Origin of the sequence: Bradyrhizobium diversitatis (genome assembly GCF_016031635.1) — a bacterium.
Classification (GTDB): Bacteria; Pseudomonadota; Alphaproteobacteria; order Rhizobiales; family Xanthobacteraceae; genus Bradyrhizobium; species Bradyrhizobium diversitatis.
Map to the genome: position 1 here is coordinate 112,835 of NZ_JACEGD010000013.1, position 56,224 is coordinate 169,058.

The following is a 56,224-nucleotide window of genomic DNA, read 5'->3' on the forward strand; positions in this document are numbered from 1 at the left end:
CTCCTCGCTGATGTCAGGTGCCTTCATCGCAAAACGCTTCGTGCTGCATCTGAGGCCGGACGTGTTCCGCCTGGTGATGGACGCGATCATGATCGCAGCCGGCCTCTCGATGCTCTGGAGCGCAGCTCAGCCGTAACACGGCGACGCTCAGGCGGCGAATTCCGGCGCGACCGATGGGCTCCCGGTGGCGCCGCGTCTCGGCGCCGCCGACTGCCTGTTGAGCCATTGCAACAGGACCTCGAGCGGCTGCGGCCGCTGATAGAGGAAGCCCTGCCCGAACCTCACGCCCATGTCACGCATGGCCTCGGCCTGCTCGGCGCGCTCGATGCCCTCTGCGACCAGGGTCAGCCCCAACGTGTCGGCGAGCGATGCGATCACCCCGACGATGGCCTTGTCTTCCGCGCTCTCGGGAATCTCCCGGATGAATGCCTTGTCGATCTTAACCTTGTCGAGCGGGAATCGCCTGAGGTGAGCCAGCGAGCTGTAGCCGGTGCCGAAATCATCGAGCGCGATCGTGGCACCTAAGCGCCGCAGACGATGCAGCGTTTCGGAGGCACTGGCGATGTTGTTGATCAGCGACCCCTCGGTGATCTCGAGCTCGAGAGATGAGGCCGGAACATCGAAGCGCGCACAGGTCGCACGCAGCTCGGCGGCGAGCGAATGGTCGGCAAGTTCGGACGGCGGCAAATTGATCGCGATCCGGATCTGCGGCCTGCCGGCGGCGGCCAACCGTTGCAAAGCCCAGCAGGCATCGGTCAGCACGTAGCGGGTCAGCCGCGCGTTGTTGCCGCTGCGCTCGATCAGCGGCAGGAATTCGCCGGGGCCGATCACGCCATGTTCAGGATGGCGCCAGCGGATCAGCGCTTCCAGACCGACGATGTCGTGGGTTTCGAGATCGACCTGGCTCTGGTACCAGACCTCGAACTGCCCCTCGGCGAAGCCGGTGGGAATGGCGAGCTCGAGATCCCTGCAACGGCGGTAGTCGCGCTGGAGCGCTTCGTCCAGCACGGCGACCGTGCCCGGCGCCTTGCTCTTGGCATGATAGAGCGCGATGTCGGCGAGCGTCGGCAGATGCGACAGCTCCGGATCGTCGGCGCGGCGCACGGCAAGGCCGATGCTGGCACGCGGCACCACTTGCTTGTCATGGAGGCGGATCGGCTCGGAAATGGCCTCCAGCACATGCTGAGCGAATGCCTGCGCCGCCTGCTCGTGGCTCACCTCGGGACGAATGACGACGAACTCGTCGCCGCCTAATCGGGCAACCCAGTCCTCCGCTTCGACCGCACTACGAAGACGCTCTGAAATCTGAACCAGGAACTTGTCGCCGGCCTCGTGACCGAAGGTGTCGTTGACGCCCTTGAAGTCGTCGAGATCGATGAAGCAGAACGCGACCAGCTTATCCGGCGAGCCTCCGTCCCGGCTCGCGACGGCCAGGCGCTCGGTCAGGGAGCGTCGGTTCGGCAGTCCCGTGAGCGGATCGTGCGTCGCCATGTGCCCGAGCCGGTCCAGCGCGCCTGACGTCGTGTGCTGCATGGCGTTGAAGGCACGCGCGAGCTGGCCGAATTCGTTCGAGGACGTGACGTCCGCCGGATAGGCGCGGCCATCCTGCTTGCTGCGCTGTATCGCCGACATCATGGCCGCCAGCGGCCGGCCGATGAAGATGTTGGCGGATATCCGCATGGCGATCAGGGTCGCGAACGTCGCGAGCAGGCCGACCACCAGCAGCAGCACCAGGCGGCTGCCCGCATCCGCGTACAGCGTCGCACGCGAATAAGCGATGGCGATGCGGCCGGCCTCAACGGCCATGTTGCCATTGCTGTAGTGGATCGGGCGCGAGACTTCCGCGACCGCCTGGTCTTCGGCCCGCGCGACCACGCGGGCAATGGCGGCGCCGGTATCGTCATAGACCGCCGCCGCGGCGATGGTCTCGTCGTGCATGATCTCGTTGAGCACGCCGGTGACCTGGTCGTAACGCATCTTCCACAGCGGCTCGGCGATCAGCTCGGCCCGGCTCTCGGCGACGCGGGCGATGCGGGCGTCGAGCTGCCTGACCTGCGACCAGAAGCTCGATGCCTCGACGCCGGCGGAGGCGAGCAGTTGCACCAGCAGCAGAACGGGCACGGTGGCCCAGATCATCGCGTGGACGACCGAGCCCAGGCGTGCTGGCGCCGCCTGCTCGTTGCGATCCGGCTCGGTCACCGCCTCATCCTTCCGCATCAGTCCGCAACGCCTTCGGGAAGCGGCAGCGACGAGATGAGTGCATCGAGGGAGAAGTCATATTGGCCGCAGCGTCCGGCCTTCGCCCTGAACCGCGCAAAGTCGATCCGGTCGAACGCTCGCGTCCTGACGAGGTCGCCAACCGAAGCGAGGTTGTCGCGCGTGATCGCAGACGTCTTGACCTCGACGCGGGGGGAAACGGCTGCGAAATCGCAGCCATCGGCATAGTCGCGCAGGAGCACGATCGACCAGCCGCCGAGCAGGAAATGCCCGCCGTCGGTCAGGAGCAGGCGACCCGCCTTGATCTCGCGCAGCGCGTCCTCCGACCAGTTGAGGCCCACCACCTGGATGTTTCGACCGGGCACAAGGCCGGCAGCGATCGCCGCGCGGAGCGCGCCGAGCGCCATCGGATCGTTTCCGGCCCATATGCCGGCGGGCCGGATTCCCTTGCGAGAAGCCCAGCCCAGATAATTCGCCGTGACCCGCTCGGCCTCCGACTGCGTCCAGTTGGCGAACAGCAGCCGGTCCACCACCACGTCGGGCGCGGCATCCACGGCCAGCTTGAGACCGGCGTTGCGGGCAATCGAGGCCGGTGTGATCTCGTCGCCGCCGATTCCGAGAATGTGGATCTTGCCGTCGGGGCTCTGCGATTTCTCGGCACGCGCCACCCCGATCAGCGCATTGGCCATCCGTGCACCCGCAGTCTGCAGATCGGTCGTGATGTCGCCGAGCCAGGTCTTGAGCTTCTCGCGCGGCGGTCCAAGACGCGCCGCATCCTCGCCGATCAGCGTATTCGAGAGCAGCAGCGTCTTGACGCCCGCAGCCTCGGCCGCCTCCAGGATCGGGACGGCGGCGGACTCCTCGTTCGACAGGATGAGGAAATCGGGCTTGTCGGGCCGTGCCACCACGCCGAAACCGAGCTCCTGCATGGTGCGGTAATTCCGCTCGCTGGTCAGCACCTCGACATGCGCGTCGAGCCTGCGGCCGGCCGCCTGCATGGTCTGCGCGACCATGTCCCAGTAGACCTCGCCGGTCTTGCCGGGATTGACGAAGACGATGTCGAGGGGCTTGGCGAGGCTACCGCCGGCATACGCGAAAATGCTGCAGGCCATGCCCGCGGCGAGCAATATTCGTCGGAATCTCGGCATTTCCATTCCCAACCCGATCGGTTCCGAGATTGGACGCGCGTCGGCTAACACTTTGCAAAATCAACCCGGCCACAGCGGCACAGAGCTAATGAACGGTATATCTATCGTGTCGGATTGAGATAATCGAAGCGTTGGCGATCAGGCATCCCCTTCCGTGCCCTCAGCCATCGCTGGGTGGCCGCGAGTTCTCAGGCGTGCCACGTTGATCGAAGCTCCGTGCACGATCGCACGATCTGATGTTCGACCGGGGAGATGTGTCTTGAGCGCACTGGCGGAAGCGGCCGATATCACAAGTCTCCGAAGCAAAGCGGCCGGGCGAACCGACCACCAACAAGACACCCTCAAATTCGCCGAATCTGCCCTTGCCGACAGCAAGCGTGATGGCCTGTTGCTGGCCGTCCGGGCCCGCTGGGTCGCGCTCGCGGTTACTGCCGTTACCCTGTCGCTCATCAACCCGAACTGGGATGTCGTCTATTACATCCTGATGCTTGGCTTCTTTGCCGTCATCGGCTGGGCGCAACTGAAGGTCGGCAAGGTCGGCCGTTCGCGTCCCGAACTTTTCCTCATATTTTGCGACCTGGCATTATTGGCCTTCCTTAGCGTCGTGCCCAATCCCTGGAGCAACGTTCACTGGCCGATCGGAATGCAATTCCGATTCGACAGCTTCATCTATTTCTTCATTTTCCTCGCCACTGCCACGCTCGCTTATTCCTGGCGAACCGTGCTCGCGATTGGCATGGGGACCGGAGCACTCTGGGCCATCGCCGTCGGCTGGGCTTATCTGCAACCGGAAACCCATGCCGCGCTGTCGGAGCGCGTCAGGGAGGCGATCGGTGCGGATATTCGCATGTTCAACATCCTCGACCCCTCCTCGATCGGTTTCGGCGAGCGCTTCCAGCAAGTGATCGTATTCATGGTCGTGGCCGCCATCCTGGCGCTGGCGGTGCGCCGTTCCAATGCGCTCCTGATCAGTCATGCCGGACTCGAGCGCGAACGTGCCAATCTGGCGCGTTACTTCTCCCCCAATGTGGTCGATGAACTCTCCGGCAATGACGAGCCCCTCGCGAAGGTCCGCACGCAGGACGTCGCGGTGCTGTTTGCAGATATCGTGGGATTCACCGCCTATGCCGATGGACGCGACCCGAAGGACGTCATCGAGACGCTGCGGCAATTCCATGAGCGAATGGAACGGGAAGTGTTCCAGCACGGCGGAACGCTCGACAAATATCTCGGGGATGGACTCATGGCGACTTTCGGTACGCCGTTCGTCGGCGATTCCGATGCGCTGAACGCCTTGCGTTGCGCGAGGGGCATGATCGCCTCGATCGCCAAGTTGAACAGAGAGCGTAGCGATCGCAACGAACCGCCGATCCAGGTCAGCGTCGGCTTGCACTACGGGCAAGTGGTGCTGGGCGATATCGGCCTCAACCGGCTCGAATTCGCCGTGATCGGGACCACCGTGAATGCGGCGAGCCGCCTCGAAGCGCTGACCCGCGAATTCGGATGCGCTATCGTCGTCAGCGACGCGCTGGTACAACAGGCCCACGCCGAACCGAATCACTCCAGTACCGATTTCGCAACGCTCGTCGAGCGGCCGGCCCAGACCATTCGCGGGCTCGAGCGCCCCGTCGGCATCTGGACATGCGCTAACGTCAACCCTTGAAGCTTGCGGTGGATGCATCGGCACCCCAGCCTTCACAGCTCCTATTCGTGCTAAGAACTGCTCGCCCGTTACACCGAGACCGCTATTCCCCCCATGGCCAAATCAACGCTTTCCTTCGTCTGCCAGAACTGCGGCGCGGCCTATAACCGCTGGCAGGGCAAGTGCGAATCCTGCGGCGAGTGGAATACACTTGCGGAAGAAGACACCAGCGGCAGCGTGCCGGTATCGATCCGCTCCAAACGCAAGGGCCGAACGTTTGCGCTGGAGAGCCTTGCCGGGAAAAGCCCGGATGCGCCGCGCCTCTCCTCAGGGATGACCGAGCTCGACCGCGTCACCGGCGGCGGCTTCGTCCGCGGCTCGGTGCTGCTGGTCGGCGGCGATCCCGGAATCGGCAAGTCGACGCTGCTGACGCAGGCAACCAGCCTCTTGGCGCGCGCCGGCCATCGCGTCGTCTACATCTCCGGCGAAGAGGCGGTGGCCCAGGTGCGTCTGCGCGCCGAGCGGCTCGGGCTGTCGGATGCGCCGGTGCAGCTGGCCGCCGAAACCTCGGTCGAGGACATCGTCTCGACGCTATCGGAGGGCGCGGTTCCCAGGCTGATCGTGATCGACTCGATCCAGACCATGTGGACCGACACCGTGGAGTCGGCGCCCGGGACCGTGACGCAGGTGCGCGCCTCGGCGCAGGCGCTGATCCGCTTTGCGAAGAAGACCGGCGCCGCCATCATCCTGGTCGGCCACGTCACCAAGGACGGCCAGATCGCAGGCCCCCGCGTGGTCGAGCACATGGTCGACGCGGTGATGTCGTTCGAGGGCGAAGGCTCGCAGCAGTTCCGCATCCTGCGGGCCGTGAAGAACCGTTTCGGCCCGACCGACGAGATCGGCGTGTTTGAGATGACCGGCCTCGGCCTGCGCGAGGTCACCAACCCCTCCGAGCTGTTCCTGTCCGAGCGCGATCTCGGCACGCCCGGCACCGCAGTCTTTGCGGGCATCGAAGGCACAAGGCCCGTTCTGGTCGAATTGCAAGCGCTGGTGGCGCCGACCTCGCTCGGCACCCCGCGCCGCGCCGTGGTCGGCTGGGACCCGAGCCGGCTGTCGATGGTGCTGGCGGTGCTGGAGGCGCATTGCGGGGTCAAGCTGTCAGGCCATGATGTCTATCTGAACGTCGCCGGTGGCCTGCGCATCCACGAGCCCGCGGCCGACCTCGCCGCCGCCGCGGCGCTGGTGTCGTCCCTGGTTAATGCGCAGTTACCCACCGATGCCGTTTATTTCGGCGAAATCTCGCTCTCCGGCGTGGTGCGTCCGGTGGCGCAGACCCCGGCGCGGCTGAAGGAGGCGGCAAAACTCGGCTTCCAGCGCGCCGTCCTGCCCGAATCGGCACGCGGCGAGACCGGCGGCGATGCCGGATTGTCGCTGAATGCGGTGAACAGCCTGACGACATTGGTGGCCGAGATCGCCGCCCGGGGCTCCCGCCGAGGCGAATCGAACGCCCCGGCAGAGAAAAATGCCACACCGGCAAGATTCCGCCGCGGAGAGGGTTAGGTGGAGGTGACGCCGGAGGCCCTCGCCGCTATACAGCCGTCACAAAAGCAGCATGGGATTGCGTGGTTGCGGCCTTGCCGGGAACGCCGTCTGCCCTTCTTTTAGGGCAGCGGCCAAACACCGATTCGCTGAGCGCCTTTGACAGTACGAGCGGACCAGACCAGCCGATGCCAGTAACACTCCTCGACCTGATCCTGCTCGGTGTGATGCTGATCTCGGGCCTGCTCGCGATGGTCCGCGGCTTCATGCGCGAAATCCTGTCGATTGCGGCCTGGGGCGCGGCGGCAATCGTGACACTGTACTCGTTCTCGAAGCTGCTGCCGACCGCCAAGACCTATTTCAACAACGACACGGTCGCGAGCGTGGTCGTCGTCGCAGGCGTGTTCGTGGGCACCCTGGTCGTGGTCTCCGTGATCACGGTCCGGATCTCCGACATGATCCTGGATTCGCGGATCGGCGCGCTGGACCGCACCCTCGGCTTCCTGTTTGGCCTGGCTCGCGGCCTTTTGATCGTCGTGGTCGCTTTCCTGTTCTTCACCTGGCTGGTTCCGGACAAGCAGCGTCCGGACTGGGTCACGGGGGCCAAGTCCCGCGTGGTGCTCCAGGGAACCGGGGACTGGCTGATGGCCCTCTTGCCTGACGACCCCGAGAACACCATCTTGAAGAGATTCAAGAAAAACAAACCAGATGATGACCAAGCTGAATCCGAGCAGCAGCCTTCGGGCAGTGGCGACGGATACAGTAAACCTGCTCGTGACAGCCTGAAAAAGCTGATCGAGAAACCTGCGGCGCGTTGATTGAGCCCTAAAGAGAGGCGCGGACGAGATGCGACACCCTGACCAGGACGCCCAATTCGATCTCGCCCTGAACCGGCCCTCCGGGCCTGCAGCGATCGAGCTACAGGACGATCTGGAGGGGGATACGCTGCGCGAGGAATGCGGCGTGTTCGGCATCTACGGTCACCCCGATGCGGCCGCCATCACCGCGCTCGGCCTTCACGCCCTCCAGCACCGCGGCCAGGAAGCCGCCGGCATCGTCTCCTACGACGGCAGCCGCTTTCACTCGGAACGCCGCCTCGGCCTCGTCGGCGACACCTTCTCCCGCCGCGAGGTGATCGACCGCCTGCCCGGCAATGTCGCGGTCGGCCATGTCCGCTATTCCACCACCGGCGCCACCATCCTGCGCAACGTGCAGCCGCTGTTCGCCGAGCTCAATGCCGGCGGCCTCGCCGTCGCCCATAACGGCAACCTCACCAACGGCCTGACGCTGCGCCGCGAGCTGGTGCGGCATGGCGCGATGATGCAGTCGACCACCGACACCGAGGTGATCCTGCACCTGGTCGCGCGCTCCAAACGCGCTCGCTTCATCGAGCGCTATATCGACGCGCTGCGGGAGATCGAGGGCGCCTATGCGCTGGTCTCGCTGACCAACAAGAAGCTGGTCGGCGCGCGCGATCCGCGCGGCATCCGCCCGCTGGTGCTCGGCGATCTCGACGGCTGTCCGATCCTGACCTCGGAGACCTGCGCGCTCGACATCATCGGCGCGCGCTTCGTGCGCGACATCGAGCCCGGCGAAGTCATCGTGTTCGACGAGAACGGTCAGGACATCCACAAGCCGTTCCCGCCGATGGCACCGCGTCCCTGCATCTTCGAATACATCTACTTCTCCCGGCCGGATTCCATCGTCCACGGACGCTCGGTGTACGAAGTGCGCAAGGCCTTCGGTGCGCAGCTCGCGCGCGAGAGCCACGTGCCGATCGACGTCGTCGTGCCGGTGCCGGATTCCGGCGTGCCCGCCGCGGTCGGCTACAGCCAGCATTCCGGCGTGCCGTTCGAGCTCGGCATCATCCGCAACCATTATGTCGGCCGCACCTTCATCCAGCCGACCCAGGCCATCCGCGAATCCGGCGTGCGCATGAAGCATTCGGCCAACCGCGCCGCGATCGAAGGCAAGCGCATCATCCTGATCGACGATTCCCTGGTGCGCGGCACCACCTCGAAGAAAATCGTGCGCATGATGCGCGATGCCGGCGCCAAGGAAGTCCATTTCCGCCTCGCTTCGCCCCCGATCCTCTATCCAGACTATTACGGCATCGACCTGCCCGACCGCGGCGGCCTGCTCGCAGCGACGCATTCGCTGGAGGAGATGCGCGAGATCATCGGCGCGGACTCGCTCGCGTTCCTGTCGATCGACGGCATGTACCGCGCCATGGGCGAGCCCGGCCGCGACCCCGCCAACCCGAAATTCTCGGATCATTGCTTCACCGGCGCCTATCCGACCCACCTCACCGACCAGACCCAGACCGAGCCGCAACCGCGGCAACTCTCGCTGCTGGCCGAGGCGAGCTGACGGCGGAGCCGTCATCCCGGGGCGATGCGAAGCATCGAGCCCGGGATCTCGAGATTCCGGGTTCGGTCCTGCGGACCGCCCCGGAATGACGGCGGGATGGGGCTTGTCCCGGCCATCCACGGCTGTAAAACCCCGCCATGACAAAACCCCTCGCTGATCGCATCGCTCTCGTCACCGGCGCCTCGCGCGGCATCGGCTTCGCCGCAGCCAAGGCGCTGGCCAAGGCCGGCGCGCATATCGTCGCGGTGGCGCGCACGCAGGGCGGGCTGGAAGAGCTCGACGACGAGATCCGGAAAGATGGCGGCAGCGCCACGCTGGTGCCGCTCAACCTCACCGATTCCGACGGCATCGCGCGGCTGGGGGCCAGCCTGCACGAACGTTACGGCAAGCTCGACATCCTCGTCGGCAATGCCGGCGTGCTTGGGCCGTCCTCGCCGATCGGCCATATCGAGCTGAAGACCTTCAACGACGTGATGGCGGTGAACGTCTCCGCGAATTTCCAGTTGATCCGCTGCATGGAGCCGCTGCTGAGGCAGTCCGATGCCGGGCGCGCCGTGTTCGTCACCTCCGGCGCCGCCAACAAGGCGACCGCCTATGTCGGCCCCTATGCGGCGTCCAAGGCCGCGCTGGAAACGCTGGCCCGCGCCTGGGCGCAGGAGACTGCGAACACCAAGTTGCGCGTCAACCTGTTCAACCCCGGCCCGGTCCGCACCCGCATGCGCGCCACCTTGATGCCGGGCGAAGACCCCGCGACTCTCGACACGCCCGAACAGGTCGCCGAATTCATCGTGCCGATGTGCGCGCCTGACTGGACCGAGACCGGCAAGTTCTACGACTACAAGTCCCGCACCCTGATGAGTTTCCGCGCGCCGGCCTGATTGACACCGTGGCGATTGACGCCAAGGGTAACGTCTATACCGCCGAGGTCGACACCGGAAAACGCATTCAGAAAATTCAGGCTGACATCGGACGCGCTCAAATAGCGCCTCAACGCATCTTGCCCAATAGTTAACCGCCGGATGACGCTAAGACGCAGCGTCATCCGGCTTTAGGTGCATTGCCGCCAGCCGCGGGACAGGTTAGAGCCATCAGCCGGAAACAAGGCTCCGGAAGAGAGCCGTCCGCATATTTGACATTGGAGGAGACCTTTCATGACGACGACGTTCGCACGCCGCACCGCGGCCCTTCTGGCCTGCGCCGCTTTCGGTTTTGCCACATCCGCCTACGCCCAGGACAAGACCGTCAAGATCGGCGTGCTCAACGACATGTCGAGCCTCTATGCCGACATCGGCGGCCCGAATTCGGTCGCGGCGGTGAAGATGGCGGTCGAAGACTCCGGCCTCAAGGCCAAGGGCTGGACCATCGAGGTCCTCTCCGGCGACCACCAGAACAAGCCCGACATCGGCGTCAACATTGCCCGGCAATGGATCGATGCCGACAAGGTCGACGCCATCGCGGACACGCCGAGCTCCGGCGTCGCGCTCGCGGTGAGCAACCTCGTCAAGGAAAAGAACGCGGTGCTGCTCAATTCGGGTGCGGCCACCGCCGACCTCACCGGCAAGGCCTGCACGCCCAATACCGTCTCGTTCACTTACGATACCTACATGCTCGCCAACGGAACCGGCAAGGCGCTGACCAAGGCGGGCGGCGACAGCTGGTTCTTCCTCACCGCCGACTACGCGTTCGGCCATGCGCTGGAGCGTGATACCGGCGCGGTCGTCACCGCCACCGGCGGCAAGGTGCTCGGCGGCGTCAAGCACCCGCTGAACACGGCGGACTTCTCCTCGTTCCTGCTCCAGGCGCAGTCCTCCAAGGCCAAGATCATCGGCCTCGCCAATGCGGGCGGCGACACCACCAACGCGATCAAGCAGGCCGCCGAATTCGGCATCGTCCAGGGCGGCCAGAAGCTCGCCGCGCTGCTGCTGTTCATCAACGACGTGCACTCACTCGGCCTGAAGACCGCGCAGGGCCTGACCTTCACCGAGTCCTTCTATTGGGACCTCAACGACCAGACGCGCGAATGGTCGAAGCGCTTCCAGAAGGTCTCGCCCAAGGGCTCGATGCCCTCGATGACGGTTGCGGGCCTTTATGCCGAGATCCTGCATTACCTGAAGGCGATGGACGCGCTCGGCAGCAATCCGCATGACGGCGCCAAGGTCGTCGCCAAGATGAAGGAGCTGCCGACCGACGATCCGCTGTTCGGCAAGGGACCGCTGCGCCAGGACGGACGCCGCCTCATCCCGGCCTATCTGTTCGAGGTGAAGAAGCCCGAGGAGTCGAAGGGCCCGTGGGACTATTACAAGCTGGTCGCCACCATCGCGCCTGAAGACGCGGCCAAGCCGCTCAAGGACAGCGACTGCCCGCTGGTGAAGAAGTGACCGCGTAGCGGTCGTGCAAGGTCTTAACGGCGTCATGCCCGGGCTTGTCCCGCCTGCGCGGCCGAAGCCGCTTCGGCGAGGCGAAGGCCCGGGCATCCACGTTTCAGGCCAGAGAGAAAGAACGTGGATGGCCGGGACAAGCCCGGCCATGACAGACAATCAGGCCGTCTTCGTCGCACCCAGCGTCCGCACCGCGATCGCCACGCACACCACCATCAGCACCGCTGCGAGCAGGAACGGCGCGCCGGGCAGATGCAGCGGCGCGCTGGCGCCGATGAAATATGAAAACGTCAGGGTGAACAGGAACGGGCCGACGAGCTGCGACACGCTCTGCACGCTCGCGGTCGCGCCCTGCAGCTGGCCCTGCTGATCGGACGCGACCAGCCGCGTCATCAGCGATTGCGAAGCGGCACCCGAGATGCCCCACAGCGACAAGATGGGAATGCCGAGCCAGGATAGCGGTCCGGTCGGCGCAACGCCCAGGACCACGAAGCCGAGCGCGCCGCAGCACAGGCCCACCAGGAGTGCGTTCCGCTCGCCGAGCGCGCGCACGATCGGCCCGATCGCGAGCCCCTGCACCACCATGGCGCAGATGCCGACCATCGCTAGCGTCAATCCCACGGTCTTGGACTCCCAGCCGTAGCGATAGGTCGCATAGAGCACGAACGTCGAGGGCAGCACGACATGCGCGACCTGCGCGATGAAGTTGACGACCGACAACGCGGCGAGCACCGCGTTGGATCGCAACAGGTGCAGCGCCCCAATCGGATTGGCATTCCTCCAGCGGAACGGCGCGCGCTTGTCGGGCGCGAGCGATTCCGGCAGGACAAAGAGCCCATAGAGCGCATTGGCCAAGCTCAGGGTCGCCGAGGCCCAGAACGGCAGGCGCGGATCGATATCGCCGAGCAGGCCGCCGAGCGCTGGCCCTAAGATGAAGCCGGCGCCGAAGGCCGCACCAATCCTGCCGAAGATCGCCGCGCGCCGCTCCGGCGGCGTGATGTCGGCGATATAGGCAAAGGCGGTCGAGATGCTCGCCGAGGTGATGCCGGAGATCACGCGGCCGATGAACAGCCACGCAAGCGACGGCGCCAGCGCCATCAAGACGTAATCGGCCGCGAGCCCGAAATTCGACAGCAGCACAACCGGCCGCCGGCCGAAACGATCCGACAGCGCGCCAAGCACCGGCGAGAACACGAACTGCATCAAGGCCCAGGCGGTGCCGAACAGGCCGAAGATGCGCGCCGCATGTGCGGTGTCGTTGTCGACGAAGCTCTCGATCAGCTTCGGCAGGACCGGCATGATCACGCCGAGCGCGACCATGTCGAGCAGGATGGTGACGAAGATGAAGGCGACCGCGCCGCGCCGGGCCGGCGCAGCACGTGCCGCGACCGCCTCGCCGGCGCCGTCGCTCACGACGGCCGCTTGCGCTTGTGCGCGAAGGGATTGGCCTTCTCGCGCAGCGTGATCCGCACCGGCGTGCCCGGGAGATCGAAGGTCTCGCGCATGGAATTGGTGAGGTAGCGCAAGTAAGATTGCGGCACCGCGTCCGCGCGCGAGCAAAACAGCACGAAGCTCGGCGGGCGCGCCTTGTTCTGCGTGATGTAGTTCAGCTTCAGCCTGCGGCCGGAGACCGCCGGCGGCGGATTGGCCTGGACCGCCTGCTCGAACCAGCGATTGAGCGCGGAGGTAGGCACGCGCCTGTTCCAGACCGCGTAGGCGTCCTGGATCGCCTGCATCAGGCGGTCGATGCCCTCGCCCATCAGGCCCGAGACGGCGACGATCGGCACGCCCTTGAGCTGCGGCAGCCAATGATCGGCATCGCGGCGCAGACCCGAGATCGCGCCGCCGCCCTTGGTCTCCATCAGGTCCCATTTGTTGACGGCGAGCACGACCGCCCGGCCCTCGCGCTCGATGAGATCGGCGATGCGCAGGTCCTGCTCCTCGAAGCGGTTCTGCGTGTCCATCATCAGCACGACGACCTCGGCAAAGCGCACCGCGCGCAACGCATCGGCGACCGAGAGCTTCTCCAGCTTCTCCTCGATCCGCGAGCGCCGGCGCAGGCCTGCCGTGTCGAAGACGCGAAAATCGCGGCCCTTCCAGTTGATCTCGACCGCGATGGAATCGCGCGTGGTGCCAGCCTCCGGGCTGGTCAGTAGGCGCTCCTCGCCGAGCAGATGATTGATCAGCGTCGACTTGCCGGCATTGGGCCGGCCGACGATGGCGACCCGGATCGGACGCGTCGCGGCCTCCTCCTCCGAGATCGGCGCGTCGTCCTCGCCGTCGTCGTCCTCGTCAACGGGCTCCGGCATCAGCTTGGCCAGCGCGTCATAGAGCTCGCCCATGCCCTCGCCATGTTCGGCGGAGATCTGGATGGGATCGCCGAGGCCGAGCGCAAAGGCCTCCATCGCGCCGGCATCGCCATGCTTGCCTTCGCTCTTGTTGGCGATCAGCAGCACCGGCTTGTTGGCTTTGCGGGCGAAATCGGCGAAGGCGCGATCGGTGGGCGTGAGACCAATGCGGGCATCGACGACGAAGAACAGCGCGTCGGCTTGCGCGATCGCGGTTTCGGTCTGCTCCTGCATGCGCGCGGTCAGCGAGCCCTTGGCGCCCTCGTCGAGGCCGGCGGTATCGATGATGGTGAACTGGAGGTCGCCGAGCCTGGCCTCGCCTTCGCGGCGGTCGCGGGTGACGCCCGGCAGGTCATCGACCAGCGCGAGCTTCTGTCCAACCAGGCGGTTGAACAGCGTCGATTTGCCGACATTGGGCCGGCCGATGATGGCGATTGTGAAGGACATCGGTCATTTCGTGCGCTGCCGGGGCTGCGCCTGTCAATGCAATGAAGAATATCAGCGCGAGAAGCTGCCACTCGGCAGCGGCGCCGGGAAAGCACTCTGCGATTGCTGCTGGGTGGTCTGGGCCGGTTGCGCCTGCTGGACGGGCTGATCCGGCGGCGGTGCGGTGGTGCGCTTGCGGACGATCTTGTGCTTGGGCGGCGGAGCGGCCGTGGCTGGCGCAGCCTCCGGCTGGGCCTCGCCGTCGATCTCGCCGGCGGGCGCTTCAGCCGGCGCCGCTGCGGCTGGCTGCCTCGCCTGCTTCGCCTTGGTCCCCTTCGCTGGCCTAGCGGGTTCCGGCGGGGGCTCCGCGGGCAGAGCCGCGACGGCAGGCGCGTTCGGATCAGGCTGCTGCTGCGCGCCCTTGTACAGCTCCCTCGGCACGCCCTGCTCGAGGCCCGGCACGCCCTCCGGGAAGACCGGCTTGCGGTCGCCCGGCAGCTTCTTCTTGGTGTCGAGGAAGTCGAGCATGTCGCTTGGATCGAAGCTGGAGCAGCCGCCCAGCACGCCCGTGAAGGCGATCAGGACGGCGGCTGCGATCAAGCGTGGCGTGCGGCGCATCTTGTCTCTCGTCTCAAGTCAGAGGGCCGGCATCAGCTCTTGGCGACGGGCGGCAGCAGGGCCTGGAGCGCCTCGGCGCGCGAGCGCAGGCCGGGCGGCGTTTCGCCGTCTCCGTCAATCGCGTCGAGCCATTTGCGGGCTGCGGTCAAGTCGTTGTTACGCCAGGCCGACAATGCCAGCATCTCACGGGCGCTGTGGCGGAAGGTCGACTTCGGCGCAGCGGACGGCTCCAGCCGCTGCTGCATGTCGGCGTAGCTGGCGCTGTCGAGCAGCAGGCCGGCGGCGCGGATCTTCGCCAGGTCCTGCCACTCCCCGCCGACGCTGCGATCGGCGGCAATGTCGTCATACATCTTCGCGGCGGCCTTGGGATCGCGGCTCGCGGCCTCGGCGGCGGCACGCAGCCGCGCCAGGGTGCGATAGCCGGACGGAGCCGTGGCGGCGAGCTCGGTGAAGGCCTTCTCGGCGTCAGCGTGCTTGTCCTGCTCGGACAGTTCGACGGCCTTCTCGAAAGCGGCGCCGGCCTCGGCGGCCTTCCTGGCCTCCAGATATTGGTAGCCGCGCCAGCCACCGACGGCGGCCACGACCAGCACCATCAGGGCGATGAAGTAGATCGAATACTTGTCCCACAGCTTCTTGAGCTGTTCGCGACGTACTTCCTCGTCGACTTCGTTAAATAATTCAGACACTTATGCTAATCCCATGCCCGTCCGGGTGCGCGCGCCGAAGCGTCCGCGTCAGGAATCCCGTCCCCGCTTGGCGGCGAGGTACCCTAACGATATGGCGGTGGCAAGGCAAAGCGAGCCCGATCAAGGCGTTAACCACCCGGGAGAGCCCGGGATGGCCGCTGCCCGGCTCAAGCCCCCAGGAGTTCCCGCAGCTGCCGCTTCAGCACCTTGCCGTTGGCATTGCGCGGCAACGGGTCTGCCGTGATCGCCATGGTTTCGGGCACCTTGTAGTCCGACAGCCGCTCCGCGCACCAGGCCCGCAACTCGGTGTCCGCGACCGAGCTGCGTGTCACTACGACGGCGTGGACGCGTTCGCCCAGCACGGGGCACGCCCTGGCAATGATCGCGCTCTCGACCACGGCGGGATGCCCCGCCAGCACGGATTCGACCTCGGCCGAATAGATCTTCAGGCCGCCACGGTTGATCATGTCCTTCTGCCGGTCGAACACGCGAACGAACCCCTCCGCATCCACAGAGCCGAGATCGCCGGAGTGCCAGAACCCGCTGGTGAAGCTTTCGGCAGTGGCTTTGGGGTTATTCCAATAGCCCTTGATGACGGAGGCGCTCTGGATCCAGAGCTCGCCGATCTCGCCAGGAGGAAGCTCCCGCCCGTCCGATCCCATGGCGATGATGCGCGCGCCGGGACACGGCAGGCCGACGCTGTCGATGTGGCTCGCCGTCAATTCGCCCGGCATGATCGTCGACGGCGATGTCGTCTCGGTCGCGCCGTAGCAATTCATCAGCTTCAGGCCGGGAATCTTCGCCTTGAGCTTCTCGATGGTCGCGACCGGCATCGGCGCGCCGCCAAAGCCGCCGATGCGCCAGCTCGAGAGATCGTAGCCGTCGAAATCGGGCTGCAGCAGGCAGAGATTGTACATCGCCGGCACCATCACCGTGTAGGTGACGCGCTCGCGCGCGGCGAGCTTGAGGTAATTGGCGGCCTTGAACTCCGGCATGATGATCAGCGCGCCGCCGCAGCGGATCATGGTGGTGATGTTGGCGACGACGCCGGTGACATGGCCGAGCGGCACCGCTGCGATGGAACGGTCGGCTTCCGTCAATTGCAGACAGGAGACGAAGACCATCGAGGAATGCACGATGTTGCAATGGGCCAGCATCGCGCCCTTCGGCTTGCCTGTCGTGCCCGAGGTGTAGAGGATCATCGCGGTGTCCTCCTCGCCGACCTCGACAGGCGCCGCCGCCGACGGGTTGTCGGCGAGCACCGCGAAACGCGACAGAGCCGGATCATCATCGACGGCGATACGGTGCATCACATCGGGCACATCCTGCGCATCCGGCAGCCGCTCGGCGAGCGCCGCTTCGTGGATCAGGATCTTTGCGCCGCAATCGGTCAGCACATAAGCGATTTCCGGTTTCTGTTGGCGCGGGCCGAGCAGCACCGTCACCAGCCCCTCATGCGCGGCGGCAAACAGCAGCAGGGGAAACTCGACGCGGTTACCGAGCAGGATCGCGATACGGTCGCCGCGCTGCAATCCGAGCCTGCGAAATCCCGCTGCAATTCGTGCGGCCTGCTCCACGGCCTGCTGCCAGCTCAGGCGGACATTCCCCGCGATCAGCGCTTCACCGTCGGGATTGCGGGCGCAGGCTTCCGCGATCATCGCCCACAGGCTCGCGGGCCGATCCCGGAAGGCGGGCACGACCCGATCGCCAAAGCGCGCCTCATACCGCATCGGCGGGATCTGCGAATGCGACCAATCCATCGAAGGCCCTCGGCTTGTTGCTCTTACTAGCTTCCGCGCGGACATCGGGGTCTCGTCTTGTGCTGACCGGCTAGACACCGATGACGGGAACACCGATCACGACCGGATGGAACGCGAACGCCAGCGCCAAATAGGCGACGATGCCGACCGCAACTGCGATCAGATCGTTGGTGATGCCGCCGACCGGAATCGGCGGGCCGCCGGCGTCGGTGCGATGCTTGAGCGAAATGCGGTCATACACCGCCCAGCCCAGGAACGAGCCGAACAGGATGATCGAGCCGAGATCGCCATTGGCGAGCAGGTGCGCGGCAGCCCACAGCTTGATGCCCGCCAGCATCGGGTGCTTCAATGTCACATAGATGCGGCCGCGCAAGTAAGAGGCCACCACCAGGATGACCGCGGGCAGCATCAATGCGAGCGTGATGTGCTTCATCGCCTTCGGCGGATACCAGACGTCGATCCAGCCGGTGGCGCGATACTGGGCATAGCCCCAGATGATCATCGCGAGCCCCGCCAGCGAGATGAGCGAATAGAGGATCTTGTAGGACCCCTCGCCCAGCCTTGCGATCGCCTCGGCGCGCATCTCGCGTTTGGTGGTGAACACATGCGCCGCAAAAAACAGCGCAAGCCCCAGGATCATGACCAGCAGACCCACGACATCCTCCCCTTTTGGCCACAGCCCCCGCCTCTGAGGTATCATCGATTGGCTCGCGGTCGCAACTCTTCCTCCTCATGGTGAGGAGGCGCATCAGCGCCGTCTCGAACAATGCAGGCCCGGCTGTGCGACAGCGGGGCCTTTCATCCTTCGAGACGCGCGCGATGCGCGCTACTCGGGATGAGGAGACGGAGCGGTGCTACTTCGCAAGCTCGCGATTGTCGACATAGCGGATCGCGATCGGCTTGCCCGCCAGCGCGCCGCCAAAGCCGCTGGTGAATTTCAGCGGCAGGCAGGCCTTCAACGATGCGTTGATGGCATTGAGATAGGTCGCGCGGGTGTCGGCGGGGACGCCCGCGGTCGCAAATGTCACGCGCGGCGGGCCGATCAGACCGCCCGATCGGTTGAGGCTGAACCGCACCGACATCTGCATGCCCGCCCGCGCCTGGTCAGCGGGAGGAGGTGACCAACACGAACGCAGCTCGGCGAAGAGGTCGCCGATCGTATCAAGGTCATGATCGGGCCGCCGGTACTTCGCAATGTCGGCTTGCGATGGAACGCTTTCGACCGTGAGCTGGAGAGTCTCGCCGAATGGAAATGGAATTTCGGTGATGCAAGGTCCCTGAAACGGCCCGCCGCACGGCTCATACGAGAACGGCTCCTCTTCGAGAGGGCGGCTCCGCGCGTCGGCGACGGCCGAGATTGTTACCAGCAACAGAAGAACATGAATGCAGCGCCACATGCGTCGAGACCGAAATGGTATTTGCAATAAGTGGCAACGGCTGTGAAAGGTTCAAGGCTGGCCGCGATGGTTCGCTTCACTCGATAATCTGATCCGCTTGTGCCACCAGCGTGGGCGGCAAACTCAGCCCCAGCGCGCTGGCCGTCTTGAGATTGAGCAGGAACTGGAATTCGTTCGGCTCCTCCGCAAAGCGCGAGATTGCCTGTTCGAGCTCGGCGGCATTGTGCGCCGGCGCCGGAACAAGCTGGAGCTGGACTGCCGGAATGAACGCCTCCACGGAGGGCATCAAGATCATGGGTGCTGTTCGCGGATTGAAGACCGCGGCGACCCTTCGTATCGCCGGTGCCGCCTGCTTGAGCAGTTGCAGCCACTTGCCGGCCATGGCGGGCTCGAACGTCGTGAAGCCCGTAATGTTTCCACCCGGCTTGCCGAGACTTTGCACGAAACCGGCACCCACTGGATCGGCAACGACCGTGAAGACAATCGGCAAGGTCGGCGCACGTCGCCTAAAGACTTCCACCGACGGAGTACTGATTGCCAGAAGCACGTCCGGCCGCATATCAACCAGTTCGGCGGCCTGGGCATCCGCCAGATTCGGATCGCCGGCCCACCAGCGATATTCGATATGGATGTTACGTCCCTGCTCCCAACCGAGTTCACCCCGACGCTGCCTCAGTTTTTGGTAGCTGGCCTGGCTCTCCGGATCGCTGGCCTTGCCTCCCGCCAGCGCACCGATTCGCCTCACATCACCTTGCGCGGATGCGCCAAGTGGGTAGGTCGCCGCGCCTGCAGCGAACATGATGAATTCGCGCCGCCTCATGACCGTCTACCTCGCTGAGCGTTGCCGTCCAGCATCACGAGAACGTCCGGGAAACACTACCCCTTCTTCTTGACGTCCTTGACGTTGCTGAACTCGATGCCCTCGGCGCGCTCCCTGGTGTAGCCGAGATAGAATTCGTTCCGGGCGAGATACACGGGATCGCCGTCGACGTCGTCGGCGATGCTGGAAGTGTTGGCGGCGATGAAGGTGTCGAGCTTCTTGCGGTCCTCCGAGGAGACCCAGCGCGCCAGCTGAAATTCGCTGACCTCGAACTCGACTGGAAGCGAATATTCCGCCTCGAGCCGCGCCTTCAGCACGTCGAGCTGGAGCGCCCCGACCACGCCGACCAGCGCCGGCGCGCCGTCGCGCGGGCGAAACACCTGCACCACGCCCTCCTCCGACATCTGCTGCAGCGCTTCCTTCAGCTTCTTCGCCTTCATCGCGTCGGTGAGACGGACGCGGCGGACGATTTCCGGAGCGAAGCTCGGCACGCCGACGAAGTTGAAATCCTCCCCCTCCGTCAGCGTATCGCCGATGCGCAGCGTGCCGTGGTTGGGAATGCCGACGACGTCGCCGGCGAAGGCTTCGTCCGCGACCGAGCGGTCCTGGGCGAAGAAGAATTGCGGGCTCGACAGCGGCATGCTCTTGCCGGTGCGCACCAGCTTCGCCTTCATGCCGCGGCTGAGCTTGCCGGAGCAGAGCCGCGCGAAGGCGATGCGGTCGCGGTGGTTCGGATCCATGTTGGCCTGGATCTTGAACACGAAGGCGCTCATGCGCGGATCGGTGGCCTCGACCTTGCGCTGGTCGCTGTCCTGCGCACGCGGCTCGGGCGCGAACTTGCCGAGACCTTCCAGCAGGTCGCCGACGCCGAAATTGCGCAGCGCGCTGCCGAAATAGACCGGCGTCAGATGGCCTTCGCGGAACGCCCCGAGTTCGAACGGCTTTGACGCCGCCGTGACGAGCTCGAGCTCGTCCTTCACGGCCGCGACGTCGAGATTGGCGTTGAGCTTGGCCAGTTCCTCGATCTCGATCTGCTGCGCCGCGCCGGTCTTGGCGCCACCGCCTTCGAGCAGGCGCACGCCGCCATTGACGACGTCATAGGTGCCGAGGAAGTCGCGGCCGCGACCGACCGGCCAGGTCATCGGCGTGGTATCGAGCGCCAGCGTCTTCTCGATCTCGTCGAGCAGCTCGAAAACGTCGCGGCTCTCGCGGTCCATCTTGTTGATGAAGGTAATGATCGGAATGTCGCGCAGGCGACACACCTCGAACAGCTTCCGGGTGCGCGCCTCGATGCCCTTGGCGGCGTCGATCACCATCACGGCGGAATCGACCGCGGTGAGCGTGCGATAGGTGTCTTCCGAAAAGTCCTCGTGGCCCGGCGTGTCGAGGAGGTTGAACACGAGGCCTTCGAATTCGAAGGTCATCACCGAGGTCACGACCGAGATGCCGCGTTCGCGCTCGATCTTCATCCAGTCGGAACGCGTATTGCGCCGCTCGCCCTTGGCCTTGACCTGGCCGGCAAGATTGATGGCGCCGCCGAACAGCAGCAGCTTCTCGGTCAGCGTGGTCTTGCCGGCGTCAGGGTGGGAGATGATCGCAAAGGTCCGCCGCCGCGCCACTTCAGCGGCAAGCGGGGAACGGGCCGGCGATTCGGCTGTGGTGATGGCGATGTCGGACATGGCGGGAGCGTGTGGCAGGGAAAACGGGCCTGATCAAGCCTCATTTGGTGATTGCGGAGCCATTCGGCCAGCCCCATATCGGCTTTCGGGAAGGACGGCCTTCCGTTTCTCAGCACCTCAGCCGCGGGGACGACCCTGCCTGAAATGGAGGGGTCGTCATGGCCTGGAGCATCCTGTTTGTCGCCGGCCTTCTCGAGATCACCTGGGCGATCGGCCTGAAATACACTGAGGGGTTTACCAGGCTTTTGCCGTCGGTGATCACCCTGGTTGCCATGGCCGGCAGCGTCATCCTGCTCGGATTTGCGCTCAAATCCCTTCCCGTCGGAACCGCCTATGCGGTCTGGACCGGCATCGGCGCGGTGGGCACCGCGACGCTCGGCATTGTCCTGTTCGGCGAGCCGGCGACGGCCATGCGCCTTGCCAGCATCGCCCTGATCGTCGCCGGGATCATCGGACTGAAGCTCGTCACCTGACGAAGATCTGGACCAGCCACCACGTCAGCGCCGCGACGATGGCCGAGGCCGGGATCGTGATCACCCAGGCATAGACGATCGAGCTTGCGACGTTCCAGCGCACCGCCGAGACGCGGCGGGCGGCGCCGACGCCGACGATGGCACCGGTGATGGTGTGAGTGGTCGAGACGGGAACTCCGAGATAGGTCGCCATGAACAGGGTCGCGGCGCCCCCCGTCTCGGCGCAAAAGCCCTGCATAGGCGTCAATTTCGTGATGCGCAGGCCCATGGTGCGGACGATGCGCCAGCCGCCCATCAACGTGCCAAGCGCCATCGCCGCCTGGCAGGACAGCACCACCCAGAACGGCACCGAGAACTCGGTGCCGAGATGACCCTGCGAATAGAGCAGCACCGCGATGATGCCCATGGTCTTCTGCGCGTCGTTGCCGCCATGGCCGAGCGAATAGAGCGAGGCGGAGGCGAATTGCAGGATGCGAAAGGCGCGATCGACCGCGAACGGCGTCGAGCGCACCGAGGCCCAGGAGACGATCGCCACCAGCATCATGGCGAGCAGGAAGCCGACCAGCGGCGACAGCACGATTGCCAGCACCGTCTTGGACAGGCCGCTCCATACCGCGGCCGAAATCCCCGCCTTGGCCATGCCGCCGCCGACGAGGCCGCCGATCAACGCGTGCGACGACGACGACGGGATGCCGAGCGCCCAGGTCACGAGGTTCCAGACGATCGCGCCGACCAGCGCTGCGAAGATCACCTGGGCGTCGACGACCGCGGGATCGATGATGCCGGTGCCGATGGTCTGGGCGACGTGCAGTCCGAACACCATGAAGGCGATGAAATTGAAGAAGGCGGCCCAAAACACCGCGAATTGCGGGCGCAGCACGCGGGTCGAGACGATGGTCGCGATCGAATTGGCGGCGTCGTGCAGGCCGTTCAGGAAGTCGAACAGCAGCGCGACGGCGATCAAGCCGACCAGGATGGGAAGACCCAACGCGGCATCCACGGCGGCCCTGCCTTAAAGTTGGCGCATGATCTCCGCGCAAACGCGTTTTGCGTTTGTCGCGAAGGAAAACCGCTGCACACTTTTCCGGATCATGCGCTACACCTGCTCGATGACGATGCTGTTGATCTCGTTCGCGACGTCATCGAAGCGATCGGCCACCTTCTCGAGATGATCGTAGATCTCGACGCCGACGATGAAATCCATCGCATTGCCCTCGCGATGCTTCAGGAACAGCTCCTTCAGGCCGATGTCGTGGAGATCATCGACCCGGCCCTCCAGCTTGCCGAGCTCTTCGGTGATGGCGGTCAGCATGGCGACGTTCGGACCGATCGACTGCATCAGCGGCAGCGCACGCCCGACCAGATTGGCGCATTCGATCAGGAGCCCGCCGATCTCGCGCATGGGCGGCTCGAAGGTACGGACCTCGAACAGCATGACCGCCTTGGCCGTCTGCTGCATCTGGTCGATGGCATCGTCAAGCGACGTGATGAGGTTCTTGATGTCGCCGCGGTCGAACGGGGTGATGAAGGTGCGCCGCACCGCCGTCAGCACCTCACGGGTGATGTTGTCGGCGTCGTTCTCGAACTGGTTGACGCGCTGGCAATAGACCGGCGTCTCCTCGCCCCCATTGAGCATGCCCTGGAGCGCGATCGCGCCCTGGATCACCGTCTGGGCATGCCGGTCGAACAGATCGAAGAACCGTTCTTCCTTGGGAAGGAACGCACGAAACCAACGCATCATGGGGATAGGCTACCGGTTGGAAATGGTCAGGCCCGGAGGGCTGTCATGAAACTGTCATAGACCATTTTCGATCCGCGCGCGTGTCATCTCACGCCCACGGAGCCGGGTCATCCACCGCTTTCATGCACCAGTGAAATTGATGCAAGATCAATCGCTTAGAGCGACCTGCGGAAGTAATGCGCGATTTCGCCGATGATGCCGCGGCGGAAGGTGAGCACGCAGATCACGAAGATCGCGCCCTGGATCACCGTCACCCACTGGCCGAAGCCTGCGAGATATTGCTGCATAGCAATGATGACGAAGGCGCCGACCACGGGACCAAAGATGGTGCCGAGACCGCCGACCAGCGTCATCAGCACGACTTCGCCCGACATCGTCCAGTGCACGTCGGTGAGCGAGGCGTTCTGCGCCACGAACACTTTCAGCGAGCCGGCAAAGCCGGCCAGCGTGCCGGAGAGCACGAAGGCGAGGAACTTGTACTGGTCTGTGCGGTAACCGAGCGAGATCGCCCGCGGCTCGTTCTCGCGGATCGCCTTCAGCACCTCGCCGAACGGCGAGTTGATGATGCGGAAGATCAAGAGGAAGCCGGCGAGGAACCCGACCAGCACGACGTAGTAGAGCACCGTCGGCTTGGACAGATCGAAGATGCCGAACATGTGTCCCTGCGGGATGCCCTGGATGCCGTCCTCGCCGTGGGTGAATGGAGCCTGGAGATAGATGAAGTACAGGAGCTGCGACAGCGCCAGCGTGATCATCGAGAAATAGATGCCCTGGCGGCGGATCGAGATGTAGCCGGTGATGATCGACAGCACGAACGCCGCAGCGATGCCGACGAGGATGCCGAGCTCCGGCGGCAGCGCCCACACTTTCAGCGCATGCGCGCTGCAATAGCCCGCCGTGCCCAGGAACATCGCGTGGCCGAAGGACAGCAGGCCGCCATAGCCGATCAAGAGATTGAAGGCGCAGGCGAGCAGCGCGAAGCACAGCGCCTGCATCACGAAGAACGGGTAGACGCCGGTGAACGGCACGGCCGCCAGCAGCAGCGCCATCAGCACGAACACGATCATCTCGTCGCGCATCGCGCGCGGGGTTGCCGGCAGCGTGTCGTCCGTCAGGGTTGTCATCTCAGGCCGCCCTTCCCGTCAATCCCGTTGGCTTCACCAAGAGCACCAGCACCATCAGCACGAACACGACGGTGTTGGACGCCTCGGGGTAGAAATATTTGGTCAGGCCCTCGATCACCCCGAGCGCGAAGCCGGTGATGATGGAGCCCATGATCGAACCCATGCCGCCGATCACGACCACCGCGAACACGACGATGATGAGGTCGGCGCCCATCAGCGGCCGCACCTGGTTGATCGGCGCCGAGAGCACGCCGGCGAGCGCGGCAAGGCCGACGCCGAGACCATAGGTCAGCGTGATCATGCGCGGCACGTTGATGCCGAAGGCACGCACCAGCGTCGGATTTTCAGTGGCGGCGCGCAGGTAGGCGCCGAGCTGCGTCTTCTCGATCAGGAACCAGGTCGCAAGGCACACGACGAGGGAGAACACGACGACCCAGCCGCGATAGACGGGCAGGAACATGAAGCCGAGATTCATGCCGCCCCTGAGCTGGTCCGGAATGGCGTAAGGCAGGCCGGAGGAACCGAAATAGTTCTGGAACACGCCCTGCACGATCAGCGCGATGCCGAAGGTCAGCAGCAGGCCATAGAGATGATCGAGCCCGGTCAGCCATTGCAGCATGGTCCGCTCCAGGATCATGCCGAAGATGCCGACGATGATGGGCGCGAGCAGCAACGCCCACCAGTAGTTGATCCCGCCGAGGTTCAGCAGGAAATAGGCGACGAAGGCGCCCATCATGTAGAGCGCGCCATGGGCGAAATTGATGATGTTGAGCATGCCGAAGATCACGGCAAGCCCGAGACTGAGCAGCGCGTAGAACGAGCCGTTGATCAATCCCACCAGTAGCTGAGCGTAGAGAGCCTGCATCGATCCCGCACCCGGTCCCTTCTATTCCTCAACAACAGGCCGGTGCCGTTGCGCGCCGGCCTGCATCGTTCACGGTTACTTCTTCACCAGCGGACAGGCGCTTTCCGACAGCGGCCGGAAGGCCTGGTCGCCGGGGGTCGTGCCGACCAGCTTGTAATAGTCCCAGGGCGCCTTGGATTCCTCGGGCTTCTTGACCTCGAACAGATAGGCGGGATGAAGCTTGCGACCGTCCACGCGGATCGTTCCCTTGCCGAACAGCGGATCGTCCGTCGGCATCTCCTTCATCTTGGCGACCACCTTGGCCCCGTCATGCGGGTTGCCACCCATCGCCTCCAGCGCCTTGAAATAGTGGAGCAGGCCCGAATAGACGCCGGCCTGCACCATCGAAGGCATCGCCTTGTTCTTCATGCGCTCGGAAAAGCGTTTGGAGAAGGCGCGCGTGCCGTCATTCAGGTCCCAGTAGAAGGTCTCGGTGAAGTTCAGGCCCTGCGCCACCTTCAGACCGAGCGAGTGCACGTCGGTGATGAAGAGAAGCAGGCCCGCAAGCTTCTGGCCGCCCGAGACGACGCCGAACTCCGCCGCCTGCTTGATGGTGTTGGTGGTGTCGCCGCCGGCATTCGCCATGCCGATGATCTTGGCCTTGGAGGCCTGCGCCTGAAGCAGGAACGACGAGAAGTCGGCAGTATTCAGGGGATGCTTGACATTGCCGATCACCTTGCCGCCCGACTTCACCACGACCGCGGCGGTGTCGCGCTCGAGGGCATGGCCAAAGGCGTAGTCCGCGGTGAGAAAATACCATGTGTCGCCGCCCGCCTTCACCAGCGCCTGCCCGGTACTGTTGGCCAGCATATAGGTATCATAGACCCAGTGGATCGTGTTCGGCGAGCATTGCGCGTTGGTGAGATCCGACGTCGCCGCACCTGTGTCGATCAGGATGGAATTCTTCTCTTTGACGATGTTGTTCACCGCCAGCGCAACGCCGGAGTTCAGGACATCCATGAAGATGTCGACCTTCTCGACGTCGATCCATTGCCGGGCAATCGTGGAGCCGATGTCGGGCTTGTTCTGATGGTCGGCGGAGATCAAGTCGAGCTTCCAGCCCTTGGCAGCGAGCCCGGAATCCTCGATCGCCATCTGCGCGGCGACGGTCGAGCCAGGGCCACCGAGGTCGGCATAGAGTCCCGAATTGTCGGTCAGCACGCCGATCTTGATGTTCTTGTCCTGCGCGACTGCGCCACCTGCCGCACCGAGCGCCAGGGCCGTCCCGAGCAACATTGCCGAAATGCTGTGCTTCATAATCCGCCTCCCAATATTCCTTTGATAGTCGCTCTTGATCGTCCGGCCTGCTCGGCTAAACACCGAGATAGGTGTGGAGCTTGTCCATATTGGCGGCAAGCTCCGCGTTGGAAAACCCGTCAATGATCTTGCCGTGCTCGACCACATAGTAGCGGTCGGCCACGGTCGAGGCGAAGCGGAAGTTCTGCTCGACCAGGAGGATCGTGAAGCCCTCCTTCTTGAGCCGCGCAATGGTGTGACCGATCTGCTGGATGATGACGGGCGCAAGGCCCTCGGTCGGCTCGTCCAGCATCAGGAAGCTCGCGCCGGTGCGCAGGATGCGCGCGATCGCGAGCATCTGCTGCTCGCCGCCCGACAGCTTGGTGCCCTGGCTGCCCAGCCGCTCCTTCAGGTTCGGAAACAGATCGAAGATCTGGTCGAGCGGCAGTCCGCCCTCGCGGACGACAGGCGGCAACATCAAGTTCTCCCGCACGTCGAGGCTGGCGAATATTCCCCGCTCCTCCGGGCAGAAGGCAATGCCCATCCGCGCGATCCTGTCGGAGGTCGCGCGGATGATCTCCTGGTTGTTGAACTTCACCGAGCCGGTGCGCTTGCCGATGATGCCCATGATCGACTTCAGCGTGGTGGTCTTGCCCGCGCCGTTGCGCCCGAGCAGGGTGACGACCTCGCCCGCGTTCACGTCGAAGTTGATCCCGTGCAGGATGTGAGACTCGCCGTACCAAGCTTCGAGGTTGCGGACCTGGAGGATAGGTCCGCCGGTCGCAGCCCTGGCCGGGGCCTCGGCGATCGCAGTGTCAGGCATGACCGGCTCCCAGATAGGCTTCCTTGACGCGCTCGTCCTTGGTGAGCTCGGAGTAATGGCCCTGCGCGAGCACCTGCCCGCGCGTCAGCACGGTGATGATGTCGGAGAGATTGGCCACGACGCTCAAATTATGCTCGACCATGAGGATGGTGTATTTCGCCGAAATGCGCTTGATCAGCGCCGCGATCTTGTCGATGTCCTCGTGGCCCATGCCGGCCATCGGCTCGTCGAGCAGCATCATCTCCGGGTCGAGCGCGAGCGTGGTTGCTATCTCGAGTGCGCGCTTGCGCCCGTAGGGCATCTCGACCGCCGGCGTGTTTGCAAACTCGCTGAGGCCGACATCGTTGAGCAGCTCGCGCGCGCGATCATTGAAGCGGTTGAGCACGGACTTGGAGCGCCAGAAATCGAACGAAGAGCCATGCTGACGCTGAAGCGCGACACGGACGTTCTCCTGCGCGGTGAGATGCGGAAACACCGCCGAGATCTGGAACGAACGCACAAGGCCCATGCGGGCCACATCCGCCGGCGCCATCGCGGTGATGTCCTGCCCCTTGTACAGGATTTTCCCGGCCGACGGCTTGAGGAACTTGGTCAGAAGATTGAAGCAGGTCGTCTTGCCGGCCCCGTTCGGGCCGATCAACGCATGAATGCTCCCACGGCGAACCTTGAGCGCAACGTCGCGGACGGCAAAGAAGCCCGCGAACTCCTTGGTCAAGCCTTCCGTTTCGAGAATGAACTCATCGGCCAAACAGATTTCCCCCTGCCCGCACACGGCGCGTGGCTGTCCTTGTTGCTTCGGCTGTCCGGAGGACTTGCAGCCCACCCGGAGCGCCGCCTCCGGGCGCGGAATATGCCGGAGGTGACGGGGGTTAGGCAAGGCGGAAAGCTGAGCAGGTCAGGCCTCCGGCTGGGATACAAATGCTCCCTTAGTCGGAGATGTCTGGATGTCGTGCCTGCCCGGCCTCCCGGTTCGCAAGGCACCGGCCATCAAGCCGTCGTTAACGGTCTTTCGTTCCGTGCGCCAGCCTTCATCGAAAATTTTCCCACAAGCGGGATCATGCGCGCGTCTTCCCGTGCGGAGAATATTGCTTTGGATTTTGCAAACGCCGCTCCCTCCGTCGTCAAATCGATCCGGCAACGCGATCTCCTGAACACGTGGCTGCGACTTTATGCGCGCCAGCAGATCGCGCCGGCGATCTGGGAGTATCAGCCCGCGCGGCTCGAGGAAGAGCTCTCGGATCTCATCTACTATACGGTCGAATTTTCGACGCCGACGCCGCGCCTCGTCATCCAGAGCGAAGGCACGCGCATCTCGCGCGCCTATGGGCATACCGGCAAGGGCGTTTCGCTCGATGATTACGTCGGGCCGCGGCTCGCGCCGTACGTGTTGCCGATCTATCATGAATGCGTCGCGCGCGGGTTGCCCGTCTACAGCGTCGCCAATGTCGAGGACGTCTACGGGCGCATCGTCGCCTATGAACGGCTGCTGCTGCCCTTCCAGACCGACGGCAAGGTCTGTCACGTCGTCGCGTCGATCAAGACCTTCTGCGAGGACGGCGGCTTCGAGATCAAGAACCTGATGCGCGGAAATGACGCGCTGCCGCGTCCAAAGCTACGCGCTGTGATCGATCGGGAGCTGTTTCATCGCGCCCCTGCCCGCATCGCCCCCGCAGAGACGGTCGAGTTCTCCGACCAGCCGGAGCCTTGCATCACCGCCGAGACCATCGAGCTGAACTAGCGGTCAGCGCCCTTTGGCGCCGACCTCCTTGGCATAGACATCCGGCCTGAAGCCGACCAACAGCTTGCTGCCGATTTCCAGCACCGGCCGCTTGATCATCGATGGTTGCGCTAGCATCAATGCCAACGCCTTCTTCTCGCTCAAGCCTTCCTTGTCGGAGTCCGGGAGCTTCTTGAAGGTCGTCCCGGCGCGATTGAGCAGCGTCTCCCAGCCGACCTTGTCGCTCCACTGCTTGAGCTTGTCCTTCTCCACGCCCGCCGCCTTGTAGTCGTGAAACCCGTAAGGCACGCCATGAGCATCGAGCCAGGCGCGGGCCTTCTTCATGGTGTCGCAGTTCTTGATGCCGTAGATGATGTTGGACAAGACGTTTCCTCGCGCATGCGTGATGCTTCGGTTGCGGCGTTGTACGAAACTCCGGTTCGCGCGACAATATTGCGAACACCCCAACTCTCCGAGCGGACATCCCATGCACGTTACCCACGATCCCGCAGCTGCCGCCTCACCGACGATCGACTTCAACAGCTTCCTCGCGGTCGATGTCCGTGTCGGCACCATCGTCGACGCCAAGCCGTTTCCGGAGGCGCGCAAGCCGGCCTGGCGTCTCTGGATCGATTTCGGCCCCGCCATCGGCGTGCGCAAGAGCTCGGCCCAGATCACCGAAAACCACCCGCTCGATACCCTCGTTGGGCAACAGGTCGCGGCCGTCGTCAACTTCCCGCCGCGTCAGATCGGCCCAGTCGTGTCCGAGGTGCTGACCCTCGGCTTCCCCGATGCAAACGGCAAGGTCGTGCTGGTGCAGCCGAGCAGGCCTGTGCCGAACGGCGGACGCCTGTTCTAGGGAAGGTCACGGCCGCTTCGGAATGTTCAGCCCGCGCTGCACCGCCGGACGCGCCAGCCCGCGTTCGAGCCAGGCGCCGACCGCCTTGAACCGGCTGAACGCCACGAGATCGCCGGCGCCGTAGAACCCGATGAGATTCCGCACCCAGCCGAGCATGGAGATGTCGGCGATGGTGTAGTCGTCGTCCATGAACCACCTCCGGCCGGAAAGATGCGTCTCCATCACGCCGAGCAGGCGTTTGGACTCATCGACGTAACGCTCGAGCGGCCGCTTGTCCTCGAAATCCTTGCCGGCGAATTTGTGGAAGAAGCCGACCTGGCCGAACATCGGCCCGATGCCGCCCATCTGAAAGTGCACCCACTGGATGGTCTGGTAGCGCCGCGCAGCATCCTCAGGCAGGAGCTTGCCGGTCTTCTCTGCAAGGTATTGCAGGATCGCTCCAGACTCGAACAGCGGCAGCGGCCTGCCCCCGGGACCGTTGGGGTCGAGGATCGCCGGGATCTTGCCGTTCGGATTGAGCGAGAGAAACTCCGGCGTCTTCTGATCGTCCTTGCCGAAATCGACCAGATGGACTTCGTAGGGAAGTCCGATCTCCTCCAGCATGATCGAGATCTTGACGCCGTTTGGCGTTGGCAAGGAATAGAGCTGGAGCAGTTCGGGACGTTTCGCCGGCCAACGTTTGGTGATGGGAAAGGCGGACAGATCGGACATCGGGACCTTTGGTGCATGGACTGAGGCGTGCTCAATCTAGGCGAGGCGCCGTGCGGCGCAAGTCACACTTCGTCCCGGCGAACCTGCGCCTATCGCGGCAGCGTTGCCATCGCCACGATCGGGGTCATTGCCTCATGCTGCAGTCGATGCTCGATGAACCGTTCACCCGTGATCAACAGCACGGCCGTAAAGGCGATCGCGAGCATCGCGGTCGCCAATTGGCACACGTCGTACATGGCATTTTGTCCCTCAACAGCCTATGGCATAAAACGTCGGCTCCAGCGCCACGTTCCGAGGCGACATTGAAATATTGCTATTTTTTCCCGGATTGCGCTGCGAAGACATCGCGCTGTTCCGGCAGCCCGCGGAGGGACCAATGCCCTCCTCGAGCGTTGTCGCTGGATGAACATCGAGAAACGCGCTCTGCTCGATCACGCTGAACGCTGTCGCCGCGTCGCGAACGATCTCGCGCACAGCGAAGCCGCGCAACGGTTGCGAGCGATGGCCGACGAATACCAAGCGAGAGCAACAAGACTGAACGACGAGGGCGTCTCCTCGAATCCAGGCCGCAATAGTCGCAGCCATTTCGAAAACAATGGCGATTGGGAGGGCTGACCTCAACAGTTGATCTCCATCCGCAATCCGCGCGGATCGATCTCCTCGCCGCCGACACGTTGCGTACTGTCGCGTGCCGCGACCGCGCAGGCGCACGCATCGATGAGATCGTCGCGGCCGATGCCGGTGCCGTGGCGAAGCGTCAGCCATCTTTCGACCTTGCTGAAGCCCCGGTCTCTCAGCAGCGCAACGCGTTGCTCGCGGCCCCGCGGCGACGTCTTCGGCGCGAGCCGCACGCGCCCTGCCAGATTCCAGAACACCAATTCCGGATGCGCTTCGCCGATCGTCGCCTGCCGCGCCGGCGTCATGACCTCGTCGACCTCGCTGATCTTATCCCTGATATTCCAGAGCTGCGCCGACACGCCCCTGCCCTTGCCTTCCTGCTCCCAGTAATGCCGATTGGCCGTGGCCATGTCCGGGAATGTCCAGAGGTCGCGGCGCGCACCGAGAAATACGGCGGGGCCAATCAGCTCGCGGGCGCGTAGATCGCAAGCGCGGTAGCCGCTCGGATTCAATCCGATCGGCATGTCGATCATCGCGCGCGCATGCGGCAGCGCGAGCAGGCGCGTCAGGCCCGGCGAGTAGTCGAAGCCGTGATCGCCGCGCTCGTCGATCCAGGCTGCGACCCAGCCGTAGCGAAATCCATCGAGGCCGAGATAGTTTGGCAATCTATGGATTCCGATATCGCATCCTCTGAGATGAGCCGAGGCTGAATACCCCGACCATCAAGAGGGCGCGCTGGCCGAAAAGGATTCGCGGGCGCGTGCAATTTTTTGGCGGTCAGCCTCCGACCGCCTGATAGGCCAGGCGCTTGAACTCGAAGAAGAACGGATTCCAGAAGCCCATGTAGCGCTGGGCCATCAGCACGCCGGCGGTATTGGCCTCAGGGCAAATCCACCAATGGGTGCCGGCAAGGCCGCCCCACTGGAATTCGCCGGTCGAGTTCGAGGGATCGAGAGGCGTAGGCGCGAAGGTGACGGCGCCGCCGAGACCAAAGCCCTTGCCGGGGATAGGGCCGAGCGTGGCGAAACGGATGGTCTGCCCCGCCGGGAGCTGGTTCGTCATCATCAGCCGCAGCGTCTCCGGCTTGAGCAGCGCGTCAGACCCGGGCAGCAGCGCGCGGATTAGTGCGAGCATATCAGGCAAGGTCGAGACCAGACCGCCGCCGCCCGAGAGCCTCGGGAACGGCCGCCGATAGGCTTGCGGAAAGGGAAGATCGTCGGCACGCGTGAGACCCGGCTTCATCGGGTCGAGCACGTCAGCGCCATTGTAGAGCGCGACCAGCTTGCCCTGCTCCGCCTCGGGGACATGGAAACCGGTGTCGGTCATGCCGAGGGGATCGAAGATGCGCGCCTTGAGGAAGGCATCGAGCGGCTGGCCGAAGACGACTTCGGCGACGCGGCCGAGCACGTCGGTCGCGACCGAATATTCCCAGGCGGTGCCGGGATGATAGGACAGCGGCAGATCGGCGAGCTTGTCAATCATGTCCGAGAGCGCGGTCAATGGATTGAGCACACGCGTATCGTTGTAGCCCTTGAACAGCACCGTGCCGGGATCGAAGATGCCGTAGCTGAGACCGGAGGTGTGGGTCAGAAGCTGGCGGATCGTGATCGGGCTCTTCGCCGGTTCGACATCGGCAAGGCTCGAAGCGTCCTGCTTCAGGACCTTGCGATTGCCGAGCTGCGGCAGGAATTTTTCGACGGGGTCATCGAGCCCGATGCGCCCTTGCTCGACCAGCAGCATGATCGCGCAGGTCACGAAGATCTTGGTGTTGGAGAACGCGCGGAAGATGTGGTCGGGCCGCAGCGCAGTGTTCGCCTCGCGATCGGCAAAGCCGACGCATTGCTGATCGACCACCTCGCGGCCGCGCAGCACGGCCCAGGATACGCCGGGAATGATCTCCTGATCGACGTAGCGTTGCATCGCCGTCCGTACGGCGGAAAAATCAGGTGTTCTGGCGTCCATGGGCTCCCCCCAATTGTGGTTGGAATCGATATAGCGAGATTTCGCACAACATGAAGCCCATCGCGCGGTTCATCCCTGCTTCATCAGCACTGTGACCTGCAGGCGGCGCCTCGTCCGCATGCCCTGCCGCTGGTACAGCGCAATGGCAGACGTATTGCTCGAGAACACGTGCAGGAACGGAATTTCCCCGCGCGCCTCGATCTGGCGCGCGATGGCGGCGAGCAACGCCTGTGCGTAACCGCGCCCGCGATGATCGGGATGCACGCAGACCGCCGTCATCTCGGTGAAATTTCCGGGCTTCATCCGCTCGCCGGCCATGGCGACCAGCCCTCCGCGCGCGCGAATGCCGAGGAAGGTGCCGAGTTCGTGCGTCCGCGCCGCGAACGGCCCGGGCTTGGTCAGCTCGGTCAGTGCCATCATGGCGGGAACGTCGGCCGCGCCCAGGCGGACGATCTCGGCATCGCGCAGCGAAGCGTCGGCGGGCGAACCGATCATCTGCTCGCCGGGCTCGGCGAGCAGCACCTTGAAGCCGGCGGGAATTTCGACCGGCTCGGGCGTGAACAGCACCGCGACTTGCGAGCCCGACATGAGATCGCCGAGCGCCACAAAGCTTGCCTCGGACATGTCGACCATGTCGGCAAACGGGGTCATGTCCACGGGATAGCGCAGCGCCCGCGGGCCGCCTTCCGCCAGGTGCTTCTGGCTGGTTGTCAGCGCGCTCCAGATCGGACGATCCAGCAGCGCCTCATCGCTGTCGGACATCGGCCTAGTCCTTGTCGAAGCTGACGATGACGGCGGCATTGGCGATGAGAATGGGGTCGTTGGCTACTTCCGTGGCCGAAGGAATCTCCAGCCCGCCCTTGACCGCGTTGATGGTCACCGTGCCGTAAGGCAGCTCCCTGGCGACGGCTTCCTTGTCGACGCTTTCCGGATTGGGCACCGCGATCGTGACATCGACGAACATGTCGTTGGCGGTCTTGCCGATCATCCGGAAGAAGCCGAGGCTCGAATGCCTGATGGCATCGGAGACCGCACGCTTGGCCGCCTTGGTGGCGTCCCTGCCGTGAACGTCGACGCCCATGCCCATCTCGGTGACACAACGAACGCGAGTCATTTCATATTCCTGTGGTTGGTTGAGTGATTGGGAGTGTCGGCGATCGGCGACCGCAGCACAAGTGCGCTCGCCCCTCTCGTGTCCCGGACGCGCAGCAACGCTCTCGCGTTGCTGCGCCGAGCCGGGACCCAGGAAGCCACAGAGTTCGCTGATGCATGGGCCCCGGCTCTGCAGCGCACCGCTGAAGGAGCGCTGCGCTGCGTCCGGGGCACGAGGCCGCTGTCGTCACGCCTTTGATTTCTCATGTGCGCGCAGCTCGTCGACGAGTACCCGCACGTTCTCCGAATAGTCGATCGGGATCGAGACGAGATGCACGCCGCCCTCCTCGAATGCGGCCTCCAGCGTCGGGCCAAAGCCGTCGATGCTCTCGATCCGATGCCCTTTCGCCCCGTAAGCCTTCGCGTAGAGCACGAAGTCGGGATTGCCAAACGTCATGCCGTAATCGGCGAAATGATCGACGGCCTGCTTCCAGCGAATCATGCCGTAGGCGTTGTCCTCCAGCACCAGCACGACCAGATTGAGCTTGAGGCGGACCGCGGTCTCCATCTCCTGGCTGTTCATCATGAAGCCGCCGTCGCCGGCGACGGCGAGTACGCGGCAGTCGGGATAGAGCATCGCGGCCATCATCGCCGACGGCAGGCCGGCGCCCATGGTCGCCAGTGCGTTGTCGAGCAGCAGCGTGTTGGCGACGCGGGTGCGGTAGTTGCGCGCAAACCAGATCTTGTACATGCCGTTGTCGAGCGCGACGATGCCGTTCTCGGGGATCACCTGGCGGATGTCGTGCACGATGCGCTGCGGCGTCGGCGGCCAGCGCGCCTCGGTGGCGCGATCGGCAATATGCCCCAGGATCTCTTCGCGCAGCGGGAGCAGCGCCGCGGCCTGCGGCAGCTTGCCTTCGAGCCGATCCGCCAGCAGTTCCAGGCTCGGGCCAACGTCCCCGACGACCTCGGCATCGGGGAAATAGACCTGCTCGACGCTCGCCGGCGTATAGCTGACGTGAATGACCTTCGGGCCCGAGGGGCCCATGATAAAGGGCGGTTTCTCGATCGGATCGTGGCCGATCGCGACGATCAAATCGGCGGCATCGATCGCGTCATGGACGTAGTCGCGTTCCGACAGCGCGGCGGTCCCCATATAAAGATTAGTGCCGCCGGGCACGGTCCCCTTCCCCATCTGCGTCGTGAAGAACGGAATGCCGGTCCGCCGCACGAAGCTTGCGATGCCGTGGGTCGACCGCGGCCGGCTGGTCGCCGCGCCCATCATCAGCAGCGGGCGCCTTGCGGCCATGATCATCTCGGCGGCGCGGTCGAGCGCCGCACGATGGGCGACCGGGATCTCGATCGGATGGACCTGGATCACGGGGACCGCAGGCACCTCGTCGCCCGCGATGTCCTCGGGCAATTCGAGATGCACCGGCCCGGGCCGCTCCTCCATGGCGACGCGAAAGGCGTCGCGCACCACGGTCGGAATGCTGGAGGCGCTGACGATCTGCCGCGACAGCTTGGTCAGCGGCTTCATGGTCGCCACCACGTCCACGATCTGGAACCGGGCCTGCCGGCTGCTCATGATCGGCTTCTGGCCGGTGATCAGGATCATCGGCATCGCGCCGAGATGCGCATAGGCCGCCCCCGTCGACAGGTTGAGCGCACCGGGTCCGAGCGTCGACAGGCAAACGCCGGGCTTGCCGGTCAGCCGTCCATGCGTTGCGGCCATGAAGGCGGCGGCCTGCTCGTGCCGGGTCAGGACCAGCTCGATCCTGGAGGCGCGCAGCGATTCGACCAGATCGAGATTCTCTTCGCCGGGAATGCCGAAGATTCTGTCGACACCTTCATTCTCCAGTGCCGCGACGAACAGGTCCGATCCCTTCGCTTTGCGTTCCATCCCGCTCAATGCCGCCTCCCAGTAATCCGGCTCCCGTACTCCACGGCAGCAGCCGATGGTAACGCTCCGCGGCGCGGGCACAATTCACAAAGAGAGGCGCAATTGGATCGACCTCGTCACTGCGAGCGCCGCGACATCCTGCAGCGCCCTGGCAGCGTCAAGCCGTTCCACCACGCAAGCGGCCAGTGCGCCGAGCAAGTCCGCCAGTCGCCTTGCAGTCTCCGGAGGCGGAAGCGGAATCTTGAGGTTGTGCGCACCTGTTGTCGGATTGCGCTCGACCCATGGATGTCCGATCGCGCCATCGCCGCTCGCTGCCACGATGGCGCCGACGAGCTGCGCACCCATTTGAACCAGACCTTGCCAGTGATCGGTCGCCGCGACGTCTCGAGCTTTGCTGGTGCGCTCGCGGGCTTGCGCGGTCGACGCCGCCGCGGCGTCTTCGTCGGCTGGTCCAGCCTCGGCGGCACCATCGACCTGTCCAACCTCCTCTGCCGCCGTGACCACCTCGCCACTTCCCATGCTTCCAGTGACGCTCTCGACGTCCCTCATAAAGCGGGTCAGCCGCGATCCGCCCAGCGAGACCTCGTTGCTGCCCCCATCGAGAATGCCCTCCGCCAGAGAGCGCTTGAAGGCCAGCACCGACAGCATGCCTTCTTCGATCGTCCCCTTCGCGACGAAATTGACGATCTGTACCGGACGGGCCTGGCCGAGCCGATGGACACGGGCAATGCGCTGCTCGAGAACGGCAGGATTCCACGGCAGGTCCATGTTCACCAGCGTCGAGGCATGCTGGAGATTGAGACCCGTGCTGCCTGCGTCCGTGGACAGGAACACGCGACAGGCCGGGTCGTCCCGGAAGCGCTGGACCAGCTCGGGCCGCTTCTCCGAAGGGATGCCGCCGTGGAAAGTGACATAACCGATGCCGCGCGCAGCAAGCCGACGGATCACCACATCGTGTGTCCGCGTCCACTGTGAAAATACTACCGCCTTTGCGTCCGGCACGACGAACAGCTGATCGAGCAGCGCGGCGAGTTCGTCCGATTTGAGACCGTGATCGCTCTCCTGGTCGAGCAGATAGGTGCTGTTGCAGGACATCCGCATGTTCTGGAGCGCACAGGTCAGCCGACGCTGATCCTTGTCCGACAGGAACTTGGTCTTGCGCCAGCGCTGCACGATCTTGACCACCTAGTCGGCGTTCTCGCGGTGCAGCTCCATCTGCGGACCGGTCATGGGAATCAGCACGTTCTGGTCGGTGCGATCGGGCAGCTGCCGCAACACCTCCGATTTGCGCCGACGGATCATGATGGGTGCGAGGTCTCGCCGATCCTGCCGAGATCACGATAGCCGGTGACACGACCGGTCTCATCCTGACCTGATGTTCGTTCAGGAGCTTCCAGGTTGGACCCAGACGATGCTGATCGACGAACTGCACGATGGAGACCAATTCTTCGAGCTTGTTTTCCAGGGGCGTTCCCGTCAGCACGATCGCATAGGGGCTGTCGATGCGCTTCAGCGCACGCGCGGCAACCGTATTCCAGTTCTTGACGCGCTGCGCCTCATCGACAACGACCAGTTCCGGTGACCAAGCGCCGATCAAGTCGAGATCGGGCTGCAGCTTCTCGTAGTTCGTGATCTTGCAAAAATCGTCCTCGATATAGGCCTTCTGTCGCTGCGCGCGACCGCCATCGATGACGCGCGCGCCGCGATTGCCCTTCCGGCCGGGGCGGCGGCCTTCCTCACATTCGCCGGACAATCGGTTCCGGCACGGAAATGCACGCTCCGCCGCCCCTGATTTCGGAGATAGAGTTCGGAAAACGGCGGCTGGTAGCCTCGCGCAAACGCCGCTTTCGCGCCGCGCTTCTTTTCCAGCTGGGCCAGCGTGAACTCGAGGTGCTTGCAGGTGCCGAGCTCATTGGTCGCATAGTCCGGACATGAGCAGAAATTGCCACCGGGCCCAGGGCCACGGATCACGACGCGATAGCTCGATTTGAAAACCGGGTTAGTGACCCTGAATTCGGAGAAGAAGGGTTCGGCGCCGATGTTCTCCAGGCGAAAGGACTGCTCGCGGCCGAACTGGCGGCGCAGGCCACGTTGCCATTCGACCGGCGACAAATCCGTCGGTGGTGAGGTGCGCGACAGCTTAGGCTGCTTGCGGGCCTCGGTGAGTCCTGTCGAAATCGTCATTTCCGGCTTCCGTTTCACGAATTATGGGGTGCGATTTGTAGCCTCGGTGCAACCGCGACATAACCGGCCTCGGACGAAATCCACTGCCGACTTCGAGAGGGCTGAGGCCCGGGGAGAATGCGCGCGTCGCGCGGACCTCCGTGCGCGTTGTGGCTTGGCGACGGGCGCGATTGACAGACCGAAATATCTGACTAACGTCAGACATCATGCTCGATGCCGTCTCCCGCGTCCGCCGCTTCAACCGTGCCGTCACGTCCGCCGTTGGAACGCTCGACAATTCGTTCCTCGGGCGCAGCCGGCCGCTTGGGGCAGCGCGGGTGCTCAACGCGATCGGGCACGGGCGCTCGGACGTGGCGGAAATCCGCGACTATCTCGGTCTCGATTCCGGGTTGATGAGCCGGCTGCTCCGCAGCCTTGAGGACGAAGGGCTGATCGAGACCACCGCGCGCGAAGACGATGCGCGCCGGCGCATGGCAAAGCTGACACGGGCGGGCCGGCGCGAGTTCGCGGCCTACGAGGCGCTGTCGAACGCGCAGGCGGAAGGCTTCCTCGCGCAACATTCGCAGCGCGAGGCGCTGCTGGCGGCGATGGACCTGATCGCCTCCGCGCTGACGCGCGAGCGCGTGGCGCTGGACGAGATGGATCCGCGGTGCGAGGAAGCGCGCTACTGCCTCGGCGAGTACTATGCCGAGCTCGGCCGCCGCTTCAAACACGGCTTCGACGTCTCATTGTCGCGCGACCCCGACGCCAAGGACATGCGCCGGCCGCGCGGCACATTCCTCGTCGCGATGTCGGACACGCTGCCGATCGGCTGCGTCGGCTTGAAGGGAACCGATCACGGCTATGCCGAGATCAAGCGGCTGTGGGTGGCGCCTGCCGCGCGCGGATTGCGGCTCGGCCGCCGCCTGATGGATGCGGCCGAGAGCGCGGCGCGGGAACTCGGCATCACGCTGCTGCGGCTCGACACCAACAGTGCGCTGCCCGAGGCCGGTCAGCTCTATCGCAGCACGGGCTGGCGCGAGATCCCCCGCTTCAACGATGATCCCTATCCGGACCTGTTCTTCGAAAAGCGCCTGTGAGCTGGACCGGTTCGCGATCCCAGTGCGTTATGATCGAAGCCGCAGGAGCTTCGCCATGACGAAAGACGACCTCGCCGCCATCTACGGCGACTACATCGCTTGCCTGAACCGGCGGGACTGGCCGGCCCTCGGACGATTCGTGCATGAGGAGGTCGTCCACAACGCGCGGCCCCTTGGGCTGGCCGGCTATCGCGCGATGCTGGAGCGGGACGTTCGGGAGATCCCGGATCTGCAGTTCCACGTCGAGATGCTGATCTCCGATCCTCCCCGCATCGCCGCCCGGCTGAAGTTTGACTGCACGCCAGCCGGGACATTCCTGGGTCTCGCGGTCAATGGAAAGCGCATGTCCTTTTGCGAGAACGTGTTCTACGAATTTCAAGACCGAAAGATCCGGCAGGTCTGGTCGGTGATCGACAAGGCCGCGATCGAGGCGCAGCTCTGACGCCCCGCCTCGATCTTGAACTCATGCCGCCGCAGGCGCCACCTCGCCTTGCGGCTTTGCGAAGGGGCGGAACGTCATCGCCATCAGGAACGCACCCAGGCCCATCGCCCAGGAGGCGATGTAGAGCCAGGCATAGCTGGAGAAAGCGTCGTAGATCAGGCCGCCGGCGAGTGGGCCGGTCGCCATGCCGAGGCTGCCGGCCATCGCCGTGCCGCCGATCACCGTGCCCATCATCTTGAGCGGGAAGTTCTCGCGGATGAGCACGGCGTAGAGCGGCATGGTGCCGGCATAGATGAAGCCGAAGATGGCGCCGACCGCATAGAACGTCGTGAGCTGATGCGCGAAGACGTAGGCGAGCGCGCCGAACGCCTGCAGCAGCAGGCCGGAGACCAGCACGCGCTTGGCGCCGAAGCGGTCGCCCATCAGGCCGAAGGCGATGCGTCCGCCGAGGCCGGCAAACCCCTCGATGCTGTAGATCGTCACCGCCGCGACCAGAGGGATGCCGCAACTCACGGCATAGCTGACGGTGTGGATGATCGGGCCGGAATGGGTCGCGCAGCAGAAGAAGTTGGTGGCAAGCAGAATGAGGAATTGCGGCGAGCGCAACGCTTCGCCCATCGACATCTCGCCTTGCGCTGCGCCCTCGCCCGCCGGCGCGGCCGCGGCCTGCGCGAGCGCCGGCGGACGGCGCACCAGGAACGAGACCGGGATCATGATGGCGCCGACCACCAGCGCGACGATCTGCATCGAGGTGCGCCAGTCGTGGCCGGAGACGAGCCAGGCCGCCAGCGGCGACATCGTCATCGGCGCCATGCCCATGCCGGCGGAGACCAGCGACACGGCGAGGCTGCGATTGGTGTCGAACCAGCCGGTGACAGTCGCCATCATCGGCGCGAAGATCGCCGCACAGGCGGCGCCGACCAGGAGGCCGAACACGACCTGGAACACGAGGAGCGAGGTCGCGTGGCTCGCCGCGAACAGGCTGAGCGCAAGCACGGTCGATCCCGTCAGCACCACCGGCAGCGGCCCGAACCTGTCCGACGCCGTGCCCCAGGCCATGCTGGTGAAAGCCATCGCCAGAAAGCCGATCGTCATCGCGCTGGAGATGCCCGTCACCGACCAACCGGTGTCCTTTGCGATCGGCTGCAGGAACACCGGCAGCGAAAACATGCCGCCGATCGCGACGCAGCCGAGCAATCCACCGGCGGCGACGATCACCCAGCGATAATTGGAGGAAGTCATGTCGGTCTCCCGTCAGATCTGTCTGAATGGAGGACGAATGGGAACGGCGCCGGCCGACAGGCTGACGTCATTTTTGCCGCACGCCTTTGTGACCTGCCAACAAAAACTGGAAAAACAACCCCATGCACAGTAGCCGCACCAGCGGGATCAATGACTTACAAGGACGGTCATTTGCGATGTCAGGGCGCGATTTGACCTGTCGGGCAAAACACCGGCATAATGGCATCATCCCCAATTCGAGAGCATCAGGCCCCGGAGGCCAACGCCGGCCTGCGCTCACCGCACGCCGCGTTCAGTCAAGCCTCGAACAAGGCCTTGACGTCGTCCTCGGTGAGCGCCGAAGCGATCTGTCCATCGCGTTCGAACAGGCTGTCGGCCAGCGCCCGTTTTCGGGCCTTCAGCTCGTCCATCTTCTCTCGATCGTGCCGGCAGCGACCAGCCTGTAGACGAACACCGCCTTGTCCTGCCCGATCCGGTAGGCACGATCGATGGCCTGTTCCTCGACGGCGGGATTCCACCAGGGATCGAAGATGATGACGGTGTCGGCAGCGGTGAGATTGAGACCCACCCCGCCCGCCTTCAGACTGACGAGGAACACCTCCGCCGCACCGTTCTGAAAGGCCTCGATCGCCGTCTTGCGGTCCTTGGTATCGCCGGTGAGAAGACTGTAGCGCACGCCGTCGGCGTCGAAGCGCCGCCGGATCAGGTCGAGCATGGAGGTGAATTGGGAGAAGACAATGATCTTCCGCTCCTCGCTCGACAGCTCCGATACCATCTCGATCAGCCGCTCGAGCTTGGCCGACGGCCGCTCCACGCCGTCGCGCAGCTTCAGCAGCGCCGGATCGCAACAGGCCTGCCGCATTCGCAACAGGGCTTCCAGCACAACGATGTGACTTTTGGCGAGGCCCCGCTCTGCGATGGCCTCGCGAACCTTGCGCGACATCGACAGCCGGGTCGAATCGTAGAGATCGCGCTGCGGACCTTCGAGCACGATGGTCTCCAGGATCTCGCTCTTGGGCGGCAGTTCCGTGGCAACTTCGGCCTTGGTCCGACGCAGCAGGAAGGGTTTGGCCCGCTGCGCCAGAGCCGCGGCACGCATCTTGTCGCCGCGCTTCTCGATCGGGGTGCGCCATTGGCGCGAGAACGCGGCCTTGTCCCCGAGATAGCCCGGCATGACGAAGCTCATGATCGACCAGAGCTCACCGAGATGATTTTCCATGGGCGTGCCGGTGAGGCAGAAGCGGTGCGCGGCCTTGACCTCCCGCAGCCAGCGGGTGGTGGCGGCATCGGGATTCTTGACGGTCTGCGCCTTGTCGAGCACGGCGACGTGCCATTCCCGCGTCAGCAGCACCTCCCGATCCCGTGCGATCAAGGATAGGTCGTCAGCACGAGATCGTGCTCGGCAATGGCCGGAAATTTCTCCTTGCGGGTCGGCCCTTGCAGGACGAGCACCTTCAAATCCGGTGCGAATTTCTCCGCTTCGGCCGACCAGTTGGTCATCAGGCTCGTCGGCGCGAGGACCAGCACCGGCTTCGTGAGCCGCCCGCGCTGCTTTTCCAGCGCGATCAAGGCCAGGACCTGAATCGTCTTGCCGAGGCCCATGTCATCGGCGAGGACGCCGCCCAATCCGCTCTCGCGGAGCAGGTCGATCCAGGCAACGCCCTGGGCCTGATAGGGTCGAAGGGTCGCACGGAACGTCGGCGGAAGGTCCGGCGCGGCCAATCCACGCAGCTGAAGCAGGTTGGCGAGACGGCGGAGATTGTCGGCGCCGCGAAAGACGAACCTCTCGTTCTCCACGCCAAGCAGCGGAACGATTTCGGCTTGCGACAGCCTGATCTTCTTCGAACCATCGAGGCTGCCGCTCAGGTGCAGGCCATGCAGCGCCAGCACCAGGGGAAGGAAGCGATCGGCGGCCAGCGCCAGCTGGCGGCCGTCGGCCAGCGGCAGATAGAACCGCTCGCCCTTGTCGGCGAGTTGCCTCAACCGGTCCGGCGTGAAGCCGGGCGCCGAGACCAGCGCGGCCACGTGCGGGGCGAGGTCTTGGCGCTCACCGTCGATGTCGATGCCGAGCTCCAGCTCGAACCAGTCGATGCCGCTCGATTCCAGCGCGGCATCGAAGTCGCCGGAGGAGTCCGCGAGCCGGTACGGAAAATCGTCGTCGACCAGGATCTCGTAACCTTCCGACCGCAACTGGCCGGCATGCTGTGCGAGAAAGTCGAACCAGTCGCCCTGGTCGCTCAGCGTGAAGTCCGCGGCATGGCGGTAATCGAGCGTCGGCAGAACTGCCCTCGCATCGCGAAGACCGACATCTGCCAGCCGCTTGCGTGCCTGCTTTTCCTTGCCCTGTCGCCGCGTGATCGCAAACAACTTGCCGGCCTGAAACAGCTCCACCCGGCTCGCGCGCTGGGTCGGATCGATATCGAACCCGCCATAGCGGAATCCGAGGCTGGCGACGGCCGCCGGCCCGCGCTCCTCGGCCCCGCCGCGCGCGTGGTAGTAGTACCCGGCGAGGTGACCTCGCCGCAGCCGCAGCACCGGCCGGGGGTCCTCTTCGATCGTCACCGCAACGGTCGGCTGCGCCGGCAAGAGGCCATGATGAAGCTCGGGAAGCCTCTGGCTGAGGCGGCGCGAGACTTCCTCCACCTGCGCACGCGGAATGGCCGGAGCCGACAGAAATTGGAAGGCCAGTCGGGGCGGCAGCCCAAATGCGCCACCCCGATCAGGCCGGCGGTCTCATCGATATAGACCGGCGGCTCCGCATTGAGCGCGACCGCTCCATCCAGGACGAGATGAGGGGTGAGACCGGGCTTTCCCGCCGACTGCCATTCGATCCGGCCCTCCCGCGCGTCTGCCCATTTCAACGGGGTTCGCTTGTGGTCCAGCCAGAATGCCCGGCCGGTGGCGACCATGCGCTTCAGCAGTTCCTCCGCATAAGGTCCCTGCTCGACATAATCGCGGGTGCCGGCCGCCGCTTGGGTCACGATGTCGATGTCGACGTCGCGAGAGTACTTCGGCGCCCGCACGGCCTTGAACTCGTGGAGGATGGGGCTGGTATAACTCTCGGCGAAGCCGCCGCCCTTGAGCGCGCGGACGGATCGCAGGGACAGGTTCAGCCGCGGCATCGCGTGGTCGGATGGCTTGAAGCAATAGAGCAGGCACTGGCTCTGATCCTCTCCAGCTCCGTCACCGCGCGCCGTCCGGCCGACACTGTCGATCCAGCTGGTGAGCTCGGAAGAGAGAACCGGAGGGGCCGTTGGGCCGCTAGGGGCGGCGTGCGTGTGCGTCGCCGGGGACTCCTTCCCGCTGAGCGCCTCGAGCAGGGGTGCGGCGACATGCTTGCAATTGTAGGTCATCGGACAAGTGCAATCGCCATCGAGATCCGTGAGCGCGTCACCGCTGAACGCCAAGGCGATATCGACGCGATACCTGTTCGAACCGCTGCCGCGCACGGCGGCGCTGACGTGTTTCAGGTCGTCGCTGACCTTCAGGTTCGAGACGCGGCCCTGAGCCTGATAGGTGACCGCCTTCTCCATCGCCGTTCGGCTGAAGTAACTGTAGATCGACTTGCGCTTGAGAACGTCAGAGAGCACTTGCAACGATTCCAGGGTTCGGCTTCAAGCGTTCAGCATAGCCGCTCGGACCGGATCGTTGTAGCTGCAGTGTCCAGGTTGCGCACAGCACGCGCCACGGATCGGCAAGGACGACATCCCTACCCGCGCTCAATCCACCGCCAAGACAACCTTTCCAAATCCCCCGCCGCGCTCCACGCTGCTATGGGCATCGGCGGCGCGTTCAAGGGGAAACACCTGGTCCACCAACGGTTTCAGCTCACCCGACGCAAACAGCGGCGAAAACCCCTCGGAGAAGCGACGGACCATTGCCCGCTTCTCGTCCACGCCTCGCGATTTCATGACCGTGCCCGCCAATCGCAAGTGGTTGTGGAGCAGCAGGTTGAGCGGAATCGAGGTGGCGTGCTGGCCGCTCAAAATACCGACCTGAACCAGGATTCCGCCTGGCCGAAGGCTGCGAAGGTTGCGCGGCAGGTAGTCGCCGCCGACGAAATCGATCACGGCGTCAACGCCGCGATGATCGGTAAGCCTCGCGACAACGCTTTCAAAATCGTCGGCACGATAGTCGATCACAGCGGCGGCGCCGATGCTGCCGACGTCCGCCAACCGCGAAGCGCTCGCCGTTGCGTAGACGGTGGCGCCCAGCGCATGGGCGACCTGCACGCAGGCGGAGCCGACTCCGCCCGCGGCACCGTGAACCAGGACGGTTTGACCTTGCCCGACGCCTGCAACATGTGAAACCGATTCGACGGCCGTGACGAATGATTCCATGATCGCCGCGCCCTCGACGAACGAGAGATTGCCGGGAATCCCGATCGCCATGCGACGGTCGACCCGGGCGAATTCGGCATACGCCCCTCCGCCGACGATCGCCATCACACGCTGCCCGATCGAGACCTCGTCGACTTCGCTGCCGACGCCAACGACTTCGCCGGCCAGTTCGAGGCCAAGCAGGGTGCTCTCGCCAAAGCTCTGGTTGCCGTAGGCGCCGTTTCGCTGGAGAATATCCGCGCGATTGACGCCTGCCGCCTTCACACGCACCAGCAGGTCGTGGGGACGAATCTCCGGCCTCGGCACTTCGGCCAGGCGGAGAACCTCCGCCGGACCGAAACCGTCATAGACGATGCCTTTCACTTTGCCTGCTCCTGTGCATGGGCCTTGGCGCGCCGCGCGATGCTGGCGGCGAACAACGGCGTCTCGCGGCGATTGTGGTCGCTTCCGGCCGCTTGGCGCGCGTTGGCGGCGTCTTCGAAGGAAATGCCGTGCTTGTCCAGGAATGCCATGAAGACGTCGGTCGGATGTGCCGTGACGCTGTTCGTATAGCGTGTGCGCCCGTCATCGATGGCTTCGGCCTTCAGCTCCCAGATCACGTTGACCTGGGTCCGGCCATTTGTCGTAAACACGTCCGAGATTGAATTCATGCGGCAGTAGGTCTTGCCGGCCTCTTCCGCGACGTAGTGTTGGATGACCAGCCCGGTGCCGATCTGCTCGACGTTGATCATCATGCGGCGTCCGTCGTCTGTGGTGCTGACACCGGCCGCAATGTGATCAGGCGGGCAGCAGCGCAGATATTCGGCTTCGGAGAGCGTGAACAGCCATTCGGCGATGTCCACCCGGTCGAGCGGCACATCAATGACTGCGGTATAGGCCGATTGCGACAGGATGCGATCGAGAACCTTCATGATAATCTCCTTCCATTCAATGGCTTAGGCCGATAAGGCCCGCCTTCGAGAGAGGAGATACGGTCTTTGAGGGTTGATGATAATGAACGTTGAGCTCGAAACCCTTTTGCGAAAGGCGCAAAGATGAAAGACCCGCGTTTTGCGGAACATCTGGCCATCTATGTTGACGTGGTTCGTGGCGGGAGCTTCTCCAGCGCCGCACGTCATCGCGGTGTGACACCCTCGGCCATCGTCAGGCAGATCGACGCGCTGGAGCACAGCGTCGGGGTGCCGCTGCTGGTGCGCTCGACACGCGCGCTCGCGGTGACCGACGCCGGAGAACGACTGTTCGAACGCGCGCAGCGGTTGCTCGACGACCTTGCCGACACGCACGCCGAGATCGCCGCTTTCGATGGTGCGGTCGCCGGCGTTCTTCGCCTTGCCTGCTTTCCCACCTTTGGCAAGCGCTACGTGATCCCCACCCTGGAAATGGTGATGCGGGATCATCCCGGCCTCACGGTCGAGCTCGATCTCACGGAAAGGCTCGCTGATCCCGTGCTGGAGCGGCTCGATGCCGTGATCCGGATCGGTGAACTTGCCGACAGCGCTCTCATCGCGACCAAGCTGGCATCGCAGAACAGGATGCTGGTCGCCGCTCCCGCCTATCTCGATCGTCACGGCACACCGACCGAAGCGAAAGACCTCGCCGGCCATCGGCTGGTCGACAAATTGCACGGCGCCGACCTGCTGGGCTGGACGGACGTGCTTGGTCACCCCGCGGGCGCAGCGCCCGGGCCGCAAGCCGTGTTTCGGTGCGACGACTTCGAAGCGATGCGGCTCGCGGCGCTCGCCGGCATCGGCATCGCATTCCTGGCAGACTGGGTTGTCGGGACCGATGTCCGCGCCGGTTCATTGACACGAATCCCGCTCGACGACGAACGGTGGAATGAGGCAAAGGCCGGCGTGTATCTGTTGCGAGCTCTGGCCCAGCCGTCAGCCAAACTGACGATCCTGACTGCCGCCTTGCGGGATTCAATCGGGTCGCCGCCGGTGTGGGCTTAGTTGCCGACGCCAATGACATCATGACCATCCGCCCCATCATCAGTGCCTGAAATTGCAGGAGACCCCTCCATGCCAAAGATCGACATTGCCGTCGTGCCGGCCCGCAAGGGCTCCGGCTACCCCGCACCATTCGATGCTGCCTGTGCCGAGCGCATCCGGCGGCGGCTCGGCGATGCCGGGGGCTTGTCGGATTTCGGGGTCAACCTGATGCGCCTGCCGCCGGGCGGCTGGTCGAGCCAGCGGCACTGGCATTCGCACGAGGACGAATTCGTCTACATCCTCGATGGCGAGGTGACGCTGATCGAGGATGGCGGCGAAACCGTGCTGCGCGCCGGCGATTGCGCGGCCTTCCCCAAGGCAAGCGGCAACGGCCATCACATGATCAACAGGTCGAATGCGACGGCTGTCTATCTCGAGGTCGGCTCGCGCTCGCAAGCCGACCTCATCACCTGCTCCGACATCGACATGATGAGCCCGGCATCCGACGGCCGCTTCCTGCACAAGGACGGGACGCCTTATCCGGACGCGTGAAGCGTCCGGAGCAACGCCTCACATGGCCGCGCTGCGGCGCCACGTGCTGACGGTGAGCCAGACCGCCGAGACGAGGAAGTAGAGCGCGCCGACCGCAGCATAGCCCGCAACATTCGCGATCGATGGCACCGCAGGCATCGAGGCCTGAAAGATGAAGAAGCCGCCCGCCAGCGCCGACTGGCCGCCGCTGAGCACCATGGCCCATTGCGCGCCGAAACGCTTCCAGCGCCGCACGGCCGTGCCGAGCTGGAGCAATCCGGACAGGATCGCCCAGGCCCCGAAGATTCCGAGCACCCAGTTCATGCTCACCTGCAAGGCCAGGATGACCGCGATGGTGGTCGCCAGACTGACCAGCACGTTCAGACCCTGCGTGCGGTTCTGGTTCAAGCCGCCGCTGGAGAGCGCGTCGAGATAGTTGGCGGCAGCGTCCCAGGCCGGATAGGCGACGAGCAACGCCGCTGCGATCACCGCCGACGTTGGCGCGATCACGAAGGCCGCAATGACCCAGGCGACGGAAAACGCGGCACGCAGGAAGTAGTATTGCTTCAGCCATTGCGCCTGGTCGGCCGCCTCCAAAGCGATCTCACGATCTTTCATTTCTCTTCTCCTTACCTACTAGTTGGTAGTTTTCATAGAATGCGGAAACGCCGGGCCGCCCTGACCAGCATGGCCTGTGTCGACCTCGTCAGTGCCTGGTGGAAAGCCGGTCCAGCAGCGGCCGGATGATGGTGCCGAACATCTTGGGATCGCCATAAGCGCGCGCCGACAGCATCGCGCCGTGAACGGTCGCCATGAATCCCTCCGCCTCGACCCGTGCCGTGCTGGCGAGATGGAGCCGTCCTTGCCGCTTGCCGCGCTCCATGACCGATGCCAGCCAGGATGCCAGGAAGCGGAAGTGCGCGCGGACTTCGAGCGCCACCTCCTCAGGCAGGATCGGAAGCTCGCTGGCCAGGAGCGCACACACGCAGAACGGAGCCGTCGCATCCTTGATGCACGCCTCCCAATACCCCACGTAGTTCCTGAGCTGGTCGGCGGGATCAGCGACATTGCGTTCGAGCGCCGACAACCCCACCTGGGCCTCCTCGCGATAGCGCGACACGAGGGTACGGACCAGGTCGACCTTGCTGGCGAAATGGTGATGGATGCTCGGCTTGCGGATGCCCACGACATCGGCGATGTCGGCGTAACTGAAGCCGTTATAGCCACCCGCGATGATCAGCGTGCGGGCGCAGGCAAGAATGTCGTCGGCGGTCGAGGAAACGGTGCTCATGCGAATGAGCTACCTTCCAGTAGGTAGGTCGTCAAGCCGGGATGGTTCAATGATCCGTGAGTGAGTGGTAGGAGCCTGCATGACCATCCGCCCGATCGTGCGCTATCCCGACCGCCGGCTCGCGCTGGCGGCCCGCCCCGTCACCGCCTTCGACGAGTCCTTGCGCGACCTCGCGAACGACCTGCTCGAGACCATGCGTGCCGCGCCCGGCATCGGCATCACCGCGCCGCATATCGGCGTTCCCTTGCGTGTCGTGGTGCTGGAGCTCGACGCCAAGGACGGCGCGCGCACTTACGTCAATCCGGAGATCACATGGGCCTCGCCCAAGATGATCCTGCACCGCGAGGGCAGTGTGTCGATGCCTGGGGTCAACGACGAGGTGCAGCGCCATGCGCGGGTGCGGATCAGCTATCAGGATCTCGATGGCAATATGCAACACGAGGAATCGGACGGCCTGCGCGCGGTGTGCCACCAGCACGAGATCGATCAGCTCGACGGCATGTTCTGGCTCCAGCGGCTGTCGCGGCTGAAGCGCGATCGGCTGGTGAAGAAGTATGAGAAGATGTCGCGGGGCTCGTAGGGTGGATTAGCGATAGCGTAATCCACCAATCAGAGCGCGGCCTAACGAGGGAACGGTGGATTACGCCGGCGGACTGCGCTTCGCGCAGCCTTCGGCTAATCCACCCTACACGCTCAGATCATCCCGCGTTGGCGGGTACGGGTGTGTTGAGCAGCTGCTGCTCCCACAGGAACGCGATGCCGCTGCCGCCGGCATGCTGCGTGATCACCTTCGTCAGCGCGGCAGCTTGATCGGTCCGAGCCCAGTCGCGCTGCCATTCGGCCGCGAGCGCCAGCCAGGTCATCATATTTACGCCCGCCGCGATCATGCGCTGGATTGCGACCTGGTGGGCCTCCACCGAAACGGCGCCAGAGGCGTCGGTGATCACCGTGACATCCCAGCCTTCGCCACGAGCCTGAATCGCCGGCATCGCAACGCAAATTTCGGTCCACAGGCCGGCAATGATGAGCTGCTTGCGGCCCGTTGCCTTGACTGCGTCCACCACCTTTCGATCCTCCCAGGTGTTGATGAACGTCCGGTCGATGATTTCCTGGCCAGGGAAAACGTCCGTGATCTGAGGGAAAAGGAGACCACCCCGTTCAGCGATCACCGTGGTGAGGATGGTGGGGACGCCGAAGGCTTTGGCGGCCTTGGCCAGACCGGCGGTGTTGTTGATCACCATCTGCGGTTCATGGCTGTTCACGTTCGCGAGCTGGTAAGGCTGGTGGTCGATCAGAACGAGCACGGAGTCTTCGGGACGAAGAAGCGAAGCAAGGCCGTTACGAAAAGTCATCGTTGCATCCTTTACTGCCGTTGTGAGCGGCACTGGTTTTTCGAAGACATACGCCAGCAGCGACGTAGCCGACGCCGAGATTGGTGTTCCCGGAGGCGATACGGTAGTGTCGCGGCGGGGTACACCGTGTCGCGGAACCAGGAACGCTGAATTGGATATTGAAGACATACGGACGTTCGTCGAAATCGCCGACGCTGGGGGAATTTCGTCCGCCGCGGCCCGGCTGGGCGTCGCCAAATCGATCGTCAGTCGTCGGCTCCTGCGGCTTGAAGCGGAGCTTGGCGTCCAACTGCTTGCAAGAACGACCCGCGGGGCTGCACTCACGGAAGCCGGCGTCACTTTCCGAGACCATGCCGCCAGAGTCGGCGCCGAGATCGACGCAGCGAGGGAGGCGATCCTACCCGCGGGAGACCTGCGCGGCCGCTTGCGAGTTGCAGTGCCGCTGTCTTTCGGTCCGACCCACTTCGCTCCGATCCTTGCGGAAATGGCTCGCCGCCATCCGCATCTCCAGATCCACACCTGCTATAGCGATCGCTTCGTCGATCTCGTCGCAGAAGGATATGATTGTGCGATACGGATTGGCTATCTTCAGGACTCCAATTTGATTGCGAGACGCATCGGACCAATCCATGGGAAGCTGCTCGCGAGCCCTGACTACATCAACACCCATGGGTCGCCCGAGTCGCCGGAGGAGCTCGTCGCCCATGAAGCCCTCATGCAGGGCACCGAAGCGTGGCAACTCATGGATGGCGACAAGATCATCACGGTTCGTCCGCAGGGGCGCTTCAAGGCCGACAACGGCACAGCGCTCCTCGCCGCGGCAACGGCAGGCCTCGGGATCGCCTATCTTCCCGACAGGCTCACCCATGAATATGTCACTTCCGGCGCGCTTGTGCCGGTGATGACACGCTATCCCCCACCTCCGGCGGGTGCATATGTAATCCGCCCCCCGGGCCAGCATCCCGCAAGGAAGATACGGGTTCTCACCGAAGTGCTGATCGAGTATTGCGAGCCGGCTCCGCAGCTCGCGTAACTTCGCTCCTCACTCCCAGTTCGCGATCACTTCAAGCTCTTTTCCCGCTCCTTTTGGTGAGCGGCGCGTTGCGACGCTCACGTTTGCCGCGCGCGATCTCGGTGGCCAGTGCGTCCAGCTTGGGCTCCCAGAAATTCCTGAACTGACCGATCCAGGCATCGACCGCTTGAAGCCCCGCCACGTCGACCGAATAGAGCCGTCTTTGCGCCTCCGCCCGAACGGTTGCGAAGCCGCTCTCTCGCAGCACCCTGAGGTGCTGCGAGACCGCCGCCTGGGTGATGCCGAATTCGGCCCCGATCGCTTCGACGACCTCGCCGGACGCCATCTCCTTGAGGCCGAGCAGCTCGAGGATGCGACGGCGCACGGGATCGGCGAGGACCTCGAAGGCGTGCATCAGCTTCCTGTGCCCGGATGCGTGATGTCGGGCGGCATCTCGCCGCGATAGAACGCAATGGTGCGGTCCGAGCGCTGCTTCGCCGTGTCGGGATCGACCCCGCTCGCGACATGCGCAGCACGCCAATATTCGCCGCTTGTCGTCATGAAGTCCTTGCCCTCGGGCGAGACCATCCACGCCTCGGCCGTCTCGTGGTCGACCGACGCCCCGGTCGCAAGATATCGCTCTAGTCCCGCAAGAGCGAGGTCCCAGCCGATGCCCACCGCACCGGGACCGAACTGATTCCAATGATCCTCGATGATCGCGGTGTGCTCGAGCGTCAGGCGGGCCTGGCTTCGTTCTGCCGACAGCTTGACGTCGATCCAGCTCAAAGCGCCACCGAATTCCCATGTCGCGGCGAAATGGGTCGGCGGCGTACACGCCATGATGGTGCCGCCCGCATTGCCCTTGACCTGATACCTTCCGCCCAGCTGGAGGTCTCCCTCGACCGGCGCAAACCAGCGCGGGATGCGCTCTTTGCTGGTCACCGCGTCCCAGAGATCGTCGAGGCCGGTGTCGTAGAGCCGGGTCAGAGTCACCGCACTGGCCGGCTTCCCGTCCTTCTCAAAGCTCCTCACCGAGCGCGTCACAAGTCCCAGGACCTTGGCGACGTCGATCTGCATTGCGCCTCTCCTTGCTCCGCTCTTCTTTGATGAATATCAATCATCACTAATATAAGTCAACACTGATATTAAGCCGCGTCGCTGCGTCAAACCGCCTCGTAAGGCGATGCGAACAAAATGCCTGCCCAGGCGTCTATCGGTGCCCACCCCGCCAGTCGCACAAGACGGAATGAATTCATGAAAGTTCGCAAATTTGCCATCTCCGACGCTTCGCTCGAGCGCTCGCCGGGACAGGACGGCAATATCTTCGTCGGCAACCTGGTCGACCAACGTCACGGCGGACCGATCACGATCGGCTTCGGGCGTTACGCACCGAACCAGAATCTCGAGGAGACGATGAGCGTCGACGATGTCATGATCGTCCTCGAGGGGAAGCTCTCGGTCACGAGCGACGGCGACACCATTACCGCAGGTCCCGGCGAGATCGTCTACATGCCGAAAGGTGAGACCGTCACCATCCGCTCGCACGAGCAAGGCGCTCTCACCGCCTACGTCACCTATCCGCACTGGCAGGAGGCGCATGAGGCGCGAGCTCGTGGCAGCCGTTGATGTCGACCTGCCCGCCTGCTGTGACCCGACGGGATTGGGCCCGACCCGGAGACCGCTATTTCAGTGGGAGAACAGTTCCGCGACCGTCTCGTGCTCAGGCACCTCCGGGAAGAAGCTCAGCCGCTGGCAATAGATCGGGAAGTCGCGCACTTCCTCGCCGCTGCCCGGCAGCCAGTTGCGATAGAGGTAGAGCGCGACATTGAAGGTCGGGTTTGTGCCGGGGTGCAGGCCCGCCGCCTTCCGCCACGCGATGAAGCGCTGGATGGTGGCGGGAAGCGTCGCCGGGTCGCCCCGATGCTCCATGATCGCCACCTTCGTGGTGGGCACCTCGCGGATCGTCACATCGTCAGTCGTGAAAGTTCTCTGCATGAGCTTGCTCCTCGCGATATCGAGAGGCCCGAAGGCCGCAAGCCACGGCTCCCACTCGGGAGAGTTCCGGAACGACGATGGCGATTGCCCGAACCGTTGCCGGAAGGCGCGGGCAAAGGCATCCGGTGCTTCGTAGCCGGCATCCATCGCAATGTCCGTGACGCTTTGGGCGTCGGCGAAGGCGAGCTGATACGACGCGCGCTTCAGACGGGCCAGCTGGACATAGCTGTGCACTGACAGACCGAAGGTCGCCGAGAACTGCCGGTGGAAATGGAATTTCGAGAAGGCCGCAACAGCGCTCAAACTTTCCAGATCCAGATCATCGTCGAGATGCCGGTCGATATGGTCCAGCACCCGCCGCATCCGGGCCTGATAATTTTGCAGCGCCGCCTTCATCGTCCCTCCTCCGTGGCGGGGCTCATCTAGGCGTGAACGGCCGTGGCATGCTCGACCGATCTTGCGGTTTTAGGCACACTGTCGTTGGCCGACTCGGCCGGGCGATGACAGCGAGTGCGTGACGGACGACGCGCCCTACCCGCCCGCCATCAGCGCCTTCGCCAGCGCCATATACGCCGGCAGCGTCACGGGGTCGTTGGCGGCGTTGCCCGCCATGGGGTGCGAGGCGTAGCGGGCGATCACCATCTCGGCCTTGGGATCGATGTAGATGCCCTGGCCGTAGACGCCGCGCGCCATGTAGGCGCCGTGCGCGTTGTGCGTGACCCACCATTGATTGCGATAGGACGCGCCCGGCAATGTGATGTAGCCGGCCGGCTTGAATTTCTCCGGGTCGCCGCCGCGCGCGATGTCCTCGACGACCGTTGAAGGCACGATCTGGCGGCCGTTGAAGCGGCCGTGATTGCGCATGGTCTCACCGAAGCGGGCGAGATCGCGCAGCGTGGTGGAGAGCCCGCCGCCGCCGCTCTCGGTGCCGATGCGGTCGACGTGATAATACGCGTCCTCCTCCGCACCCATCGGCTGCCAGATCCGCTCGGAGAGCAGGTCGGACAGCGTCATGCCGCTGGCGCGCCGGTTGATCCAGGCCAGCACGTCGGTGTTGACGGTCTTGTAGGCGAAGGCCTTGCCGTGCTCGCCCTGCTTTCTCTGCGCGATCAGGAAATCGAAAATGTTGGTGGGTCCGTCGTAGCCCGGCGGGATCGGCGCCATGCCGTTGGCACGCCGCAGGCCCCACACGTCGGAATTCTTGTCGGTGTAGATTTCGGTGTAGGCGAGCCCCGTGGTCATATCCATGACCTCGTGCACGCGCGCATCGCCGAAGGCGCTGGCCTTCAGCTCGGGCACGTAATCCGTGACGGGCGCCTGCGGATTGATCCTGCCCTCGGCGACCAGAATGCCGGCGAGCACGCCGGTGAACGACTTCGTCACGGACATGCCGATATGCGGCTTGTGCGGCTTCAAGGCGCCGAAATAGCGCTCATAGATCAGCTTGCCCCGATGCAGCACGGCGATGCCGTCCGTATACGTCTCCTCCAGCATCTGCGCGAAGGTCATGGGCCGGCCGTCCATCGTGGTCGAAGCCACCGCGCCGATGTCGTGGTCTTCGCGCGGCAGCATGGATGCGGGCCCTGCCCCGCGCCAGACATTCACGGTGGGCACCAGCTGGCGGATGTTGCTCCAGGCCCAGCGCAGTTCGGGGAAGCTGCGGAACGAGCCATCCTGGAAGGTGATGGTGCGGTCGGGCGACGGCGGAAAGCCGCGCATCCAGCCGAGGGTTTCGGGGTCGGTTTCAACGGCAGAGGCGGGAAGCTGGCTAGCGGCAGTCGCGACGGGCATCAAGGCGGGCTCCGGAGGGGACGATGCGGATGTCGTATCACGAGAGGCCGTGACGGAGATCCGACGTTTACGCCGGGCGCCTACGCGCGGACGGGACGGCAAGCCGCGGCCAGATCGAGCTTGCCGAAGCATCCAGGAGATCGAGGGTGCGGCAGCCTCTCTACCCTGTCTTCAGCAGCCATCGGATCGGCACTGCAATCGCCAGCAGCGCGATTACACCTGCGGCCCAAAGCGCAACGAACCACAGCAGCTGCCGCCAGGTTTGAGACACGCGCAGCCTCAATGATACCCCTCGCCGTGCCGCACCTTGCCACGAAATATCCAATAGACGTAGCCGGTATAAACAAGGATCACCGGTACCAGCACCGCCGCACCGACGAGCAGGAACAACTGGCTGCTGGGATGGGTGGCCGCCTGCCAGATCGTAATCGAGGGCGGCACGATCATCGGCCACATGCTGATGCCCAGCCCGGCATAGGACAGCACAAAAAAGCCGAGTGCGCACAGGAACGGCACCCCATCCTCGCCCTTGCCGAGCGCGCGGTGAAAGCGCCAGGCCAGCAGGGCCAGAAGGATCGGCACAGGCGCTGCGTAAAGCATGTTCGGCAGCGTCAGCCATCGCTCCCGGAACGCAGGGCTTTGGATGATCATCATCAAGGATATGACGGCGATGAAGCCGAGTGTCGCAAATCCGAGAACGCGCGCATAGCTCCGGCAGCGCGCCTGAAGCGCGCCGTCGGTCTTCCAAATCAGCCAGCACGCGCCGAGCAGGCCGTAGCCGACAACCAGGGCAACACCGGTCAAAACCGAGAAAGGCGTCAGCCAGTCCCACCACCCGCCGGC

Annotated in this window: 57 protein-coding genes and 2 pseudogenes (2 of these 59 cut by a window edge); 17 read left to right on the forward strand and 42 right to left on the reverse strand. The window is 64.5% G+C overall.

Annotated features, from left to right (window positions below; all coding sequences use genetic code 11):
* Positions 1-136 carry the 3' portion of a sulfite exporter TauE/SafE family protein gene (locus tag H1B27_RS16075; protein WP_197966708.1) on the forward strand. The gene continues 590 nt to the left of window position 1, outside the view, so only the last 136 of its 726 coding nucleotides appear in the window; its start codon lies off the left edge, out of view; it ends in the stop codon at positions 134-136.
* Positions 137-147: 11 nt separating this feature from the next.
* Here the strand turns inward: H1B27_RS16075 and H1B27_RS16080 are convergent, their stop codons facing one another.
* A complete protein-coding gene (locus H1B27_RS16080) occupies positions 148-2,217 on the reverse strand; it encodes a putative bifunctional diguanylate cyclase/phosphodiesterase (protein ID WP_197966709.1) in 2,070 nt (689 codons plus the stop codon).
* On the reverse strand, positions 2,217-3,365 hold the full coding sequence (locus H1B27_RS16085; protein ID WP_376708986.1) for an ABC transporter substrate-binding protein: 1,149 nt from the start codon (positions 3,363-3,365) through the stop codon (positions 2,217-2,219). The genes H1B27_RS16080 and H1B27_RS16085 overlap by 1 nt, the downstream gene beginning before the upstream one ends.
* A 259-nt stretch (positions 3,366-3,624) precedes the next feature.
* Between H1B27_RS16085 and H1B27_RS16090 the strand changes: the two genes are divergently transcribed.
* The 6 genes from H1B27_RS16090 to H1B27_RS16115 all read left to right on the forward strand — a co-directional run bounded on the left by H1B27_RS16090 (position 3,625) and on the right by H1B27_RS16115 (position 11,294).
* Complete coding sequence (locus H1B27_RS16090; RefSeq protein WP_197966710.1) at positions 3,625-5,028, forward strand: adenylate/guanylate cyclase domain-containing protein; 1,404 nt, start codon at positions 3,625-3,627, stop codon at positions 5,026-5,028.
* Between the two features lie 93 nt (positions 5,029-5,121).
* Positions 5,122-6,567 carry a DNA repair protein RadA gene (gene radA / locus H1B27_RS16095; RefSeq protein WP_028178043.1) on the forward strand — a complete coding sequence of 482 codons (1,446 nt, stop codon included), beginning with the start codon at positions 5,122-5,124 and terminating at the stop codon, positions 6,565-6,567.
* 167 nt (positions 6,568-6,734) lie between these two features.
* A complete protein-coding gene (locus tag H1B27_RS16100; protein ID WP_018317599.1) occupies positions 6,735-7,364 on the forward strand; it encodes a CvpA family protein in 630 nt (209 codons plus the stop codon).
* A gap of 28 nt (positions 7,365-7,392) precedes the next feature.
* Entirely contained in the window at positions 7,393-8,916 is a 1,524-nt protein-coding gene (gene purF, locus H1B27_RS16105; protein WP_061876700.1) for an amidophosphoribosyltransferase, read from the forward strand.
* Positions 8,917-9,053: 137 nt separating this feature from the next.
* Positions 9,054-9,794 (forward strand): SDR family NAD(P)-dependent oxidoreductase, encoded by a 741-nt coding sequence (locus tag H1B27_RS16110; RefSeq protein WP_197966711.1) that lies wholly within the window; start codon positions 9,054-9,056, stop codon positions 9,792-9,794.
* Between the two features lie 273 nt (positions 9,795-10,067).
* The gene (locus H1B27_RS16115) at positions 10,068-11,294 is read left to right on the forward strand and encodes an ABC transporter substrate-binding protein (protein WP_197966712.1); all 1,227 of its coding nucleotides are present in this window, start codon (positions 10,068-10,070) and stop codon (positions 11,292-11,294) included.
* 159 nt (positions 11,295-11,453) lie between these two features.
* On the opposite strand, the gene H1B27_RS16120 is transcribed toward H1B27_RS16115, so the two are convergent.
* The 9 genes from H1B27_RS16120 to H1B27_RS16160 all read right to left on the reverse strand — a co-directional run bounded on the left by H1B27_RS16120 (position 11,454) and on the right by H1B27_RS16160 (position 21,028).
* Entirely contained in the window at positions 11,454-12,707 is a 1,254-nt protein-coding gene (locus H1B27_RS16120; protein WP_197966713.1) for a TCR/Tet family MFS transporter, read from the reverse strand.
* On the reverse strand, positions 12,704-14,089 hold the full coding sequence (der, locus tag H1B27_RS16125; protein ID WP_197966714.1) for a ribosome biogenesis GTPase Der: 1,386 nt from the start codon (positions 14,087-14,089) through the stop codon (positions 12,704-12,706). The genes H1B27_RS16120 and der overlap by 4 nt, the downstream gene beginning before the upstream one ends.
* Before the next feature lie 51 nt (positions 14,090-14,140).
* Positions 14,141-14,686 carry a hypothetical protein gene (locus H1B27_RS16130; RefSeq protein WP_061876705.1) on the reverse strand — a complete coding sequence of 182 codons (546 nt, stop codon included), beginning with the start codon at positions 14,684-14,686 and terminating at the stop codon, positions 14,141-14,143.
* Between the two features lie 32 nt (positions 14,687-14,718).
* Positions 14,719-15,372, reverse strand: coding sequence for a tetratricopeptide repeat protein (locus H1B27_RS16135; RefSeq protein ID WP_061876706.1), 654 nt, complete (start codon positions 15,370-15,372; stop codon positions 14,719-14,721).
* A 167-nt stretch (positions 15,373-15,539) separates the two neighbouring features.
* The gene (locus H1B27_RS16140) at positions 15,540-17,132 is read right to left on the reverse strand and encodes a class I adenylate-forming enzyme family protein (RefSeq protein WP_197966715.1); all 1,593 of its coding nucleotides are present in this window, start codon (positions 17,130-17,132) and stop codon (positions 15,540-15,542) included.
* Between the two features lie 70 nt (positions 17,133-17,202).
* Positions 17,203-17,787 carry an NnrU family protein gene (locus tag H1B27_RS16145; protein WP_082821888.1) on the reverse strand — a complete coding sequence of 195 codons (585 nt, stop codon included), beginning with the start codon at positions 17,785-17,787 and terminating at the stop codon, positions 17,203-17,205.
* A gap of 199 nt (positions 17,788-17,986) precedes the next feature.
* On the reverse strand, positions 17,987-18,529 hold the full coding sequence (locus tag H1B27_RS16150) for a UCP034077 family protein (RefSeq protein WP_197966716.1): 543 nt from the start codon (positions 18,527-18,529) through the stop codon (positions 17,987-17,989).
* A 76-nt stretch (positions 18,530-18,605) separates the two neighbouring features.
* Entirely contained in the window at positions 18,606-19,349 is a 744-nt protein-coding gene (locus H1B27_RS16155) for an ABC transporter substrate-binding protein (RefSeq protein WP_197966717.1), read from the reverse strand.
* Between the two features lie 56 nt (positions 19,350-19,405).
* Positions 19,406-21,028 (reverse strand): peptide chain release factor 3, encoded by a 1,623-nt coding sequence (locus H1B27_RS16160; RefSeq protein WP_197966718.1) that lies wholly within the window; start codon positions 21,026-21,028, stop codon positions 19,406-19,408.
* Between the two features lie 158 nt (positions 21,029-21,186).
* On the opposite strand from H1B27_RS16160, the gene sugE reads away from it, so the two are divergent.
* Positions 21,187-21,501 (forward strand): quaternary ammonium compound efflux SMR transporter SugE, encoded by a 315-nt coding sequence (sugE, locus tag H1B27_RS16165; protein ID WP_197966719.1) that lies wholly within the window; start codon positions 21,187-21,189, stop codon positions 21,499-21,501.
* On the opposite strand, the gene H1B27_RS16170 is transcribed toward sugE, so the two are convergent.
* The 7 genes from H1B27_RS16170 to H1B27_RS16200 form a co-directional block, all read right to left on the reverse strand.
* A complete protein-coding gene (locus H1B27_RS16170) occupies positions 21,494-22,501 on the reverse strand; it encodes an inorganic phosphate transporter (RefSeq protein WP_061876713.1) in 1,008 nt (335 codons plus the stop codon). The two genes, sugE and H1B27_RS16170, sit on opposite strands and share 8 nt — an antisense overlap.
* 96 nt (positions 22,502-22,597) lie before the next feature.
* Positions 22,598-23,242, reverse strand: coding sequence for a DUF47 domain-containing protein (locus H1B27_RS16175; protein WP_061876714.1), 645 nt, complete (start codon positions 23,240-23,242; stop codon positions 22,598-22,600).
* Positions 23,243-23,397: 155 nt separating this feature from the next.
* Positions 23,398-24,366, reverse strand: coding sequence for a branched-chain amino acid ABC transporter permease (locus H1B27_RS16180; RefSeq protein WP_061876715.1), 969 nt, complete (start codon positions 24,364-24,366; stop codon positions 23,398-23,400).
* A 1-nt stretch (position 24,367) separates the two neighbouring features.
* Entirely contained in the window at positions 24,368-25,231 is an 864-nt protein-coding gene (locus H1B27_RS16185; protein WP_027574219.1) for a branched-chain amino acid ABC transporter permease, read from the reverse strand.
* Positions 25,232-25,306: 75 nt separating this feature from the next.
* Complete coding sequence (locus H1B27_RS16190) at positions 25,307-26,527, reverse strand: ABC transporter substrate-binding protein (RefSeq protein ID WP_197966720.1); 1,221 nt, start codon at positions 26,525-26,527, stop codon at positions 25,307-25,309.
* A gap of 55 nt (positions 26,528-26,582) precedes the next feature.
* Entirely contained in the window at positions 26,583-27,329 is a 747-nt protein-coding gene (locus H1B27_RS16195; protein ID WP_197966721.1) for an ABC transporter ATP-binding protein, read from the reverse strand.
* Positions 27,322-28,077 carry an ABC transporter ATP-binding protein gene (locus tag H1B27_RS16200; RefSeq protein ID WP_028178025.1) on the reverse strand — a complete coding sequence of 252 codons (756 nt, stop codon included), beginning with the start codon at positions 28,075-28,077 and terminating at the stop codon, positions 27,322-27,324. Before H1B27_RS16200 ends, H1B27_RS16195 begins: the two co-directional genes overlap by 8 nt.
* A 309-nt stretch (positions 28,078-28,386) precedes the next feature.
* On the opposite strand from H1B27_RS16200, the gene H1B27_RS16205 reads away from it, so the two are divergent.
* The gene (locus H1B27_RS16205; protein WP_197966722.1) at positions 28,387-29,067 is read left to right on the forward strand and encodes a PAS domain-containing protein; all 681 of its coding nucleotides are present in this window, start codon (positions 28,387-28,389) and stop codon (positions 29,065-29,067) included.
* Between the two features lie 3 nt (positions 29,068-29,070).
* On the opposite strand, the gene H1B27_RS16210 is transcribed toward H1B27_RS16205, so the two are convergent.
* Entirely contained in the window at positions 29,071-29,430 is a 360-nt protein-coding gene (locus H1B27_RS16210; protein ID WP_197966723.1) for an ArsC family reductase, read from the reverse strand.
* Between the two features lie 103 nt (positions 29,431-29,533).
* On the opposite strand from H1B27_RS16210, the gene H1B27_RS16215 reads away from it, so the two are divergent.
* Entirely contained in the window at positions 29,534-29,905 is a 372-nt protein-coding gene (locus H1B27_RS16215; RefSeq protein WP_158670023.1) for a tRNA-binding protein, read from the forward strand.
* Positions 29,906-29,911: 6 nt separating this feature from the next.
* Here H1B27_RS16215 and H1B27_RS16220 read toward each other — a convergent pair whose 3' ends face one another.
* The 11 genes and pseudogenes from H1B27_RS16220 to H1B27_RS40125 form a co-directional block, all read right to left on the reverse strand.
* On the reverse strand, positions 29,912-30,616 hold the full coding sequence (locus H1B27_RS16220) for a glutathione S-transferase family protein (RefSeq protein WP_197966724.1): 705 nt from the start codon (positions 30,614-30,616) through the stop codon (positions 29,912-29,914).
* A gap of 89 nt (positions 30,617-30,705) precedes the next feature.
* On the reverse strand, positions 30,706-30,852 hold the full coding sequence (locus tag H1B27_RS16225; RefSeq protein ID WP_197488606.1) for a hypothetical protein: 147 nt from the start codon (positions 30,850-30,852) through the stop codon (positions 30,706-30,708).
* A 13-nt stretch (positions 30,853-30,865) separates the two neighbouring features.
* Positions 30,866-31,237, reverse strand: coding sequence for a hypothetical protein (locus H1B27_RS16230; RefSeq protein WP_197966725.1), 372 nt, complete (start codon positions 31,235-31,237; stop codon positions 30,866-30,868).
* Positions 31,234-31,899, reverse strand: a complete 666-nt coding sequence (locus H1B27_RS16235; RefSeq protein ID WP_197966726.1) for a DUF429 domain-containing protein — start codon at positions 31,897-31,899, stop codon at positions 31,234-31,236. The genes H1B27_RS16230 and H1B27_RS16235 overlap by 4 nt, the downstream gene beginning before the upstream one ends.
* 112 nt (positions 31,900-32,011) lie before the next feature.
* Positions 32,012-33,196, reverse strand: a complete 1,185-nt coding sequence (locus H1B27_RS16240) for a serine hydrolase domain-containing protein (protein WP_197966727.1) — start codon at positions 33,194-33,196, stop codon at positions 32,012-32,014.
* A gap of 69 nt (positions 33,197-33,265) precedes the next feature.
* Positions 33,266-33,958: a GNAT family N-acetyltransferase gene (locus H1B27_RS16245; protein ID WP_197966728.1), complete on the reverse strand. Its 693-nt coding sequence runs from the start codon at positions 33,956-33,958 to the stop codon at positions 33,266-33,268.
* Positions 33,959-33,962: 4 nt separating this feature from the next.
* Positions 33,963-34,310, reverse strand: a complete 348-nt coding sequence (locus H1B27_RS16250; protein ID WP_197966729.1) for a Lin0512 family protein — start codon at positions 34,308-34,310, stop codon at positions 33,963-33,965.
* Between the two features lie 225 nt (positions 34,311-34,535).
* A complete protein-coding gene (locus tag H1B27_RS16255; RefSeq protein WP_197966730.1) occupies positions 34,536-36,191 on the reverse strand; it encodes an acetolactate synthase large subunit in 1,656 nt (551 codons plus the stop codon).
* A gap of 84 nt (positions 36,192-36,275) precedes the next feature.
* Positions 36,276-37,376 (reverse strand): DEAD/DEAH box helicase, encoded by a 1,101-nt coding sequence (locus tag H1B27_RS40115; RefSeq protein ID WP_311976949.1) that lies wholly within the window; start codon positions 37,374-37,376, stop codon positions 36,276-36,278.
* A gap of 280 nt (positions 37,377-37,656) precedes the next feature.
* A pseudogene (locus H1B27_RS40120) lies at positions 37,657-37,881 on the reverse strand (SNF2-related protein); the annotation flags it as partial.
* The gene (locus H1B27_RS40125) at positions 37,785-38,375 is read right to left on the reverse strand and encodes an SWIM zinc finger family protein (protein WP_246515453.1); all 591 of its coding nucleotides are present in this window, start codon (positions 38,373-38,375) and stop codon (positions 37,785-37,787) included. The pseudogene H1B27_RS40120 and the gene H1B27_RS40125, both read right to left, overlap by 97 nt.
* 206 nt (positions 38,376-38,581) lie before the next feature.
* On the opposite strand from H1B27_RS40125, the gene H1B27_RS16265 reads away from it, so the two are divergent.
* Together H1B27_RS16265 and H1B27_RS16270 are read left to right on the forward strand one after the other, a co-directional pair.
* Positions 38,582-39,454: a bifunctional helix-turn-helix transcriptional regulator/GNAT family N-acetyltransferase gene (locus tag H1B27_RS16265; protein WP_197966731.1), complete on the forward strand. Its 873-nt coding sequence runs from the start codon at positions 38,582-38,584 to the stop codon at positions 39,452-39,454.
* Between the two features lie 55 nt (positions 39,455-39,509).
* The gene (locus tag H1B27_RS16270; protein WP_197966732.1) at positions 39,510-39,896 is read left to right on the forward strand and encodes an ester cyclase; all 387 of its coding nucleotides are present in this window, start codon (positions 39,510-39,512) and stop codon (positions 39,894-39,896) included.
* A gap of 21 nt (positions 39,897-39,917) precedes the next feature.
* Here H1B27_RS16270 and H1B27_RS16275 read toward each other — a convergent pair whose 3' ends face one another.
* The 4 genes and pseudogenes from H1B27_RS16275 to H1B27_RS16290 all read right to left on the reverse strand — a co-directional run bounded on the left by H1B27_RS16275 (position 39,918) and on the right by H1B27_RS16290 (position 46,389).
* The gene (locus H1B27_RS16275; RefSeq protein ID WP_197966733.1) at positions 39,918-41,138 is read right to left on the reverse strand and encodes an MFS transporter; all 1,221 of its coding nucleotides are present in this window, start codon (positions 41,136-41,138) and stop codon (positions 39,918-39,920) included.
* Positions 41,139-41,434: 296 nt separating this feature from the next.
* Positions 41,435-44,671: pseudogene (locus H1B27_RS41385) on the reverse strand (DEAD/DEAH box helicase).
* Between the two features lie 186 nt (positions 44,672-44,857).
* Positions 44,858-45,841: an NAD(P)H-quinone oxidoreductase gene (locus tag H1B27_RS16285; protein WP_197966734.1), complete on the reverse strand. Its 984-nt coding sequence runs from the start codon at positions 45,839-45,841 to the stop codon at positions 44,858-44,860.
* Positions 45,838-46,389 (reverse strand): hypothetical protein, encoded by a 552-nt coding sequence (locus H1B27_RS16290; RefSeq protein WP_197966735.1) that lies wholly within the window; start codon positions 46,387-46,389, stop codon positions 45,838-45,840. Before H1B27_RS16290 ends, H1B27_RS16285 begins: the two co-directional genes overlap by 4 nt.
* A gap of 123 nt (positions 46,390-46,512) precedes the next feature.
* On the opposite strand from H1B27_RS16290, the gene H1B27_RS16295 reads away from it, so the two are divergent.
* Both H1B27_RS16295 and H1B27_RS16300 read left to right on the forward strand, forming a co-directional pair.
* On the forward strand, positions 46,513-47,430 hold the full coding sequence (locus H1B27_RS16295) for a LysR family transcriptional regulator (protein WP_197966736.1): 918 nt from the start codon (positions 46,513-46,515) through the stop codon (positions 47,428-47,430).
* A gap of 69 nt (positions 47,431-47,499) precedes the next feature.
* Entirely contained in the window at positions 47,500-47,961 is a 462-nt protein-coding gene (locus tag H1B27_RS16300) for a cupin domain-containing protein (RefSeq protein ID WP_197966737.1), read from the forward strand.
* 18 nt (positions 47,962-47,979) lie between these two features.
* Here the strand turns inward: H1B27_RS16300 and H1B27_RS16305 are convergent, their stop codons facing one another.
* Positions 47,980-48,558, reverse strand: a complete 579-nt coding sequence (locus H1B27_RS16305) for a DUF308 domain-containing protein (protein WP_028182085.1) — start codon at positions 48,556-48,558, stop codon at positions 47,980-47,982.
* An 88-nt stretch (positions 48,559-48,646) separates the two neighbouring features.
* On the reverse strand, positions 48,647-49,231 hold the full coding sequence (locus H1B27_RS16310; RefSeq protein WP_197966738.1) for a TetR/AcrR family transcriptional regulator: 585 nt from the start codon (positions 49,229-49,231) through the stop codon (positions 48,647-48,649).
* A gap of 79 nt (positions 49,232-49,310) precedes the next feature.
* On the opposite strand from H1B27_RS16310, the gene H1B27_RS16315 reads away from it, so the two are divergent.
* On the forward strand, positions 49,311-49,811 hold the full coding sequence (locus H1B27_RS16315) for a peptide deformylase (RefSeq protein ID WP_197966739.1): 501 nt from the start codon (positions 49,311-49,313) through the stop codon (positions 49,809-49,811).
* 118 nt (positions 49,812-49,929) lie between these two features.
* Here the strand turns inward: H1B27_RS16315 and H1B27_RS16320 are convergent, their stop codons facing one another.
* Entirely contained in the window at positions 49,930-50,583 is a 654-nt protein-coding gene (locus H1B27_RS16320) for a hydrolase (RefSeq protein ID WP_061876740.1), read from the reverse strand.
* 151 nt (positions 50,584-50,734) lie between these two features.
* On the opposite strand from H1B27_RS16320, the gene H1B27_RS16325 reads away from it, so the two are divergent.
* The gene (locus tag H1B27_RS16325) at positions 50,735-51,616 is read left to right on the forward strand and encodes a LysR family transcriptional regulator (protein ID WP_197966772.1); all 882 of its coding nucleotides are present in this window, start codon (positions 50,735-50,737) and stop codon (positions 51,614-51,616) included.
* A 31-nt stretch (positions 51,617-51,647) separates the two neighbouring features.
* Here the strand turns inward: H1B27_RS16325 and H1B27_RS16330 are convergent, their stop codons facing one another.
* Positions 51,648-52,010, reverse strand: coding sequence for an ArsR/SmtB family transcription factor (locus H1B27_RS16330; RefSeq protein ID WP_061876742.1), 363 nt, complete (start codon positions 52,008-52,010; stop codon positions 51,648-51,650).
* Entirely contained in the window at positions 52,010-52,672 is a 663-nt protein-coding gene (locus H1B27_RS16335; RefSeq protein ID WP_197966740.1) for an SRPBCC family protein, read from the reverse strand. Before H1B27_RS16335 ends, H1B27_RS16330 begins: the two co-directional genes overlap by 1 nt.
* Positions 52,673-52,849: 177 nt before the next feature.
* Here H1B27_RS16335 and H1B27_RS16340 point away from each other — a divergent pair, with 177 nt between their 5' ends.
* Entirely contained in the window at positions 52,850-53,221 is a 372-nt protein-coding gene (locus H1B27_RS16340; protein ID WP_197966741.1) for a EutQ-related cupin domain-containing protein, read from the forward strand.
* A gap of 60 nt (positions 53,222-53,281) precedes the next feature.
* On the opposite strand, the gene H1B27_RS16345 is transcribed toward H1B27_RS16340, so the two are convergent.
* The 3 genes from H1B27_RS16345 to cydB all read right to left on the reverse strand — a co-directional run.
* The gene (locus H1B27_RS16345) at positions 53,282-53,986 is read right to left on the reverse strand and encodes an AraC family transcriptional regulator (RefSeq protein ID WP_197966742.1); all 705 of its coding nucleotides are present in this window, start codon (positions 53,984-53,986) and stop codon (positions 53,282-53,284) included.
* Positions 53,987-54,121: 135 nt separating this feature from the next.
* A complete protein-coding gene (locus tag H1B27_RS16350; protein WP_197966743.1) occupies positions 54,122-55,381 on the reverse strand; it encodes a serine hydrolase domain-containing protein in 1,260 nt (419 codons plus the stop codon).
* A 279-nt stretch (positions 55,382-55,660) separates the two neighbouring features.
* On the reverse strand, positions 55,661-56,224 hold the 3' portion of the coding sequence (cydB, locus tag H1B27_RS16355; RefSeq protein ID WP_061876747.1) for a cytochrome d ubiquinol oxidase subunit II. Its footprint extends 447 nt past the window's final position; only the last 564 of its 1,011 coding nucleotides appear in the window; its start codon lies off the right edge, out of view; the stop codon is at positions 55,661-55,663.

Bases quoted from the DNA above. Each gene is read 5' to 3' on its own strand.
- H1B27_RS16300 (WP_197966737.1), top strand. From the start codon at position 47,500: ATGCCAAAGATCGACATTGCCGTCGTGCCGGCCCGCAAGGGCTCCGGC.
- H1B27_RS16320 (WP_061876740.1), bottom strand. From the start codon at position 50,583: ATGACTTTTCGTAACGGCCTTGCTTCGCTTCTTCGTCCCGAAGACTCC.
- H1B27_RS16330 (WP_061876742.1), bottom strand. From the start codon at position 52,010: ATGCACGCCTTCGAGGTCCTCGCCGATCCCGTGCGCCGTCGCATCCTC.
- der (WP_197966714.1), bottom strand. From the start codon at position 14,089: ATGTCCTTCACAATCGCCATCATCGGCCGGCCCAATGTCGGCAAATCG.
- H1B27_RS16220 (WP_197966724.1), bottom strand. From the start codon at position 30,616: ATGTCCGATCTGTCCGCCTTTCCCATCACCAAACGTTGGCCGGCGAAA.
- H1B27_RS16110 (WP_197966711.1), top strand. From the start codon at position 9,054: ATGACAAAACCCCTCGCTGATCGCATCGCTCTCGTCACCGGCGCCTCG.
- H1B27_RS16275 (WP_197966733.1), bottom strand. From the start codon at position 41,138: ATGACTTCCTCCAATTATCGCTGGGTGATCGTCGCCGCCGGTGGATTG.
- H1B27_RS16130 (WP_061876705.1), bottom strand. From the start codon at position 14,686: ATGCGCCGCACGCCACGCTTGATCGCAGCCGCCGTCCTGATCGCCTTC.
- H1B27_RS16140 (WP_197966715.1), bottom strand. From the start codon at position 17,132: ATGGATTGGTCGCATTCGCAGATCCCGCCGATGCGGTATGAGGCGCGC.
- H1B27_RS16255 (WP_197966730.1), bottom strand. From the start codon at position 36,191: ATGGAACGCAAAGCGAAGGGATCGGACCTGTTCGTCGCGGCACTGGAG.
- H1B27_RS16335 (WP_197966740.1), bottom strand. From the start codon at position 52,672: ATGCAGATCGACGTCGCCAAGGTCCTGGGACTTGTGACGCGCTCGGTG.
- H1B27_RS16150 (WP_197966716.1), bottom strand. From the start codon at position 18,529: ATGTGGCGCTGCATTCATGTTCTTCTGTTGCTGGTAACAATCTCGGCC.
- H1B27_RS16245 (WP_197966728.1), bottom strand. From the start codon at position 33,958: ATGTCCGACAGCGATGAGGCGCTGCTGGATCGTCCGATCTGGAGCGCG.
- H1B27_RS16195 (WP_197966721.1), bottom strand. From the start codon at position 27,329: ATGCCTGACACTGCGATCGCCGAGGCCCCGGCCAGGGCTGCGACCGGC.
- H1B27_RS16115 (WP_197966712.1), top strand. From the start codon at position 10,068: ATGACGACGACGTTCGCACGCCGCACCGCGGCCCTTCTGGCCTGCGCC.
- H1B27_RS16215 (WP_158670023.1), top strand. From the start codon at position 29,534: ATGCACGTTACCCACGATCCCGCAGCTGCCGCCTCACCGACGATCGAC.
- H1B27_RS16290 (WP_197966735.1), bottom strand. From the start codon at position 46,389: ATGAAGGTTCTCGATCGCATCCTGTCGCAATCGGCCTATACCGCAGTC.
- H1B27_RS16315 (WP_197966739.1), top strand. From the start codon at position 49,311: ATGACCATCCGCCCGATCGTGCGCTATCCCGACCGCCGGCTCGCGCTG.
- H1B27_RS16190 (WP_197966720.1), bottom strand. From the start codon at position 26,527: ATGAAGCACAGCATTTCGGCAATGTTGCTCGGGACGGCCCTGGCGCTC.
- H1B27_RS16345 (WP_197966742.1), bottom strand. From the start codon at position 53,986: ATGAAGGCGGCGCTGCAAAATTATCAGGCCCGGATGCGGCGGGTGCTG.
- H1B27_RS16185 (WP_027574219.1), bottom strand. From the start codon at position 25,231: ATGCAGGCTCTCTACGCTCAGCTACTGGTGGGATTGATCAACGGCTCG.
- H1B27_RS16205 (WP_197966722.1), top strand. From the start codon at position 28,387: ATGCGCGCGTCTTCCCGTGCGGAGAATATTGCTTTGGATTTTGCAAAC.
- H1B27_RS40125 (WP_246515453.1), bottom strand. From the start codon at position 38,375: ATGACGATTTCGACAGGACTCACCGAGGCCCGCAAGCAGCCTAAGCTG.
- H1B27_RS16080 (WP_197966709.1), bottom strand. From the start codon at position 2,217: ATGCGGAAGGATGAGGCGGTGACCGAGCCGGATCGCAACGAGCAGGCG.
- purF (WP_061876700.1), top strand. From the start codon at position 7,393: ATGCGACACCCTGACCAGGACGCCCAATTCGATCTCGCCCTGAACCGG.
- H1B27_RS16250 (WP_197966729.1), bottom strand. From the start codon at position 34,310: ATGACTCGCGTTCGTTGTGTCACCGAGATGGGCATGGGCGTCGACGTT.
- H1B27_RS16350 (WP_197966743.1), bottom strand. From the start codon at position 55,381: ATGCCCGTCGCGACTGCCGCTAGCCAGCTTCCCGCCTCTGCCGTTGAA.
- radA (WP_028178043.1), top strand. From the start codon at position 5,122: ATGGCCAAATCAACGCTTTCCTTCGTCTGCCAGAACTGCGGCGCGGCC.
- H1B27_RS16295 (WP_197966736.1), top strand. From the start codon at position 46,513: ATGAAAGACCCGCGTTTTGCGGAACATCTGGCCATCTATGTTGACGTG.
- H1B27_RS16180 (WP_061876715.1), bottom strand. From the start codon at position 24,366: ATGACAACCCTGACGGACGACACGCTGCCGGCAACCCCGCGCGCGATG.
- H1B27_RS16160 (WP_197966718.1), bottom strand. From the start codon at position 21,028: ATGTCCGACATCGCCATCACCACAGCCGAATCGCCGGCCCGTTCCCCG.
- H1B27_RS16310 (WP_197966738.1), bottom strand. From the start codon at position 49,231: ATGAGCACCGTTTCCTCGACCGCCGACGACATTCTTGCCTGCGCCCGC.
- H1B27_RS16265 (WP_197966731.1), top strand. From the start codon at position 38,582: ATGCTCGATGCCGTCTCCCGCGTCCGCCGCTTCAACCGTGCCGTCACG.
- H1B27_RS16100 (WP_018317599.1), top strand. From the start codon at position 6,735: ATGCCAGTAACACTCCTCGACCTGATCCTGCTCGGTGTGATGCTGATC.
- H1B27_RS16155 (WP_197966717.1), bottom strand. From the start codon at position 19,349: ATGAGGCGGCGCGAATTCATCATGTTCGCTGCAGGCGCGGCGACCTAC.
- H1B27_RS16085 (WP_376708986.1), bottom strand. From the start codon at position 3,365: ATGCCGAGATTCCGACGAATATTGCTCGCCGCGGGCATGGCCTGCAGC.
- H1B27_RS16340 (WP_197966741.1), top strand. From the start codon at position 52,850: ATGAAAGTTCGCAAATTTGCCATCTCCGACGCTTCGCTCGAGCGCTCG.
- H1B27_RS16175 (WP_061876714.1), bottom strand. From the start codon at position 23,242: ATGATGCGTTGGTTTCGTGCGTTCCTTCCCAAGGAAGAACGGTTCTTC.
- H1B27_RS16305 (WP_028182085.1), bottom strand. From the start codon at position 48,558: ATGAAAGATCGTGAGATCGCTTTGGAGGCGGCCGACCAGGCGCAATGG.
- sugE (WP_197966719.1), top strand. From the start codon at position 21,187: ATGGCCTGGAGCATCCTGTTTGTCGCCGGCCTTCTCGAGATCACCTGG.
- H1B27_RS16225 (WP_197488606.1), bottom strand. From the start codon at position 30,852: ATGTACGACGTGTGCCAATTGGCGACCGCGATGCTCGCGATCGCCTTT.
- H1B27_RS16270 (WP_197966732.1), top strand. From the start codon at position 39,510: ATGACGAAAGACGACCTCGCCGCCATCTACGGCGACTACATCGCTTGC.
- H1B27_RS16240 (WP_197966727.1), bottom strand. From the start codon at position 33,196: ATGGACGCCAGAACACCTGATTTTTCCGCCGTACGGACGGCGATGCAA.